The sequence below is a fragment of the Bacillus cereus group sp. MYBK108-1 genome (assembly GCF_051917185.1).
In the GTDB taxonomy this organism is placed as follows: Bacteria; Bacillota; Bacilli; order Bacillales; family Bacillaceae_G; genus Bacillus_A; species Bacillus_A cereus.
Genome location: NZ_JBQAHZ010000007.1, coordinates 113435 through 171105 on the forward strand (window position 1 = coordinate 113435; position 57671 = coordinate 171105).

Sequence of the window (57671 nt, forward strand, 5' to 3'; positions counted from 1 at the left end):
AATGGTGGCACCGCATGTAACGTTGACTCAATGAAAGCTAACGCTACAATACCAAATGTCGAAGATAACATAAATGTTTTTCCAATTTGCTTATAACCGGAATACATAAATGGGATATTGAGAACAACGACTAAAGTAGAAAAACTTAACCACCAAATGTTAGGAGTAAGATAATCTAATATAAGAGAAATACCAATAATTCCACCATCAATAATTTTATTTGGCATTAAAAATAGTTCAATCGCCACCGCCGCGCATGCTGCTCCAAAAATAATCATAACTAAACGATAAATGAGATGAATAACACTTTCTTTTCGATGTTGCTTTTGCTCCATAAGCCCTCCCTGTACTCTTTTTCTGTAGTTTCGTCCTTATATTATAACATACGCTTCTTTTCCTCATGAAAAAAGAAACTCCATACGAATATGTACAAGCTACATGCTCATATATTTCGATAGAAGAACGCGTGAAGGAGGATAATAAGATGAACCTCATTAAACAAATTGTTAATAAAAAATTAAATCATATTTCTACAAAAGAGTTATTAAAATATAGCAAAGAATACGAAGTTCCTATTACAGCCGCACAAGCTGACCAAATCGTTTTACTTATGAAGGGTAAAAATATTAATATTTACGATAACAACGAGCGACTAGAGCTCTTAAAACAAATCGCAAAAGTAACTTCCCCTGCCACTGCCCAACAAGTAAATACATTATTTCAGCAACTACTAAAATAAGGAGGGGATTTCCCCTCCTTATTGCGCTTTAATTTTTTCAAGAAGCCCTTCATCAAAAGTGCCGTTTTTCAGCATTTCGATTTCCAATTTATATGGTGGCTTCTTATCTTTTTTATCTTCCCCTACATACGGTGTTTCAAGAATTTTTGGTACATGCATTAACTGTGGATGATGTACAATGTGATGCAATGCTTTATACCCAATGTGACCAAATCCAATGTTTTCATGACGGTCTTTTCCTGCTCCGCGTACATTTTTACTATCATTAATATGAAGTACTTGTAAACGATCTATACCAATGATCTTATCAAATTCGTTTAATACGCCGTCAAAGTCATTTACAATATCATATCCTGCATCGTGCGTATGACACGTATCAAAGCATACAGATAGCTTTTCATTATATTTTACACCATCAATAATCTTCGCAATTTCTTCAAAGCTACGACCGCATTCTGTTCCTTTTCCTGCCATCGTCTCTAACGCAATGTTAACCGTCTGTTCTGGCGTTAATACTTCATTAAGCCCTTTAATAATTTGTTGAATACCAGCATCTGCTCCAGCACCAACGTGCGCTCCTGGGTGAAGAACAATTTGTTTCGCTACACCTAATGCCGATGTTCTTTCAATTTCCATGCGAAGAAAGTCTACGCCTAATTGGAATGTTTCTGGCTTCGTCGTATTCCCAACATTAATAATATACGGCGCATGGACGATAATTTCCTCAATTCCGTTCAGCTCCATATGTTTTCTTCCTGCTTCTATGTTCAATTCTTCAATTGGTTTTCTTCGTGTATTTTGCGGTGCACCTGTATAAATCATAAACGTTGTTGCACCGTATGAAACAGCCTCTTCACTTGCTGCTAATAACATTTTCTTACCACTCATAGAAACATGAGATCCAATCTTTAACATACAATCACCTCTTCAATATACAATAGATATAATGATAGCATAATTTGTAGAAATATGTAGTGAATTGTTTGTTCACAAAAGACGCACTACACAAATTCATATGACTATTTAGACAGACTATACTCTTCATTTAAATTAGCGGGATTAAAAAAAGATAAGGGAAACCCCTTATCTTTTTTTATTGCTATATTTTCTCTTCACTTTGTCACGTTCTGTTGCAAGTTTACGTTTATAGTTTGGTTTTACTTTTTTCGGTTTTTTAATAACTTTCGTTGCCATAACATCAAGTTCGTCATTTGGTTTTTTACGGCTCTTACGACGACGACGCTCACCTAAATCTGCCCACTCATCTCCACGTAAATCTACATGTTTAAACTCGATATGACGTTGTTTTTCTAAGCTATCTAACGCTTCTTCGTTTGCTGGATCATAAATCGTCACTGCAATACCAGAATGCCCCGCACGTGCTGTTCTTCCAACGCGGTGAACGAAGAAATCTAAATCTGATGGTAACTCATAGTTAATAACATGGCTAATCCCTTCAATATCAATACCACGTGCTGCTAAATCAGTCGCAACAATATATTGGAATTCAAGGTCACGAATTTGTTTCATCATTTTTTTACGATCACGTGGTGATAAATCCCCGTGAATTCGTCCAACTTTTAAGCCACGTTCCATTAATCCATCAGCAACTTGGTCTGCCATCTTTTTCGTATTCGTGAAAACAACTGCTAAATACGGTTTAAATTGAAGTAGCATTTTATGCACTAAATCAATTTTATTACGATGTTTAGAAGGCACTAAATAGTGTTCAATGTTTCCAGCTGCAACTTGTTTTGGATTGATATGAATATGCTCTGGATTCTCCATATATTTCTTCAGAAACGGTTTTAGTTTTTGAGGAATTGTTGCAGAGAAAACTAACATTTGCAAGTTTTTAGGCATGCGTGCTGCAATTTTGTCTACATCATGAATGAATCCCATATCAAGCATTAAGTCTGCTTCATCGACAATAATCGTATTTGCTTTATGAACAAATAATGCTTGTTCTTCAACTAAGTCTTTAATACGTCCTGGTGTCCCAACTACGATATGAGGTTGTTTTTTCAATTTCTCAATTGAACGTTGTTTATCAGTTCCACCAATTAAACAACGTGCTGTAATCATTTGGTCTTCCGCACAAAACTTTGTTAATTTCACGATTTCTTCGTAAATTTGTTGTGCTAACTCACGAGTAGGCGCTGTAATAACAAGTTGTACTTCTTCACGACTTGCATTAATTCTGTTTAATGTAGGAAGTAAGTATGCATGTGTTTTCCCAGAACCTGTTTGGGATTGTCCAATTACACTTACACCTTTTTTCACGACCGGGAAAATTTTCTGCTGAATTCCTGTCGGCTCTGTAAAGCGTAGTTCACGAACTGCATCTATTAAAAATGGTTTAAAATCATACTGTGTAAAAGTTTGTTGTGTCATAAGTTACACCTTCTTTCTAAAATTTCTACTGCGCGCACAAATCAGTCAAGTCTACATTATATCGAAATCTACAAGTAAAATCCATCTTTAGTTTAGGTTTTCACTTCAAAAACTAACCTTCTTCCCTTTTATTGCATATTGTATGTGTATATACCTAACTGAAGAAAGGAGGATTTCTCACATGTTTCCGAAATCCCCTACAAGGCAAATGTATCCGAATCCAGGGCAGCAACCTTATACACCATATCCAATTCCACAACTACCACCAATGGCACAAAAAAAGAAAGGTTTTCTTGCTAAGCTTTTTAAAAAACACGATCCAACCGAGCCTTTTATGCAAATGGTTCCACCTTACCGACAAATGGAAGGGCAACCGATGATGCATCAGCAACCACCACCGCCCCAATATCAACAGCAATATCCGCAGCAATACCAACAACAATATCCGCAGCAACATCCACAATATCAACCATACATGCAGCAATATCCTGAGCAAATGATACCGCCTCAAATGTATGAATCAACTGAAACGCGCGGGGGCACAACTACAGCTGCGGCAACAGCAAGCAGTGGCATCGGCAGTTTTTTTTCGAACTTAATTTCAAATCCAACTAATATGATAAATAACATCGAAAAAGTATCCCAAGTCGTTCAATCTGTAGGTCCTGTCGTCGAACAGTACGGTCCTATTATGCGTAGTCTACCAAGCATTGTTAAAATCCTCACCTCTGGAAAAAGCACGGAAGAAAATCAAACGGAAAATGTAACAGAGCCAGTTGAAGTAGAAAGTCCGCCTCCTGCACCTCAAAAAAAGAAACGAAAACGAAAGAAAATAGTGATTGAACCTGTAATAGAAAAAGAGTTACCGAAAGAACCAGTTCAACAAACAGCAACAAAACCAAAACTATATGTGTAACAATCCTTTGTTTTCTATCCACTCCTCCTTTATAATGTAAAAGACTATGCACAAAAGTATCCCTTGTTTAGAAGGAGAGGATTACTCATATGAAAATTGTTAAAATTTCCCCTCGTGGTTATTGCTACGGTGTTGTCGATGCAATGGTAATTGCACGTAACGCCGCATTAGATAAATCATTGCCGAGACCCATTTATATTTTAGGTATGATTGTTCACAATAAACATGTTACAGACGCTTTTGAAGAAGATGGAATCATCACATTAGACGGTCCAAGTCGCTTAGAAATTTTAGATAAAATTGATTCTGGTACTGTTATTTTCACTGCACACGGTGTTTCTCCAGAAGTTAAACAACGCGCAAAAGAAAAAGGTTTAACAACAATCGATGCTACTTGCCCAGATGTTACCAAGACGCATGACCTTATCGAAGCTAAGAAAGCGGAAGGGTATCATGTCATTTATATCGGTAAAAAAAATCATCCAGAGCCAGAAGGCGCAGTTGGTATTGCACCTGACATCGTTCACCTTATCGAAAGAGCCGATGATTTAAAAACATTAGAAATCCCAACAGATAAAATTTTAGTAACAAATCAAACAACGATGAGTCAATGGGATGTTCAACATTTAATGGAGGACATTCAAAAAAAATTCCCAACAGCAGAATTCCATAAAGAAATTTGTTTAGCAACTCAAGTTCGCCAAGAAGCTGTCGCTAAACAAGCTGATGTTGCAGACTTAACAATTGTTGTTGGTGATCCGAAAAGTAACAATTCAAATCGCTTAGCACAAGTATCACAAGAAATCGCGGGTACAAAAGCATATCGAGTTGCTGATGTAAGCGAAATTCAATTAGAGTGGCTACAAGGTGTAGAAAACGTAGCTGTTACAGCAGGTGCTTCTACTCCAACGCCAATTACGAAAGAAGTTATCGCTTTCTTAGAGCAATATAACCCAATGAATCCCGCTACATGGGAAAGAGTTCGAAAAGTACCGTTACAAAAAATATTACCTCGCGTGAAAGTGAAAAAAGAACAATAATAAAAACCGTTGCTTGCATGAGCAACGGTTTTTATTTTTCTTATACAAATATAAATGGATCTGTATGTAACTGCGAAGCATGAATGTGTACATTGAGTTTCTTTGCATCCACTTTTTCTTGTAATTGCTTTTGTACACCTTGTTTCATTACTTTTTCAACATTATGTCCTGGGTCAACTATATTTAAACCGAGCATCATCGCATCATGAGCAACATGATAGTACATGTCACCAGTTACATATACATCTGCTCCTTTAAATTTCGCTTGGTTTATATATTTATTACCATCTCCACCAAGTACAGCTACTTTACGCACTTTATCGTCTAACTTACCGACAACTCTTGCGCCCTTCACGTCTAATGATTGTTTCACATGTTCTGCAAATTGACCAAGCGTCATTTCTTCTTGTAAGTATCCTATTTTTCCCAGTCCTAACGTTTCACCTTTATTATCAAGCGGATACACATCGTATGCTACTTCTTCATAAGGGTGCGCCGTTACCATTGCTTTAATCACTTTCCGCTGTAATGAAGCTGGAATAATCGTTTCGATTCGCACTTCTTCTACACGTTCTAACTGTCCAGTTTCCCCGATATAAGGATTTGTCCCCTCTTGAGGTACAAATGTGCCTGTACCCTCGCTACTAAACGTACAGTGGCTATAATTGCCGATATGACCAGCACCTGCGTCTCCTAATGCATTCCTTACTTCTTCTGCATGAGTGACTGGCACAAACACAACAACTTTTTTCATTTCTTCTGCATATGTCGGTGCCAAAACTTCTGTATTTTGCAATCCTAACGCCTCAGCAAGTAAATCATTTACCCCGCCCTTAGCAACATCCACATTTGTATGCGCTGCATAGATTGCAATATCATTTTTAATACACTTTTCAATAATTTTCCCATACGCCTTATCTGTATGAATCGCTTTTAACGGGTTAAAAATTAAAGGATGATGAGCAATAATGACATTTGCCCCTAATTGAATTGCTTCATCCACAACTTCTTCCGTTACATCTAACGCAATCAATACGTGCCGCACGGGTTTATTAAGCGCTCCAATCTGCAGGCCAATCTTATCTCCTTCCATCGCCAAATGCTTCGGATACATACTTTCAAATAAAGAAATAATTTCATGGCCATTTGGAATTTTACTCATGATAAAACCTCCCCTATCATTTTCATTTTCGCTTCTACTTCCCCACGCTTCGCTTTTGTTTCTTCAGAATCAGCTGCACGTTCTAACTGTTTTAAAATATTTTGGAAGCTTTTTAATTCTCCTTCCCATTTTTCAACGAAGGCTTCACTTTTTTCTGTTATTAAAAATGGTCCCATAAACAATTCAGCTTGTTTATTTTCAGAGTAAGGCGCTGCAACATTTCCTCGCTCCCCTACTAAAATTTCGTAAATTTTCCCATCTTCTTTTACGATTTTTTCATGGATAAGCTCCCAACCATTCTCAATAAACCATTCACGAATATGATGCGCTGCAATATTAGGCTGTAAAATTAAACGTGTTACACCTTCTAATTTTTCTTTACCACTTTCTAAAATGTCACGAATTAACGCTCCGCCCATTCCGGCAACTGTAATTACATCTACTTCTCCTGGTGCGATAACAGCTAATCCATTCCCTTTACGCACATCTACTTTATCTTGTAAACCACTTTCAGCTACAGTTGCTTGCGCAGAGCGAAATGGTCCATCTACGACCTCTCCTGCAACTGCTTTTGTAGCAATATTATTTATAATTGTATAACACGGTAAATACGCATGATCCGATCCAATATCAGCGACTGTAGATCCTACTGGTATTTCACGTACAACTTCTTCTAATCGTTTTGAAAGCTTTACTTCATTCATGTATTTCCATTACTCCTTCTCTTGTCAGTCTGTCTCCATGATAATGAATTTATAGTAGTTGTTGCAAGCCCATAACAACAATTCACTGCTCTATCATTCATCGTATTTTAGAAAATATAGAAAAACAAGCCCTTTGCATAAGCAAAAGGCTTGTCATACGGAACTTTATTTTTTCTTCGATAACCAATCAGCTACTTTAGCGGCTTGATCAGCTGGAACTATATTGGCAGGCATATTGCCTTTTCCTTTCGAAAGAATTTCTTTAATTTCATCCTTTGAAAGTTTCCCACCAATTTTTTGCAAGTTAGGTCCAACTGCCCCTTGTAACTGATCACCATGGCAGCTCGTACAGCTTTGCTTCACAATATCTTCTGGTTTTGATGCCGTTTGTGCTGGCTTCCCGCCATTTTTTGCATCAGCTAACTCTTTAGATTTATTTAGCCCCTGAAATGAAAATACAAACATAACGATAATACCCAATGCTGCAATAAGAGCGAACGGAATCAGCGGATTACGTTTCATATCTCTTCTCCCCCCTCTATACCCCTAAATAGTTAGATGATTCAGTCATTTCCATTGTACTTGAAAACGCTCTATCAGAAAAGAGTAAACTACCACTTATTAAAAATATTCCATAAATTCAGTTTATTGTTTTTTATTGTCATATCGCTTATTATTTCGATAATTATTAACGTTTCTCATCATATTTTTCGCTTTTCTACATATATTTTTGTATAGAATAAACAAAATTAATCGAAAAATCGAAAAATGAGCATTTGCAAATCAAAAGACAATTCTGTAAAATAAATTACAAGAAATTGTAATCGTTGCCGATAGCTAAATTTTAACAAAAATTAACAAAATAAAAAAGTTTACTTCACAATGGTGAAGTAAACTTAAAAAATAACCTATTCTAAGAAATCCTTAAGACGCTTACTACGGCTTGGATGTCTTAATTTGCGAAGTGCTTTTGCTTCAATTTGACGGATACGCTCTCTCGTTACGCCAAATACTTTCCCAACTTCTTCAAGCGTACGAGTTCGTCCATCATCTAAACCGAAACGAAGACGTAGAACATTTTCTTCACGATCTGTTAGCGTATCTAACACATCTTCTAATTGTTCTTTTAGCAATTCATAGGCTGCATGGTCCGCAGGCGATGTTGCTTCTTGGTCTTCAATAAAGTCACCTAAATGGGAGTCATCTTCTTCACCAATTGGTGTTTCAAGAGAAACTGGCTCCTGTGCAATTTTTAAGATTTCACGTACTTTTTCTGGAGCAAGATCCATTTCTTCACCAATCTCTTCAGGAGACGGTTCACGACCTAAATCTTGTAATAATTGGCGTTGTACACGAATTAACTTGTTAATCGTTTCAACCATATGGACTGGAATACGAATTGTTCGCGCTTGGTCTGCAATGGCACGTGTAATAGCTTGGCGAATCCACCAAGTTGCATACGTACTAAATTTGAAACCTTTACGATAATCGAACTTTTCAACAGCTTTAATTAGACCCATATTACCTTCTTGAATTAAGTCTAAGAAAAGCATACCACGGCCTACATAGCGCTTTGCAATACTTACTACAAGACGTAAGTTTGCTTCTGCAAGACGACGTTTCGCTTCTTCATCGCCTTCTTCAATACGCGTTGCAAGTCGAATTTCTTCTTCTGCAGATAGTAAGTCTACACGACCAATTTCTTTTAAATACATACGAACAGGATCGTTGATTTTAACCCCTGGTGGTACACTTAAATCATTGAGGTCAAACTCTTCTTCTGTTTTTGAAATTTGGCGATTATTAGGGCCTTCTTCGTTGTCATTATCACCAACTAAGTCAATGCCTTGTTCACCTAAATATTCATAGTATTCATCCATTTGATCGGATTCAATTTCAAATCCATTCATGCGTTCTGCAATCTCTTCATATGTAAGAACGCCACGTTTTTTTCCGAGCTCAGTGAGTTGTTCTTTCACTTGCTCAAGGGTCATTTCAGTTTCAATTTGTTTAGAACGAGCTGGTTTGTCAGCCATCTGTTCCCCTCCTTACGCGAGATACAAACATTCATTATACTAAAACTTTATCAAAAAAGCTATTTTCTCGCTTTTTGATTTTGTAAATATGCTACATAATATTTAGCAGCCTCTACAGGATCTGTTTTTTCCATTTGTTTCACTTTAAAGATGATCTCCATCTTTTCAAGTTTTTCCTGATGCCGTCTAAGCGTCTCCAAATGGCCTTGTAACACTTCTTCTGTGTATTCTGGATTAATAAATTCATCCGTCGAAATATCAGTGATAATATTTTTCAACTTTTCATCAGAGAGCCAACTTAAAAATGTTCCGACTGAAGGTTCATTTCCCTTTTCATAATATGCATATAGTTCATATAAAATCCCTTTATGTTCTTCTGTATGAAAATCTTCTATATGGGATTCCATACGAACAGCTACTTCTGCACTTTGCAACATATGGTAAATAATTTCTCTTTCCGCTCTTTCAAAACCTGTTAACTTCGGTTTTGTTTGAACGACTTGAGACGGTTTAGCAACCTGCTTTATTTGTTTTTGCTGTACCTTTTGTTCTTTGCGATATTGGTGCAATTGATTCAAAAGTGTTTCCATTGAATACGAAAATTCTTGCGATAATGACTTCAAATATGACTCTGCCTGCATCGCATCTTGTAACAACGATAACTCTTTTAAAACACTTTTCACATATTCTTCTTTGCCAGACTCATCTTGCAAATTTTTCCCTAAACGCAAATAATTTATTTTAAAACCAACAAAACTCACACTTGATTTCACAAGATTTTCAAAAGCGGTAGTCCCATATTGTTGCACATATTCATCAGGATCAAGCTTATCTGGCAAGGATGTGACTTTCACTTGGCAACCAACTTTTAGCAATAATTGCCCTGCTTTCATCGTCGCTTCTCGCCCTGCTTTATCACCATCATAGCAAAGAACAACAGTTTCAACGTTACGTCGCAGAAGTTTTGCTTGTTCTTCAGTTAAAGCTGTTCCCATTGTCGCAACAGCTTCTTCCACACCACTTTTTACCGCAGCTAGTACATCGGCATATCCTTCAAAAAGAACCACTTGCCCACGCTTTCTAATAAACGGTCTTGCTTGGTGGAAGTTATACAACAATTTACTTTTGTGAAAAATCGGTGTTTCAGGGCTATTTAAATATTTCGGAGTGTCATCCCCTAACGCCCTTCCACTAAACGCTATCACCTTACCTTGTAACGTATAGATCGGGAACATAACTCTTCCACGGAAGCGATCGTAATGACTACCATCCTTCTCACTTCTTATTAGAAGGCCAGCTTGTTCCATACTAGACAGCGATAAACCTCTTTTTTGTAAAATTTTCGTCGCCGCATCCCAAGCAGGTGATGCATAACCAATTTCAAACTTCTCAATCATCTCTTTCGTAATACCACGGTTTAATAAATATGAAAGTGCTTCATTTCCCTCTTCCGTATTTACTAATAAATGATGATAATACTTTTTCAACAATTCATGAGCTTGTTGCATGATGACAGTGTCATCAGATATGTCTTCTTGTTGTCCTTGTCCTGATGTGTACTCTGCAACCGCAATTCCATTTCTTTCGCCTAGCTTTTGAACAGCCTCGGTAAAAGCCAGTCCTTCCATTTTCATTAGAAAGGAAAATACATTTCCACCTTCTCCACATCCGAAGCAATGAAAAATTTGCTTATCAGATGAAACAGAGAATGAAGGAGAATTCTCACCATGAAATGGACAAAGGCCGAAATAGTTACGCCCCTGTTTTCTAAGTTGAACGTATTCACCAATGACTTCTACAATATCGGATGATGTCCGAATCTGTTCAACAACTTCTTCGGGAATTCTGTTCCCCATAACTCCATCTCCGTGTCGTATTTTGTATTCGATATAAATTAAAAAATTCCTTTATAATTCGACAATATTTTTCTAAACTTGTTAGAAAGTGTTGCCGATTACATTGTATAAACGATTTTGAACCTTTCCTATAGGTCCTTTATCTGCATAAATCGCATATACATACTTGCTATATAAAATTGTATACATTTGCTCATCTGTTACAAATGTATCTCTTAGAAACAATACATATACACCTTTTTACAAGAAGAGTAGCAAGCCACATATACTGTTTGATCTTGAGATCTGTAACTTTTTCATGTTGATCCATATAACAATCAACTCCATTTTGTTCAGTATCTACAATGATCCAATTGCCTTGCTATTTCCTTAAAGGATGAGCATATGATGCGACAAACAAAATTCCGACATGAAATTCCGCTCCAACTTGCACAATTTCAGCCTTCACGGGATATACATCTACACCAACTAATATGTTGTTGATGGTTTGCATATTTCTGTATTCTACATCCCTTCTGTGAATCCTTCCATAATGTGCGTTTTCTTGTATAGATTTTGTCGATTTAACGTAATTACATGTCTTTTTCGTAAATCCTATCCCTAGTTTATTCTGAAAAATTAAAGTCTAAACGTAAAATATAGGTTTTTATCACAATTTTTTATTATAATATATTTTCTTCAACTACGCTACATATCCCTTTATTTTTTCATCTTACATTTCAGGATGACAAACTCACACCTTGAATATACTAAAAGACAAAGGAGTATAAGTATAACCATTACACTACAATCTATTACAAAATCCATAGGTATCATATTTCACACGAGCGAAAAAAGCACATTCACCTTTGGTAAATGTGCTAAAACATTTTTTGGTTTTGCACTGCATTCACAATAATATTTGCTGTTTCTTCAATCGCTTTATTCGATACATCGATTACTTGGCAATTTATTTTACTAATTACTTCCTCAAAGTGATCAATTTCTTCTTGAATACGATTAATATTTGCATATGTTGCTCCATCACTTAATCCAAGTGATTTTAATCGTTCTTTTCGAATATGATTTAACTTATCTGGCGTAATTTTCAAACCGAAACATTTTTCTTTTGCCACTTGATATAGTTCTTCAGGTGGGTCAACTTCTGGCACGAGTGGTACATTCGCAACTTTCAAGCGTTTGTTATGAGCTAAATATTGGGAAAGTGGTGTTTTTGATGTACGCGAAACACCAATCAACACGATATCTGCTTTTAAAATACCTCGTGCATCTCTGCCGTCATCATACTTCACAGCAAACTCAATCGCTTCAATCTTTTTAAAGTATTCTTCATCTAACCTACGGACAACACCTGGCTCATATCTCGGCACTTGCCCCGTAATTTCTTCAATTTGATCAATAAGAGGGCCGATAATATCGTATGCCTCTACCCCTTCTTTTGCAGCCTCTGTTACTAAATACTGGCGCATATCAGGCTTAACTAACGTAAAACATATAAGTGCTTGATTACTCTTAGCAATCGAAATCACTTCTTTTAATGTCCCTGTATCTTCTACATACGGTACACGTCTAATATCAGGAGCAAACGGGAATTGCCCCATTGCTGCTCGAACAACCAAATCAGCCGTTTCCCCTACAGAGTCAGATACGACATATACGATTTTATTATCCATTACATTACCTCACTTTAAACAAATTACACTTATTCGTTATTTACTAAATTTACAAACGCACGTGTAATATTTGTTTTTGTAATTCGCCCAATCACTTCTAAACCTTGTTTCGTATCTTTTACAACTGGCATTGCATCAATCTGTCTTTCTATTAATTCCATCGCAATATCATATAAAGAATCCTCTCTACGACACATCGCAATGTTTGGCATCCTTGTCATGATAATATTAACCGGAAGAGAGGTTAAATCCTGCTTTCCTAAGCTCGCTCTTAATAAATCTTTACGAGACACAACACCAACTAATAGAGTCATCTGATCTACAACGAACAATGTACCAACGTCCTCTAAAAACATCGTACAAATTGCATCGTATACGGAAACATTTTTATCAATTACAACCGGTCTAGATTGATAATCTTGTACTTTAATTTTCTTAACAGCTTCAGATAATAGCTGCCCCCCAGTTTTACCCGTATAAAAATAACCTACGCGTGGACGTGCTTCTAAATAACCAGCCATCGTTAAAATTGCTAAGTCTGGTCTTAGCGTCGCACGTGTTAGACCCAATTGCGCTGCAATTGATTCCCCTGTAATAGGACCGTGATCTTTTACAATCTGAATGATATGTTCTTGCCGTTTATTCAGCTCTATGATAATCACCACCTTTAATGCACAACGAAAAAAGTTATACTATCTCTTAAATATTATATACTAAATATGCTATTCGAAAAAGAAAGTATGTAAAAAGGACCGTATACGGCCCAAAATTATATTTGAAACTTATCAAGTTGTTCTAAAAAACGTCTTGATTTCAAATAAATTCCGCAATATTCATCATAATATGTATTCAATACTAAACGCATTTGTTTTTTTGTGCTATCCTTTACCGATACATTTCCGAGCCTATGTAAATCGAAATGGAAGAAAAGGCGTAATAATTTATGAACAGCTTCTCCTACCGGTATACGATATGGGTCTTGCTCTGCATGACGTGAGCACAGAAAACCGCCTTCCCTTACGGAGAAGGCGACAAAGTCTGTTTCTTGATGACAAATCGCACATGTATCAAAGTACGGGCGCATCCCTAATACCGGAAGCATTTTCGTTTGATAAATTAATGATAATACTTCTGGATCAACACCCTCACACATATAATGCAACGTTTGATATAACATTTCAAATAAATACGGATTATGTTTTTTATCTTCTGTTGCTTTATCAGTTAACTCAACAATAAATGATGCATAAGCAGTTAAAAATATATCCTCGCGAATTTCTTTCATAGTTGAAATAATCTCGCCTTGTTGCAATGTTCCAAGCCCAGATCCCATTTGAATTAGAAAATGGCCATGTGTCATTAATTGCGACACAGATGCTAATCGGCTTTTCGGTTTTTTTGCCCCTCTTGCCATTGCACTTACCTTACCAAGTTCTCTTGAGAATATTGTAACAATTTTGTTCGTTTCTCCGTAATCTGTCGTACGGATAACGATGCCCTCAACTTTTTGAAACATGTTCGTCACCATCCAAGGTTTGAACAAAACGGGTCAAGAAATTGGAGAGTCTAGATGCGCTAGCTCCTCTTCATGTTGATCCATCTCATCGTTTACGTCTTTTTCCATTTCTTTCAAAAGCAAGTACGTTTCAATGCTTCCTGTTTTGGAGAAAAACTTCCAGGTAAAATCTAGCATAAGAATCCACCTTTCTCAATAAGCGTAGCCTATAAACCAATTTCCTTTGTTGTTATTAAATTGACCCATTTTGTCCATTTTCATGTGAGAAAAATTTTTCCTAATTTATCAAAGTTCATAAAAACCAATAATCAGTGGATGAACCAACCATCCACTGATTACAACTTTACTCTATTTTAGTACTCATCCTCGCGGAAACCTAGGTCACGAAGCTGAGACATTTTATTACGCCAATCTTTTTGCACTTTTACCCATACTTCTAAAAATACTTTAGAACCAAGTAGCGCTTCAATATCAAAACGAGCTCGCTTACCAACTTCTTTTAACATTTTCCCTTGTTTTCCAATGATGATTCCTTTTTGTGATGCACGTTCAACAACAATCGTTGCATTTATATAAACTGCCCCGCCCTCACGCTTTTGAATCGCATCGATAACAACAGCCACAGAATGCGGCACTTCTTCACGTGTTAAATGTAGTACTTTCTCACGAATAAGCTCTGCAATAATAAATCTCTCCGGATGATCCGTTACTTGATTCTCTGGATAGTATTGTGGTCCTTCTGGTAAATACTTTTTAATTGTTCCAATTAAAGCGTCCACATTATTACCGTCTAACGCAGAAATTGGTACAATCTCTGCAAATTCATGTAGTTTACGATATTGATCAATTAACTCTAGTAATTGCTCTGGATGAAGTTGGTCAATTTTATTAATGACTAAAAATACTGGTTGTTTCGTTTCTTTTAATTTCTCAATGATGAATTCCTCACCACGACCAAATCCTTCAACTGCATTAACCATAAACAGAACAATATCAACTTCTTTTAATGTCGTTTGCGCCATCTTTACCATGAAGTCGCCTAATTTATGTTTAGGTTTATGTATTCCTGGTGTATCAATGAAAATAACTTGTGCATCATTTTCTGTATATACACCTTGAATTTTATTACGAGTCGTTTGTGGCTTATCACTCATAATAGCAATTTTCTGGCCGATAATACGGTTTAAAAATGTAGATTTTCCAACATTCGGTCTGCCAATAATAGAGACAAAACCTGATTTATAACCTTTTCTATTCATGTAAATCCTCCGCTAAAAATGCTCCTGGTAACAATTCTCCGACTGTCGTCTCTTGAACGTCACCATGTAAGTTTGATAAGTATACTTTCGTATCCTGTTTACATAATTCTACCATAACTTGTCGACATGCTCCACAAGGAGGTACTGGACGCTTTGTATCTGCTACAACCGCAATGGCTACAAATTCGTTATCTCCTTCAGAAACCGCCTTAAATAAAGCTGTTCTTTCAGCACAATTACATAAGCCATATGATGCATTCTCAACATTACATCCACGATACACTTTTCCATCGCGCGTTAATAATGCTGCACCTACTTGAAATTTAGAATATGGTACGTACGCTTGTTTACGCGCTTCGATTGCTTCTAGAATTAATTGTTTACTATTCATATTCCCGCATCCTTCCTGTTCACAGCTATGAAGAGATACACTCTCTCATTAAAGGCCCTTACGGCACTTCCAAAGCTTAATAAAAGCTTCGGAATGCAACTATACCATATACGGTAAAAAGATAATAGCACCAATTATAACAGCTATAATTGCAAACAATAAAACCGCTCCTGCCGCAACATCCTTTGCAATTTTTGCAAACGGATGAATATCGGCAGTCGCTAAATCTACCGTTTTTTCCACAGCCGTATTTACCATCTCTAAACTCATTACACTCCCTATTACAATAAGTAATATCATCCACTCTATTTTCGTAATATGGAAATAAAAGCCGCAGCATATAACAATGACTGCGGCTAAATAATGGATTTTCATATTTCGTTCATGACGAAAACAAAAGAATATACCAGCTATAGCATATCCAAAACTATCTATAAGTTTTCCTTTTTTCATCGTCCTAATCCAAAAGCTTCTAAAATTTCTTTTTGTCTTCCGAACATTTCTTTTTCATCTTCTTCTGTCATGTGATCATAACCAAGTAAATGTAAAAAGCCATGTAACGCCAAAAATCCAAGTTCACGATCGAAAGAATGTCCGTACTCTTCAGCTTGCTCTTTCGCCCTTGGAATAGAGATAATAAGATCCCCTAACATGCGCGGCATCTCTGCACCAACAATCTCCATTTCTCCTTCTCCCATCTCTTCCATGGCAAAGGATATTACATCTGTAGGTTGATCTTTATCTCGGTAATCACGATTAATTTCTCTAATGCGCTCATTATCTACAAATGTCACCGATACCTCCGCACCATCCTCGATATTTTCCATTTGAGCTGCTTTTTCTAACACTTCACGAATTAAACTCATATACTCTTCTTTTACTTCTTCTGTTTCATCAATAAAATCAATTAACAAACTCATTCTTTCTCCTTTTCTTCCGGAGGTTCCGGATATGTAATACGCGAATGGAAAATACCATTTAACGTTTCACACAACGTTTTTCCAACGATTTGTAGTTCCTTAAACGTCAAATCACATTCACTAAATTGACCGTCTTGCAGTCGATCTTTAATAATACTTTGCACCAAATTATTAATTTGTTCTGGCGTTGGGTGATTCATAGAACGTACCGCAGCTTCTACACTATCAGCAATACCAACAATTGCCGATTCTTTCGAAGTTGCTTTTGAACCTGGATAACGGAACATCTCTTCTGTATATTTTTCTTTATCTTCTTTAATAGCTTTATAATAAAAATATTTCAGTAACGTTGTACCGTGATGTTGCCCAGCGATATCAATAATTTCTTGTGGAATATGATATTCTTCGAGCATTCTTACTCCATCCGTTACGTGAGCAATTATAATATCTTTACTCGTTACAGGATCTAATTTATCATGCGGGTTTTTAATTCCCATTTGGTTTTCAATAAAGAATTGCGGTTGTACTGTTTTTCCTACATCATGATAATATGCCCCTACACGCGCTAATACACCATTTGCCCCAACTGCTTCACAAGCAGCCTCAGAAAGATTCGCTACCATTACACTATGATGATATGTCCCTGGCGCTTCTAACAAAATTCTGCGTAAAAGCGGATGATTTGGACTTGATAGTTCCATAAGCTTCATACTTGATACGATTCCAAGTCCACTTTCTAAATATGGTAAAATCCCCATAGCCAAAACGGATGATATAATCCCTGAAAGTGAAGCCATTAATAATTGTGTACCAATTTCAAGAGGCGAAAAATTCCCATTACGTAATAATAAAAGCGCCGCCAATACGACTACATTTAATACAGAAACGAGTATACCAGCTTGTAAAATCATTGTACGACGATTTTTTTCTCGCAAGAAAATACTAACCGATAACGAACTTAACAATACGTAAATCCCTACACTATAATTTAATGTACTCGTTACTCCTTCATTAAACATAATACTTCCGCATACAGAAAAAATCATACTCGTTAAAAAGACAAATCGATCACCAATCATTAGTTTTACAAGTATTGTTCCCATCGCAACTGGGACAACATATGCAATCCCTGCGTATTCAAGTTTTTGAAACAAACTAATGATTTTCATTAAGACGATTGTGATAGACAAAATTGTAATATACGCTAAAACATACGGTCTATCTTCTCTTTTTCTCTTTAAAAATAATTCAAATTGTTTATGCATAAAGTATAGTAACACACCAATGAGTACCGCTAATCCAACATAAGGTTGAAAACCGTTCCCTTTTTCTAACAAACCAACTAATTTCAACTGATTATACACATCACTTGAAATTGTTTCACCTTCTCTAACAAGAACTTGTCCTTGAAGAATATAAACAGGTGGAACTAAATCTTCCTCTGCTTTTCTCTTCTCTTTCGTTAAGATTGGGTCATAAAAATAGTTAGCTGAAATTGCATATCTTCCTAGCGCCTTAATTGATTCTTTTAAACCATTATCAACATTAACACTATTCATCTCACTTACATATCGTTCTTTCGCATCTTTCAATTCGTCCATTTTAATATGCTCAGTCATGATACTATTAATCGCTGTGACCGCAGCATCTTTCGCTAATACTAATTGGCTCGGATCTGCATTAATCAAATTCAGTAAGTTTGAATCAGATAACTCTTTCGTTAAGTCAGCGGGTAGTTTCTTTTTTAACTTGTCCACTTTCTCAGCATCAGTCATCTTTTTTTGATCATCCGGTCCAACAGCTTTAATCTCTTGCACCACTTCATCCACTTTAGCAAAGACGTCATTCACAATATCAACTTTGTTTTGTTTATACTCACTTTTATATGTATATTGATCTTCAACTTTTGTAGCGGCTTCTTTTTTCTTTTTATCCGTTGTAACTTTATCTTCAATTTTTATAGGAGAATGGATTGTCTTTTTCGCAATAGAATACATATTAACATCTAATTGTTCTGGTTTTACATTATTCATAAGCGCAAAAAACAGCACTGCTCCTAACACAACGTAAGAAATCCAACTTAGTTTTTTCGAATGTTGTAAATTACGAAACCACTTAGAAATTTCTTGAGATCTTGACATGATTTCAATACCTTCTCCTCTCCAGAAATAAAGTGAAACTATTTATAGCTTTCATTTCTTCTACCAAACGATACTTTGAGGCAATATTTTATACACTAGTACCAATAGTTTATTTTCCTTATCTTTCATGATAGTAAAAAATATGACGTTCGCCAACCTTATCATACAAAAAGAAATGATCCTGACAAATAGGATCATTCCATTTTATCATATGCCTCAATAATACGTTGCACCAATGGATGTCTCACAACGTCCGTTTGTTCTAATGTAATAAATGACAGACCTGATACACCAGATAAAATATTAGCAGCTATAGATAGCCCTGATTTTACCCCTTTTGGCAAGTCTACTTGTGAAGGGTCCCCTGTAATAACCATTTTAGAACTAAAACCTAATCTTGTTAAAAACATTTTTATTTGAGCACCCGTTGTATTTTGAGCCTCATCTAAAATAACAAATGAATCATCAAGCGTACGCCCCCTCATATAAGCAAGCGGAGCTATTTCAATTACTCCTCGCTCCATCATACGCTGCGTATATTCTTGTCCAAGAATATCATGTAAAGCATCATATAACGGGCGTAAGTATGGATCTACCTTCTCTTTCAAATCCCCTGGTAAAAAACCTAAATTTTCTCCAGCTTCTACAGCAGGTCTTGTTAAAATAATTTTCTTTACATATCCTTGTTTTAAAGCCCTCACAGCCATTACTACAGCTAAATATGTTTTTCCAGTTCCTGCAGGCCCTATCCCAAAGACAATATCATTCTTCTTCATCGCATGAATATATCTTCTTTGCCCCATTGTTTTTACACGAATGGATTTACCTTTTGCAGTCTTGAAAATTTCTTCCTCATATAACTCTTCAAATTGAGCAATTTTCCCTTGTTGTGCAAGCTGAATCGCATACGCAACATCTCTCTCTGAAATTGATATACTTTTACGAATTACAACAAGTAATTGCTGTAAGATTTTTTCTACGAGTGCCACCGTTTCAACTGCCCCAGATACATGAACAGTTTCTCCTCTAGTTACGATCGATACATTCAGTTCTCGTTCAATTACTTTTAAATGCGCATCATTAACTCCAAAAAGAGCGATTGCTTCGTTAGCATTTTCCAATTGTTGGTTCATTTCTACTAATTGTTCTGCCATTACTCAGTCTCCTTGAATATCGGATTCGGATATTGGTTGTGGCTCTGCAATATTTTCAACCACAGTATAATGCAATGTGACTTTTAGTTGATCCGCCTCAACCTCTTTACTCAAAATCTTATCACTTACAATCATAGCATGTTCATCCAATTTTTTCTTTAGTTCTTTTTCGGCCATCTCCTTCGCTACTTTCAGCGCTTGCTTTTCTGTATATTCTCGATTCGCTTCTTCCTCTTCTCTCACAACATCTTTTTCATATGCAATCGGCAGTGTAAAACCAAATAATTTCACATCATGCTTTACACTTTCAGTACGAGAGCGTTTATACTTATCATGCTGAAATCCCCATATTTTTATTTTCGTATCCCCGAATTTAAGAAAATGTTCATTGTATACATTACCAGTATACACTTGGAATTGCGTCTTTAACGGGACATCCACCTTAGATGTATACCACGTTTCGCCATATACAATACCTTTCGCTGAAACAATCGTCGGACTTTCCTCATTACCATATATTCCCGATACGAGAATCTGTCCTTTTTCTACATGATCATTTTTCAGTACAACCGGCTTTCCAACTTCTACAAACGTTTTTGTAATAATCGCTTCTTTTTTTGCTACTAAATTTTGCGGCCTTTGTTCCTTTTCTTTCTTCGGTTCGTTTTTTTCAACAATTTTAAAATGATAAGTCGTTCCCCTTACTTCTAGTCCCGCCCAAGTAATGGCATTAATATTATCTGTCAAATGGCGTTGTACATCTTCTACATTCGGCATTTGAAATTGTAGTTTCCCTTTTTTAATACCCATTTTATCCAATTCTTTCATCAATATATATTCTGTTTCAGGTTTAGCTCCTGTAATTTCAATTTTCCAAACCATATTTGACATTGCAATCACACCAAAAAAGAAAATTAAAAAACCAATTAAAAATCCACTGTTTTTAATTAAACGTTTATTCCAAAAAGGAAAACCATAACGTCCAATAAAATATAATTTACATTCATTTTTTCTATAAATTGGTTTTATTTTTTTCACATCGCGTAACAACATACAAAAAACTAACGTTTCATCAGCTATCTTTTTAACATCCCAAACTAATAAATTCCTCCGTACACATTCATTAACAAACCGTTCCGCTCCTCTACCTTCAATTCGCACTTTTACATATCCAAGCCACTTTATAAACCATTTATTTTTCATTTACCACCTTCACTACCTTTCTAAAAGTAGATATACTACTTTTTATTTGAAGCATTAAAATAGCTCGTACTAAAATAAAACAGAGTAAAACTGTAATCAGTCTCTATCAACGGAACTTTTACAGGATAAAGAAGAAAAACTTCACAAATGGAAGTTTCACTTCAATCACCTTTTTTTTCATTTTCTAAAAATGTTACTTGCTCAATTATCCCCTCGAGTAAAAGCTCTTCTGGAAGAATCGTTTTAATAACAAAGGATTGTCCTTTAATTAATAATTGACCGTGTTTTAAAAGCAATCGCACTTCTTTATCTGAAAACACTAATAACCCCCGATGATTTTCTATATAAATATGTATTTGCCCAACAAGAGTAATCCGAGGTAGATCCATTAATACATCCACTGGTAGGTCTACTTGTTTTGTCAACCAATTTTTCATTTGTTCTAATTTCTTCATCTCGAAAGACCCCCTCTCATCCCATATATATGTATTTCTTCACAAGTGCCTATCGTGTTATAACGACTTCACTAACATAACTATATTCTGCAAGAGTTCATATCATGTTAATTAAAACAGTCGCTATATGAAATCATATTTGTCAGGACAATGATGGATCAGAGGATGTTACCTTTAATAATAGAAGTATTAATACAAGAATATGCGCCCCTACAGGATATCAGTACAAGTTACATTAAGAAATTGAGCCTAGCGAGAAGTGGGAAACTTGAAAAAACCTGTTACAATTCGTTCTGGACGTGACATACTGACCATAGAATAAGTAGTTGTCATTTATTGGACAACTGAGATAAAGTAAAACTATAATCAATCCTCACCAATCGGGCTACCCGTTAATGCGGGATAAAATCAAAAAAAAGAAAATTTCTTCACTCTGAATGTTACGTTGTAAGTAAGAATATTTTATAGATGGTTGTTATATGAATTTCAAAAAATATTAGGGTTCATTAAAAAATGAATTAATAAATGAGGAAATACGAAAGGAAATCGGCTTTGGTCAAGAAATTTTGAATGTTATAAAACAAGTTACCGACAGTAATATCCAGCCATTTTATGCAACTGATGCAAAATCTAAAATAGTTAGAATCTCTTTCGTTACCTTTGAGGATTATGCTGAAGAGCAAGCTATAAAACTTCAATCTGAGTTTCAGAAGGCTCGGTACTTAGCTTTTATTCGCGAAAGAAGTTTTAGTCAAGGAAGTAAGAATAGGTGTAGAATCGGAATTATATAAGGAAATAATAAATTGAAACTTTAACTAGAGGGGTTTCTATCACTTACAGAAACGCTTTTTAAGCAATATAGCGTTTCTCCTTAATAAGAACAATAAAAAAACGTCTCATACGAAATGAGACGTTTTTTTATGCTAATAGCTGGATAACCAGCTTATTCACAAGTGATCCGTCTGTTTTACCTTTTACTTTCGGCATAACAGCAGTCATCACTTTACCCATATCTGCTTTAGAAGTCGCACCAACTTCAGAAATAACTTGCTTGATTACATCAACTAGTTCTTCTTCAGTTAATTGCTCTGGCAAATATGCGCTTAAAATCTGAATTTCACTTTGCAGTTTATTAACAAGGTCTTCACGACCAGCTTTTTTAAATTCAAGGAGGGAGTCCTTATACTGTTTTACTTCACGAGCTAAAACTGTTATTTCCTCTTCTTCAGTAAGAGTATGTTGCAGTTTAATACCTTCATTTTGTAAAGCAGCCTTAACCATACGAATAACGGTTAATTTTTCTTTTTGTTTATTCTTCATCGCTTGTTTCATATCATCGTTTAAACGACCGAGAAGACTCATAACTTACACCCTCTCTTAGAATTTACGCTTTCTTGCCGCTTCAGATTTCTTCTTACGTTTTACACTTGGTTTTTCATAAAACTCGCGCTTTCTTGCTTCAGCAAGTGTACCAGTTTTAGAAACCGATCTTTTAAAACGGCGAAGTGCATCCTCCAAAGACTCGTTTTTACGAACGACTGTTTTTGACATTCTCTTTCCCTCCCTCCGAAACATCACACTTACATACTAACTTCAGCATGCAAAAAGAAACACTTCTTCAGCATGTCTTTTACGATTATAATACATTTTATCACTTCAGGTCAACTATTTGGCAGAATAAAAGAAGAATAGAAGCATTTCCTTTTCAAAAGTTATGCAAATAACTAGTATCCTTCACTGATGAAGACAACTATATTTTTATCATTTCATCTTTTTTCATACAGGGATGCATGAAACGCCTCCCCACCTTCTATTACTTAACCGCTTCAAATAAAGAAAGCATGCAAACCGTTTCCGGTTGCACGCTCTTTTTATGCGCTAGCTGATTCTTTTTTCACATCATCTTCAAGAACACGAACAAATTGCGCTTCGTTATATGGATAACCAGCTTTCGTAATTTTCACTTTCACTAGCTTACCAATTAATTCTTCTGATCCTTCAAATACAATTTTCAAGTAGTTATCTGTATAACCTACATATAACCCTTCACGGTCGCCCTCTTTAAATTGCTCTTCCGGAATGATTTCAAGCACTTCACCTTCAAACGCTGATGCGTACTCTTTCGCTAATTGATTAGATAGCTCAATTAAACGATGAACACGATCGTTCTTCACATCTTCAGGAACTTGATCTTCCATGCGCGCTGCAGGTGTTCCTGTACGTTTTGAGTAAGGGAACACATGTAACTCAGAGAAGCGGTTCTCTTTAATGAAATTGTATGTTTCCATGAATTCTTCTTCTGTTTCACCTGGGAAACCAACGATTACGTCAGATGTAATCGCAAGGCCTGGTAACGCTTCTTTCAAACGATCTAAACGCTCTTGGAAGAATTCCATCGTATATTTACGACGCATACGTTTTAATACAGTATTAGAGCCAGATTGCAACGGAATATGCAAGTGGCGTACAACTACTTCAGATTTATCTAACACTTCAATTACTTCATCTGAAATTTGACTCGCTTCAATAGAAGAAATACGAAGACGTTTTAATCCGCCTACTTCCGCTTCCATATCACGAAGTAATCCAGCTAAGTTATAATCTTTTATGTCTTCGCCGTATCCACCTGTATGAATACCCGTTAATACGATTTCTTTATAGCCTGCATCCACTAATTGTTGCGCTTGTTTAATAACTTCTTTTCCATCACGAGAACGCATTAAACCGCGCGCCCAAGGAATGATACAGAATGTACAGAAGTTATTGCAACCCTCTTGTATTTTTAAAGACGCACGTGTACGATCCGTGAAATAAGGTACATCAAGTTCTTCGTACACACGTGTTTTCATAATATTGCGGACAGCATTAATTGGTTGACGCTCTTTACGGAATTCTTCGATGTAACCTAACATCTTTTCACGATCCTGTGTACCAACTACAATATCCACACCCGGGATCGCCATAATTTCAGCTGGAGATGTTTGTGCATAACATCCCGTTACACAAATAACTGCATCTGGATTTTGACGCACAGCACGTCTGATTACTTGACGGCTTTTTTTGTCCCCAGTATTCGTTACTGTACATGTGTTAATAACATATACATCAGCTTTCTTTTCATATTCTGTTCTTTCATAACCACCTTGTTTAAACAATTGCCAAATGGCTTCTGTTTCATAGTGGTTTACTTTACAACCTAACGTATGGAACGCAACAGTTGACATTGATCATCACCCCATCAATTCAAAATGATACGAAGCAGCACTTAACGCGTATAACGGCGCCGTTTCTGTTCTTAAAATTCTTGGTCCTAAACTACATGGTACAAATTTATGTTCACGAAGCGCTGTAATCTCTTCCTCAGCTAAACCGCCTTCTGGGCCAAATACAATCAATAGCTTTTGACCTGGTTTCATTGTCGTTAAAGCTTTCGCAAAATTAGATTTCTCGCCTTGTTTTGCTTCCTCTTCGTAAGCAACAAGACAAGCATCATACTCACCACTCATTGAAAGCAATTGCTTAAATGATGCTGGAGCATGTACTTCTGGAATTTCACTTCTATGTGATTGTTCCGCAGCTTCTTTCACAATTTTTCTTAAACGCTCAACTTTTTTATCAGCTTTTTTCGCATCCCATTTTACGATAGAGCGAGATGCTTGAAATGGTAAGAATGCAGCTGCCCCAAGCTCAGTTCCTTTTTGAAAAATTAACTCTAGCTTGTCTCCTTTTGGCAGTCCACTTGCAATCGTCACGAAAACAGGAAGTTCACTTGACGCCTCTACCCATTCTACAATAGCCGTATTAATAAATTCACTGGTAATTTCATCAATTGAACATACTGCTGTTTTTCCATTTACACAGCAATAAATATGATCACCAGCTGACATACGCATCACTCTTGCGATATGATGTACGTCATCACCTACAATGCGAATACTTGTCTCATTTACATATTTCTCTTCTACAAAATAACGTTGCATATAATCACCTTAGTAGAGTTTCGTTCCTTTCGTAAGTCAACACTTACGAAAAGAACGAAACGTTATCATTTTTCATATAACAAACGGCAAGTCCCTCACCTTATAGTGAGAGACTCCCCTTTTCATTATAGACTAAAATCTATATTACGCATTTCGTGCAATAATTGCTACCCAATCTTCCATTCGTAACACTTCTTCAATTGTAAATCCAGCTTTTTCTAGCGCCTCAGAAATTACTTTTTCCTTCGCAGCAATAATGCCCGATGTAATAAATAATCCACCTGACTTCACAACTCTTGCTGCATCTTCAGGGAATAATAGAATAATTTCTGCTAATAAGTTAGCTACGATTAAATCAACAGGACCTTCAATACCTTCTAAAAGACTATTTTGTCCAACAGACACGATATCATCTGTTTTATTTAAACGTACATTCATTTCTGCACTTTCAACCGCAACCGGATCTAAATCATACGCTTGAACAGAAGACGCACCTAATTTTGCTGCTGCAATACTAAGTACACCAGAACCTGTTCCTACATCAATAATAGCGTCACCTGGCTGTACTGTTTTTTCTAAAGCACGGATACACATCGTTGTTGTTGGATGAGTTCCTGTACCAAACGCCATACCCGGGTCTAATTCAATGATTTTTTCATCAGGAGAAGATGGTGTATATTCTTCCCAAGTCGGTACGATTGTGAATGTATCAGAAATTTGTACTGGATGGTAATATTTTTTCCAAGCAGTAGCCCAATCTTCTTCATTGACTTCGTTAACGGTAATATTTCCAGTACCAATTTCGATGTCGTAAGATGGAAGCACATCAATAGATGATTTTACACCTGCAATCGTTTCATGTAAAGAATCGGTTTGCGGGAAATATGCTTTTATTAATACACCTTCCGCCGGATATTCATCTGGATTCAATGCATAAATTTCACCATATTGTTGCTCGCGCTCTTTCGTTAACTCCGCTGGATCCTCAATCGCAACTCCGCTAGCACCAGCTTCATGTAAAATATGAGAGACAGCTTCTACTGCTTCTTCTGTTGTATGAATACTAATTTCTGACCATTTCACAATTTACCAACTCCATTTTTTATTTCCATTATTCCCCTTTGAAAGCACGTTTAAGCTTTCCGAATAAACTATCATCCTGCTCTTCTTGTCCTGCAAATTCACGTAATAAATCTTTTTGCTGTGAAGTCAATTTCGTCGGTACAACAACACGAACGACTACATATTGATCTCCTTGACCGTATCCACGTACGTTCGGAGCACCTTTTCCTTTTAAGCGGAACTCTGTTCCAGTTTGTGTTCCTGCTGGGATTTTCAGCTTCACTTTACCATGAACAGTAGGGACTTCCACTTCAGCACCAAGTGCCATTTGTGCAAATGTTAATGGCATTTCGCAAATAATGTGGTCTCCTTCACGCTCGAAGAATTCATGATTTCTTACATGAACAACAACATATAAGTCTCCTGCTGGTCCGCCATTTACGCCGGCTTCACCTTTTCCAGACACACGAATTTGTTGACCATTATCAATACCCGCTGGAATTTTAACATTAATTTTTTTACGTTTACGAACTTTACCTGAACCGTGACATGTCGTACATTTTTCTTTAATAATTTGTCCAGTTCCTGAACAATGACCACAAGCTTGACGGTTTACGATACGACCAAACGGTGTGTTTTGTTCAACACTCACTTGACCAGAACCTGAACAATGTTTACATGTTTCTTTTGAAGTTCCTGGTTTTGCTCCACTACCTTTACAAGTATCACATGGATCTTCTACTGGAATTTCCACATTTAATTCCTTACCAAAAATAGCTTCTTCAAAATCTAAAGTGACTTGATATTGTAAGTCAGCGCCTTGGCGCGGAGCATTTGGATCACGACGTCTGCCGCCGCCACCGCCAAAGAAAGAACTAAATATATCTTCAAAACCGAAGCCACCGCCGAAGTCTCCTCCGCCGCCAAATCCACCGAATCCTTGATTTGCACCAGCATGACCAAATTGATCGTACTGCGCACGCTTTTGATCATCACTTAACACTTCGTATGCTTCTTGTACTTCTTTAAACTTTTCAATTGCATTTTCTTCTTTGCTTACGTCTGGATGGTATTTTTTAGCCAAACGACGATACGCTTTTTTTATTTCATCTGTTGAAGCGCCCTTGCTAAGTCCAAGGACCTCATAATAGTCTCGTTTACTCATAAATTTACAACCCCCGAATCTTTCACATAAACGTAATTTTAACACCGAAAGAAAGTGCTTTGCAACAAAGTTTCCTCACTTACAGTATGCAAAGCGAAAAACTTAAGATCCTCACACATCGCTTCTCATTCGTGAAAAAAGCCAAAGTCAAGGCACGCTTGACTTTGACTTTTTGTCATCTTACTTATTATGTTTACAGTTGAATTACTTGTCTTCTTTTACTTCTTCAAACTCAGCATCAACTACATTGTCTTTCTTCGCGCTAGCGTCTTGTGCACCTTGCGCACCTTCTGCTTGACCAGCAGCTGCTTGAGCTTGCTCGTATAATTTAACAGTTAATTGTTGTACGATTTCTTGTAAAGCATCTTTTTTCGCACGAATTTCTTCAAGCTCGTTTTTCTCGATTGCAGCTTGTAATGCTTCTTTCGCTTCTGTTGCTTTTGCAACTTCAGCTGCATCTACTTTACCTTCTAAATCTTTTACAACTTTGTCTGTTTGGAATACAAGTTGGTCAGCTTCATTACGAAGTTCAACTTCTTCCTTACGTTTTTGGTCAGCGTCAGCATTTGCTTCCGCTTCTTGTACCATACGTTCTACTTCTTCATCAGAAAGACCTGAAGAAGATTGGATTGTAATAGCTTGCTCTTTGCTTGTTCCTAAGTCTTTCGCACGTACGTTAACGATACCGTTCGCATCAATATCGAATGTTACTTCGATTTGTGGAATACCACGTGGTGCTGGTGGAAGGTCAGTTAATTGGAAACGACCTAACGTTTTGTTGTCAGCTGACATCGGACGCTCACCTTGTAATACGTGAATGTCTACTGCTGGTTGATTATCAGCAGCTGTCGAGAATACTTGTGACTTACTTGTTGGAATTGTAGTGTTACGCTCGATTAATTTCGTGAACACGCCACCCATAGTTTCAATACCTAAAGAAAGTGGAGTTACGTCTAATAATAGAACGCCTTCTACATCACCAGTAAGTACGCCACCTTGAACTGCAGCACCTAATGCTACAACTTCATCAGGGTTTACACCTTTATATGGCTCTTTACCAGTTTCACGTTTAATAGCTTCTTGTACAGCTGGGATACGAGTAGATCCACCAACAAGAATAACTTTATCTAATTCGCTTGGAGCAAAACCAGCGTCTTTTAATGCACGACGAGTTGGCTCTAATGTTCTTTCAACAAGACCTGCTGAAAGCTCTTCGAATTTCGCTCTTGTTAACGTTAATTCTAAGTGTAATGGACCAGCAGCTCCAGCACTAATGAATGGTAATGAAATTTGAGTTTGTGTTACACCAGAAAGATCTTTTTTCGCTTTTTCAGCTGCATCTTTCAAGCGTTGAAGCGCCATTTTATCTTGGCTTAAATCAATGTTATTTTCTTTTTTGAACTCAGCTACTAAGTGATCGATGATAACTTGGTCAAAGTCATCGCCACCAAGACGGTTGTCACCAGCAGTTGAAATAACTTCGAATGTGCCGTCTGCTAACTCAAGGATAGATACGTCAAATGTACCGCCACCTAAGTCATATACTAAGATTTTTTGTTCTTCGTCTTGTTTTTCTAAACCGTAAGCAAGTGCTGCTGCTGTTGGCTCGTTAATGATACGCTCAACTTCTAAACCAGCGATACGACCAGCATCTTTCGTTGCTTGACGCTCTGCATCGTTGAAGTATGCAGGTACTGTAATAACAGCTTTCGTTACTGTTTCACCTAAGTATGCTTCAGCAGAAGCTTTTAAATTTTGTAAAATGATTGCAGAAATTTCTTGAGGTGTATAATCTTTACCTTCAACTTCTACTTTGTAGTCTGTACCCATATGACGTTTAACAGACATGATTGTATTTGGGTTTGTAATTGCTTGGCGCTTTGCAACTTCCCCAACTTGACGTTCTTCATTTTTGAAAGCTACAACAGAAGGTGTTGTACGGTTTCCTTCTGGATTTGGGATAACCTTTGGTTCTCCACCTTCCATAACAGCTACACAAGAGTTTGTTGTACCTAAGTCAATACCGATAATTTTACTCATGGCGAATCCTCCTAGTTTTATGTAAATTATTGATTTACTTTTACCATTGATGGGCGAATCACACGGTCTTTTAATTTATAACCTTTTTGGAATTCTTCCACAACCGCGTTTGATTCAAATTCACTATCTTCCACTTGCATAATAGCTTGGTGTTCATTAGGATCAAACTGTTTACCAACAGCTTCAATCACTTCCACACCTTCTTTAGTCAGCGCTTCTAACAATTGACGATGCACCATTTCCATACCTTGTAACAAGGATTTCGTTTGCTCATCAGTCGCTTCCACTTGCATTGCTCTTTCAAAATTATCAAGAGCTGGCAAGATGTCTGAAACTAGACTTTGTGCTCTATATTTTTCAGCAGCCTGTTTATCCATTTGGACACGGCGCTTATAATTTTCAAAATCAGCTTGTAGACGTAATGTGCGACCTTCCGTTTCCGTTAGTTTCGCTTGTAACTCATCTACTTTTTCTTGTAAAAGAGCAGCCTCACTTTTTTCTTCTACAGTTTCTTCACTGTTTTCTGGCGTGACAGCTTCTTCAACTTGCGCTTCTTTTACTTCTTCTACCACTTGTTCGTTACGCTCTTCCACAATATTCACCTCCTTAAAAGGTATTAGGTATCATGCATAGCATGATTACCTAAGCATTATATATTACACACAGCAATGAAAATTTCATCACTTGAGCGAATGTATTACTCTCATTTACTTTTTAAGCCCATCAGTAAATTGTCTCGTAAATAACTGTAACAAACTAATTACACGAGAGTATTGCATTCTCGTAGGACCTAAAATAGCAATTGTTCCAAGTTGCTCTTCGCCGATTGAATATGTTGCAGAAATTAAACTACAATCCTCCATAGCCGTCGAAGAGTTTTCCCTACCAATTTTCACTTGAATCCCGACTTGTTTATGACGTAAAATGTCATAAAATTCGGCTTCATTATCAATCATGGTAAGTAAAGATCTAACCTTTTGAATGTCATGGAACTCTGGCTGCGAAAGCATATTTGCTTTTCCTCCAAAGTATATCTTTTCCGATAAAGGAACTTGAAATGTACCATCCAACATTTTTATTGCACTATCGTAATTATGAACATACCCACGTAAAACTGTAACAATCTCTTTAAAGATTTTATTATGAAGTTCTTCCATCGGTACGCCAGATAGCTTTTCATTTAAAATATTAACCATTTTTTCTAAATCTGATAAATCAACAGATTCCGGAACGGTAATCGTTTTACTTTGTACATGCCCTGTATCGGTTACAATAATAGCGACTGCAGTTTGACGATCAAGCGGCACAATTTGTACATTTTTAAGTTTATTTGTACTTAACTTCGGTCCAAGAACAATGGCCGTATAATTCGTAAGTTCTGATAAAATTTGAGCAGATTGCTGTGCAATTTTTTCCGCTTCAAAAATTCTTTCGGCAAATAAATCTTTAATTTGTACAATTTCAGCGTTCGGTAAGTTTTGCGGCGCTAAAAGATGGTCTACATAAAATCGGTAACCTTTCTCAGAAGGAACACGTCCAGAAGAACTGTGCGTTTTTTCAATAAAACCTAATTCTTCTAAGTCCGCCATTTCATTTCGAATAGTAGCTGAACTAAATGTAATTTCATCTTTTTTAGCCAACGTTCTAGACCCAACGGGCTGCGCTGATCCAATAAAGTCATCAATAATTGTTTGTAAAATTAAGAGCTGACGTTCCGTAAGCATCTCATCATCACCTCTGTTAGCACTCTTTGTCTTTGAGTGCTAAATCTATTAATAACTTACCAAAATTGACATTCAATTGTCAACGGAAACGTCACGAAATAATGAAACTTTTTCACGCCTATGGAACATTTAATTAGTCAATCAAAAATGATTGGAATACTTCATTCCCTAATAATTTTCCTTTTCGCGTTAAACGCACATGTCCATCTTCCTCTTCAAGCAATCCCTTCTCTTGGTTGCTTTGTAACTGCTTCGCGAAAACTTGATCCATCTCTACATTAAATTTATTGCGGAACGCCGTTTTAGAAACACCTTTTGTTTTTCGAAGCCCTAAGAACAGCTCTTCTTCCATTCTTTCTTTCTCCGTCACTTTGTGAACATCTAAATATGGAAATCCTGTTTCATCAATTTTATTAAAATATTGCTTCAGGGGACCTACATTTTGAATACGTTCCCCGTTCACATAACTATGAGCTCCAGCTCCAAATCCATAATACTCTTCATTATTCCAGTATGTGAGATTATGTCTACTTTTATTGTCACCTTTTGAGAAATTACTAATTTCATACTGGTTATAACCGTGTTTCTCCATTTCATCCATTACTATTTCATACATTTTCGCTTCATGGTCTTCACCCGGAAGACGCAATTTCCCTTTGTTCATTAAGTTATAAAACACTGTTTTTGGTTCCACAATTAATGAATATGCCGAGAAATGTTGTACACCAAGCGTAAAAGCAATATCTAATGTTTCTTTTACATCTTCTATCGTCTGTCCTGGCAAAGCATAAATAATATCTACATTAATATTTTTAAAGCCAACTTCCTGTGCTTCTCGAATCGCTAGGAATGCATCTTCCCTCGTATGCTTGCGCCCAATTTTCTCAAGCAGTTCATCACGGAACGTTTGCACACCAAAACTAATTCGATTCACTCCACCTTCTAGCAGTACATTCAACTTCTCTTTCGGTAGATCTCCTGGATTCGCTTCAAATGTTAATTCACAATTCGGGGCGAACGGACGCAAATGACGATTAATAATCTCGAGTAATTTTTTTGTCTGCTCCATATTTAACGCTGTCGGAGTTCCCCCGCCCACAAAAATCGTTTTCATACTATCAAACGGAACTTTTTGAACCGTATTTATTATTTCCTTCTCTAAATAATCTAAATATTGATCAACCGGTTGGCGTTCAATAAACACTTTATTAAAATCACAATAGTGACAAATGTGCTGACAAAACGGAATATGAATATATGCAGCTTGTACCAAATATAACTCCTACCTTTCTAAAAAGAAAACCTCCGCACTCCGGAGGGTTCTCTACTTCTCTAACGTATTACGAATTTGTTCCATTCGCATTTTTCCCCAATCATACATCATTTCAACGATCGGTAAAAGTGACATGCCTAGTTCCGTCATATAATACTCAACGCGAGGAGGAATTTCGGGATATACTGTCCGATCAACAATCCCATCTTCCATTAACTCTTTTAATTGGTTCGACAAAACTTTATGAGAAATGCTTGGGAATAACCGTTGTAATTCACTGAAACGATGCGGCCCTTCCACACCAAGATGCCACAGTATCACAACTTTCCACTTTCCACTAATAATAGAAAGCGTCAATTCCTTTTCACAATTAAAATTACCATTTTGTATTTTATCTTGAATATCTTTTCGAATATTTTCGGACATTAACAATCTCCTAACTCTATATGAACTAAAAAGCTCTCTCATTATTGTAAATGAGAGCTGCTCAGATGTCTAAAAAGTAATTATACAGAAAAAAGAAGCCGCACAAACGACTTCTTTTTTATTTCAAATATTAGTTGTCATCCATTTTCAGCACAGCCATGAATGCCTCTTGCGGTACTTCTACAGAGCCAACAGACTTCATACGTTTTTTACCTTCTTTTTGCTTATCAAGAAGTTTACGCTTACGAGAAATGTCACCGCCGTAACATTTTGCAAGTACGTTTTTACGCATCGCTTTAATTGTAGAACGTGCTACAACTTTATTTCCGATAGTCGCCTGAATTGGCACTTCGAACTGTTGTCTCGGAATTAATTCTTTTAATTTCTCTACGATTACTTTACCACGGTCATACGCTGAATCACGGTGTACGATAAATGATAAAGCATCCACTTGTTCATTATTTAAAAGAATATCCATTTTCACAAGTTTAGATGGTTTATAGCCAATTAACTCGTAGTCAAATGATGCATACCCTTTCGTATTTGATTTCAATTGATCAAAGAAGTCATATACGATTTCTGATAACGGGATTTCATATGTTAATGTAACACGCGTTTCATCTAAATATTGCATATCAATAAACGTTCCACGTTTACCTTGGCAAATCTCCATTACAGCTCCAACATAGTCATTCGGAACCATAATTGAAGCCTTCACAAACGGCTCTTCTACACGATCGATAGACTGTGGATCTGGCATATTAGATGGGTTATCAACAATAACATCTTCACCGTTAGTTAAATAAACTTTATAAATAACGCTTGGCGCTGTTGTAATTAAGTCAATCTTAAATTCACGTTCAATACGTTCTTGAATGATTTCCATGTGAAGAAGTCCTAAGAAACCACAACGGAAACCAAATCCTAGCGCTTGAGATGTTTCTGGTTCAAACTCAAGAGCAGAATCGTTTAACTCTAATTTTTCTAATGCATCACGTAAATCGTTATAACGAGCAGAGTCAATTGGATACAGACCACAGAATACCATCGGGTTTAACTTACGGTAACCTGCTAACGGCTCTGCAGCTGGACGTTTCGCATGTGTAATCGTATCACCAACGCGTGTGTCACCAACATTTTTAATCGATGCTGCTAAGAAACCTACATCACCTACTGTTAACTCGTCACGTTGCGTAGTTTTCGGTGTAAATACACCTACTTCTGTTACTTCAAATTCTTTACCCGTTGCCATCATACGTACTTTATCGCCAACTTTTACTGTTCCATTTACAACACGGATATAAGCAATTACACCGCGGTACGGATCATATAAAGAGTCGAAAATCATACATTGTAACGGCTCTTCTGAATCACCCGTCGGAGCTGGTACTTTTTCAACAATTTGTTCTAAAATTTCCTCAATACCAATTCCAGCTTTCGCAGAAGCAAGTACCGCTTCTGATGCATCTAAACCAATTACATCTTCTACCTCTTGACGTACACGTTCTGGATCCGCACTCGGTAAGTCGATTTTATTAATAACTGGTAAAATTTCTAAATTATTATCAAGCGCTAAGTATACGTTTGCTAACGTTTGCGCTTCAATACCTTGCGCTGCATCTACTACAAGAATCGCGCCTTCACAAGCCGCTAAACTACGAGATACTTCGTACGTAAAGTCGACGTGTCCTGGTGTATCAATTAAATGAAGAATATACTCTTCACCATCTTTTGCTTTATAGTTTAATTGTACTGCGTTTAATTTGATTGTAATACCACGCTCACGCTCTAAATCCATAGAGTCAAGCAACTGAGCTTTCATTTCACGTTGTGTTAACGCGTTTGTTTTCTCTAAAATACGGTCTGCTAACGTTGATTTTCCGTGGTCAATATGAGCAATAATAGAGAAATTACGAATTTTGGACTGTCTTTTTGCTCTTTCTTCTTTATTCATCTATGTTCTCAACTCCTAATAGTCTCGCCAATATACACTAGCACTGATTATATCAATAGAGCAACAAAGATTCAATGAAAACTCGTGCTGCTTACGATACAAATCATTCTATCTATATCTTATGCGAATAAACCATAAGAGACAAACCCTTTTCAAATTTTAAAACGGCTGTCTTACAAACCAGTAAAACAACCGCCTCCCATGTTACTCTTAGCTAAAAATTCCTTTTATTTTCCCAACAACGATATCCGTTCCGAACTTCGTCATTTCATAAGCTACACTTGCTACTGCCATCCCAATTCCTTCTACAACATTAAAACTTCTTAAACGTTCTAACTGTTGTTGTTTTTCTGAGGCCGAAAACGAGCTACCCAAAATTTCTGATTCAGCACCTGTACTTTCTGTCCCTGTCATATGAGCTATTTGTTCATATGACAGTTGCTGATAGCCTTTCATACTTTTCAAACCATGATTAGCAAGTGCCACTCCTGCTATCATCATAAGTAAACATAAAGCCACACTACATATACACAAAAGCGTAAAGCGACTCAAACGATAATCATCTGTTCCCCTCAATGTGTATATGCTCCCGTATTATCTTGATCAATTTGATGATGCAGCGCCGCATTTAAACCACTCGCTATTACATTCGCCATATCCTCAATAAAAGTATCTACTTCTTTTGGGGTTACCATTAAATTATGACCAAGAGGAGATAGCACTTCATAAATCAGCCTTCTTTTTTCTTCTTCTTCCAACGTACCAACAGCACCTAAAAACATATTTCTGCTCTTTTCATCCGGCATATCTTCTTCTGTTAATTTTTTCTTTTCTCCAAATGAAAATCCCGCTGGTAACAAAGAGCGTGAAGGTTTATTTCCTTCTTTCATCTCTCGGCCGAAATGTTTCAAAATAAAATCAATCGTATCACTTGTAATCGAAACAGCATCGACCACAGTCGGAACACCAATCGCGATTACAGGGATACCCAATGTTTCTTTACTTAGTTCTTTACGTTTATTCCCAACCCCCGATCCGGGATGAATTCCAGTATCAGAAATTTGTATCGTGCTATTTACTCGTTCAATAGAACGGGCAGCTAATGCGTCAATCGCAATTACAAAGTCCGGGTTCGTCTTCTCAATAATCCCATAAATAACATCGCTCGTTTCAATCCCTGTAATTCCCATTACCCCCGGCCGAATTGCACTAACAGGCCTAAATCCTTCTTCTACACTTTCAGGCTGTAATTGAAACAAATGTCTCGTTACTAATACATTTTCTACAACTATCGGTCCAAGAGCATCTGGTGTTACATTCCAATTCCCAAGACCTACAATTAAACAGCTTGCTTCTTTTGTAACGCCAACCTCTTCTAAGAAATTAGAAAATTCTTTTGCAAAAATACGCTCCACTTTTTGTTGAAGTTCTGTATCTTGCTGACGTATACCTTGAACTTCAAGCGTTAAATAATTTCCAGGCTTTTTACCCATCGCTTCAGAGGCAGCTTCATCAATTGTTACTTTTGTAATTATAGTACCCTCTTCTTCTCTCTCTTTTACAATAACTCCCTGTATCCCTTTTTGTTCTTCTTGGCTTTCTTGCAACATTTGATGGGCTTCTACAGCAAGGTCAGTTCTAATGCTATATTTACTTAAATCTAATGGTTCTTTCATCGTATCTCCTCCGTAATTCATAGTAAATATCGTTAGATTTCCCAAAGTTATATAAGGTCATTCTTTCCTTTACGTGAAATTTCATGGATATACTATTGCAATTCTCTTCACCGTTTGATAGAATATCACTTGTTCTATGTAAGAATCGAGTCATTCGATTGCACCAGGGAGGTGAAAAGTATGGCAAACATCAAATCTGCTATCAAACGCGCTAAACTTAGCGAAGAGCGTCGTGCACATAACGCTTCTATCAAGTCTGACATGCGTTCTGCTGTTAAAACTGTTGAAGCTTTAGTTACTAATAACGATCTTGAAAATGCTAAAGAAGCTTTCAAAACTGCTTCTAAAAAACTTGACAAAGCAGCTCGTAAAGGTCTTATCCACCAAAACGCTGCAGCTCGTCAAAAATCTCGCTTAGCGAAACAAGTAAACGCGTAAGGCGTTTAAAAAACGATCCATTTGGATCGTTTTTTTATATACAAAAAAGTTCATGTACTAAGTACATGAACTTTTTTGTGTCATCACATATGATTTAATCGCATTAAGAAAAACTCGAGCACAAGTTTCTTATCCATCTTTCCCGTCTTCATACTATAATCAGCTTCCGCTAATTCTATAATCACTTTTTTTAATTCTTCAAAAGAGAAAAACTTCGTTTGATTCATTGCCAACTTCACGCGATACGGATGTACACCAATATGAGACGCAATTTGATTTTGTCCATAACCACGTTGCTGTAGCTCTTTCACTTGATACAACAAGCGGAATTGACTCACTAATAACGCAAGCAATTTAATCGGCTCTTCCTGCTGCGTAAATAATCCATCCAAAATTTGCATTGCACCTGCAATATCTTTTTTCACCACTTTTTCTGTCAAAGCGAATACATTTTGCTCAACGGATTTTGGCACAAGCTCTGCAACAAGTTTCGTCGTAATCTCTCCACCCATACCAACGTATAACGTTAACTTGTCCATTTCCTTCGCCAACATTGTTACATTACTTCCCACAAGCTCTAACAACAAACTAACAGCCGCGTTATCAATATGCACATGTACTTCATCTGCACGAGCAACAATCCACTTCTGAACATCCTGCACTTGCATCGCATTTGCTTCTACTACATCTGCTGTTTTCTTTAATAGTTTTGTAATTTTTTTTCGCTCATCAAGTTTTTCGTAAGGCGCAACAAAAACAAGAATAGAAAATGGAGAAGGTTCACCAATGTATTCTTCTAAAATCTTTATATTTTGCTCTAACTTTTCTTTTTGCGAGGTCAAAAATAGCGGTGACTTTATTAACAGCACTTTCCGTTCTCCGAAGAAAGGAAGCGTACGCGCATCCTCAACCACATCTTCTAAATACGCTTCTTCTAAATCGTATGTCACAACATTAAACTCTCGATCTTCTTCTTCAAGTGCTTCTGTTGTAATAAGCTTTATCGTTTCATTTATAAAAAAAGCTTCCGTTCCATATAGTAAATATAACGGAGCAAACTGTTTCTTTTTAATTTTTTTATGTATATCACTCATACTTTTTCCTACTCCCTAACTTGGCAATATATATTTATACTAATGCCCTAGCTTTTGTTTTACAAGTACAAAGGAACAGGCTTTATAACCCGTCCCTTTATTTATATTAAACGCCACGCAATAAGCCCCGGGTTTCTTATTGGTGTGCGGTAATCACCTTCCCTTTATTATTCGCAATAAAAATTTGAGTATAAGTGCCAACTGTTAACATGCTTGGAAACGAAAAACTCACATTACTTCATGATTTAAAAGTAGCAAAAAAGCTCGTTTTCTCTTCATATGGAAATTGTAGATTTTTTTCTGACAATATTTTATACTAAAGTGGAATGTTGGGGAGGGATTCTAAATGAATGATTTTGAACAAAACGTTCAAAGTAAACGCAATGACGCTATTGATTCAGGGGTAGGATTTATCGTCTCATTTGGTTTTTTCGCAACACTTTTCATCATTGCAACTGTTATTAAATTTATCGGTTCTTAAAGACTGCCACTTCATGGCAGTCTTCTCTTTTTCATCTATTATGTGTTTTATCATATGTGATTTTACTTTTAAAGGTTCCATTTTTCCCTTTAAAAACATAGGAAATAGCACCTTGCTTATCCGTGCGCCATATCGCACTCCCCATCTTCTCAAAACGCTCTATCACTTCTTTATGCGGGTGTCCATACCTATTCTGCTTACCAACAGATATAATCGCTACACGAGGCTGTATGACGTTCAAAAAAGGCTCTATAGATGACGTATTACTCCCATGATGAGCAACTTTTAAAACATCCACTTGTAAATCTGGATATGCCTCTACTAAAATCTTTTCCCCTTCTTCTTCCAAATCGCCTGTAAATAGCCACTTCAACCCTCCAAATTTTGCCCATATTACAATTGAAGCGTTATTTTCGCTTTTTTCTTTTCCTTTTGGAGCTAAAACGAAAAATTCCGCTTCATTTACACTCCAACTCGCCCCTTCCCCCACTTCAGTTATTTTCATTTCCTTTTCTAATGCCTGTTTCTTGACTACTTTTTCTAATACTGCATCTTTTCCCTTTCGGCCAAATACCACTTCTTTTACAGGTATATATGATAATAATTCTTGCGCAGCACCTATATGATCTGCATCTCCATGCGTTACGATTAATTTATCAATTGTTTTAATACCTTCTTTTTGTAAAAAGGGTATTAAAACATCATTCCCAACAGAAAATTCATGCTTTTTTTGTTGCCATTCTTCCTTATTCACACGAAGCGTTCCACCTGTATCAATAAGATAAATCCCTTTATCATACGGAAGGCGAATTAATATTGCATCACCTTGTCCAACATCAATAAATGTTACACTTCCGCTTCCTCTAAAATATGGATATACATAATGACATGTGCTAATAAAAATAAATACACTCGCAACTATACAAACCATTTTTTTCGGCGCTCTTCTTTCCCAAACCATCAATATACTGACAATACTCGCGCAATATACAGCTACAAGATTGAAGGGCGTTTCCCCGAAGATAAGCTGGGTAAATGGTAAACTTTCACAATAACTTAGAAAATCATTAGACATACTCAAGCCTACTGATAATACATCCGCAAATCCTTTTGCAAGAAACGGGACAATTGGCATACACAGTAAAATAATAATGCTACATGGTAATACAATGATAGATAAAAACGGAACGTATAAGAGATTGAGGAGAATGCTATATGGAGAAAAATAACCAAAGTGATATAACAAAATCGGAGTACTAACGAGCTGTGAAATGATAGAAATATAAATAGAATTTCGGATTACTCCGTTGCTACTCCCTAACAATAACGGAGCAGACAAAAGTAAAGCGAAGCTACCTACAAAAGAAAACTGAAATCCAATATTAAAAACAAGATAAGGGTCATATATAAGCATACATATAGCTGTTACACTTAAAGCATCTAAACTAGATAAACGAATCGAGCACATAAAAGCAATCAACATCAAAACCCCTGTTATAGAAGCTCTTATAACAGAGGGTGAAGCCCCTGCTAAAACCATATACAAAGGAATACAAATGATAAGGCAAATTGTTGCTACCTCCCTCGTCGCACCGCTTCTTAGCAAAATAAAATATACTATCACCATCAACAATACAATGTGTGAACCTGAAATTGCTAACAAATGTACAAGACCAAATTGTTGATATTGCTCTTCCACTTCAAACGTCATTTGTTGTCTATCACCAAAGAGTAATGCATTCATAAAAGCACCTGATTGCTCTGGAAACATTTCTGTAACTTTCGAGATTGCTTGTTGCCTTAAAAGAAGAATCCATTGCGTGAGCGACAGTGATGTTTTATAGCATTCAGAAATATATGTAGCCTCAAATGTGAAATGAATATGTTGCTTGTATAAATAATCACGGTAATTAAAACCATGAAAATTCCGAGCTGTTTCCGGTTCTTTCCTCTCACCCTCGAATACACATGATATCCCTGCGTATAATTGTTGCATTTTTTTCTTTTCCAAAGCTGATTTTATTCTATAACTTAACTGCACTATATTTTTATTCTGATCTTCAAATTGAAAAGATAGGCGATCCCCATTAACAAGCGGTGTGTTTTGTATAACCCCTCTTGTAACTGCATAGGGCTTCCCTAGAGGCTTATTCCATACTTGAACATAGGAAGTGTATATAACGCTACTAAAGCACGCTACAATACAAAAAATGAAGGTTTTACGCGAAGTGCGATATAAACAGAAGAAAACATTTAAAAAGAGGCAAAAAACTATCAATAAAAGTGACGAGGAAAAGGCAATTGCAATCCCTATTATAAACGAGATTGCAACATACCCCCATTGTTCTTGCAACTTATACTCACTCCTTATAGCATCATTTTTGCTTTCGTGAATACATGCTGTAATTCTTCCATTGATAAATTATCTTTTTCTAAAGACACAAATAATTCTTTCAACTCTGTATAACGTTTTTGATCCTCTAATGCAGCAATATCATATTCTAGCGGAACGTGTTTCACTGTTACATTTGCTTGTTCAAATAACTCTATGGCGTATGGATGATTTTTATAATCCTGCGCATAATAAACCGCTGTAATACCACTTTGAATAATTGCCTTACAACATTGTAAACAAGGGAAATGCGTAACGTAAATTTCTGCTTCCTCTGTTTTCGCACCAAACTTGGCACATTGTAATAAAGCATTCATTTCGGCATGAATTGTCCGAACACAATGATTATCGATTACGTAACAACCATCATCTATACAATGTACGCCACCTTTAATTGAACCATTATATCCACCAGCAATAATTCGTTTATCGCGAACGATTGTCGCTCCTACCGCAAGCCTTGTACATGTACTACGCAAAGATAGTAGATGGCTTTGCGTCATAAAATATTGATCCCATGAAATTCGTTCCATATTTTTCACCTACTTTTTTGTCTACTTGTAGTGTAGCGAAAGAAGAAAAACTTCGTCAATCTTTTACGGAATAATAATTTGATCTTTTATCTTTTCAAGAGACTTCGCACCAATCCCATCAATCTCTAATAAATCTTCTATTTTCTGAAACGGACCATGTTCTTCTCGATATTTCAAAATACTTTCTGCCTTTCGAGAGCCAATCCCTGTAATTTTTTCTAGTTGTTCTTTCGCCGCTGTATTTATTCGAATCTTGCCATCTTCCTTAGAAGAAGTAAGCACCCCTTGTTCTGATTCATTTTTACTCGGTATATAAAGAAGCATTTGATCTTGTACAATTTGTGCTAAATTCACTTTTTTCATATCTACTTCTGATAAAAAACCACCAGCCTTTTGAACCGCATCCTTTACGCGATCTCCTTCCTTCATTTCATATACCCCTTCTTTACTAACCGCTCCTTTCACATCAATTATAATTGTTCTTTTCTGTTCCTTTGTATCCGATATTTTCGGTTTACCCTTTTTTTCGATCTCCTTCTCTTGTACATTCATTGTAATAGGCATTCGTTCTACACTCTGATTCGTTTTCCAAAAAACAAGAAAAAGTAAAGTTCCAATAATAGCTACTAAACCTAACCACTTTTTCGGAAAATCCCACATCATTTTACACCTCTAATCATAAATTTATAACATCATTCATATTGTTTAGGAGAAAGCTGTTACGAAGGAGGGATGAAACTTTGAACATAGGAATTATAGGGACAGGAAACATGGGGAATATACTAATCGATGCATTTTTAGAAACCCGTGCTGTCAAACCTTCGTGCCTTACAATCATTAATCGGACGCCTGCAAAAGCATATCATATAAAAGAAAAATACCCTTCTGTTCATATAGCAAAAACAATCCCGGAAGTAATCGAACAATCACAACTTATTTTTATTTGTGTCAAGCCGATAGATATATACCCTATCCTAAAAAAATACGCTGAACATTTTTCTGATGAAACGTGCTTAGTTTCTATTACAAGTCCAATATCTCCATCACAATTAGAGACTCTCGTACCTTGCCACGTCGCGCGTATCATTCCAAGTATCACAAATCGCGCGCTCTCTGGCGCCTCACTATTTACATTTGGAGATAATTGCTCTGAAGAATGGCAACAAAAACTACTTCGTCTATTCAAAAACATTTCTACACCTCTTGTAATAGAAGAAGATATAACGCGCGTTTCATCTGATATAGCAAGTTGCGGTCCTGCTTTCTTTAGTTATTTACTACAATGCTTCATTAACGCTGCTGTAGATAAAACAAATATTACACACGAAGAGGCTACTACTTTAGTAAGTGAAATGGTCGTGGGGATGGGGAAATTACTTGAAAAAGAAATCTTCACATTACCTACCTTACAAGAAAAGGTTTGCGTGAAAGGCGGCGTTACTGGGGAAGGCATTCGGGTTTTAGAAGAGCACGTTGGAGATATGTTCCATAAGTTAATCGAGCGAACACATGAAAAATTTGATGAAGATTTAGAATGCGTTGATCAGCAATTCAATAAACACACATAATAAATACGTCATTTTCATTCCAAATCCTTTTTATAAATACTTACTTTTTTACAATACATTTTCACTTCAACTACTATTCCCACACTTTACGCATACAATCTTCAGATTATGCTAGAACTAAAAATACATCTTCTTTATAAAACAAAAGCAACCTTCTCGGTTGCTTTTGTTTTATCCGTTTTTCTTCGCCATGAAGAAAATACGCTCTGTTTGTTCTGTAACTTCAAGTCGCTCAAAATCACCTGTTACACGAAGCACTGTAAAACCTGCTTCTTCAAGCCATTTCGTTAACTCTTCCACTTGATATGCACGTTGCACGTGACATTCGTCAAACCGATGGTACACATCTTCTTCCGGATCTTGAACAAAGAATGTTAAATCATGCTCTACACTATTTGATTCTTCACCAGGGAAGCAATTCCAAATAAGAGATATTTCTTCTCCATTCACTGTATACGTTTCATTTTGAAATACATGATGTATTTTATATAAAGAATGTACATCAAATAAAAACAAACCATCTTGACGTAAATGATGAAATACTCTTCTAAATGTTTCTTGTACTCCATCTTCTTGCAATACATAATTTAATGAATCACAAAAGATGGTTACACAATCAAACTCACCTGGAACATCAAGCTCTCGCATGTCTTGTTGATAAAAAGGAATAAAGTATCCCTCTCCTCCTAGTTTTTGCTGAGCGACTGTTAACATTTCTTCTGAAAGATCGACACCTATTAAATCGTAACCCTTTTGCACAAGCGGCAGGGTTACATTACCTGTACCGCATGCTACATCAAGAATTTTTGCCTCTTTCACATCTGCCTGCTGTAAACTTTCCTCTGTAAATTCCACCCATTTATCATAAGGGACATCATTCATTAGTTCGTCGTACAACAATGCAAATTGTTCGTATTTCATTGGCCTAACTCTTCTGTAATATCTTCACGTGGCACATCGCCCCATAGACGCTCTAAATTATAGTGATTACGCTCATCTTTATGGAATACATGAGCAACTACATCTCCAAGATCAACTAATACCCAACGTGCTTCGTCAAACCCTTCCATACGTTGTACGTCGATTTGGAACTCATGTGCTTTTGATTTAATTTCACGTGCAATTGCTTGCACTTGTTTGTCTGAATTTCCGTGACAAATAATGAAATAATCTGCAATTGGTGAAATACCTTGCATATTTAGGACAACCATATCTTCTGCTCTCTTATCATCAGCTGCTTTTGCCGCTAATACTAATAAATCTTTATCGTTCATTTACTCATTTCCTCCTTGATAACTGCATTGTATGTTTGGAATGTTAATGGATAAATCGTCTGATCTTTTTCCATTAAAAATTGAATTGTTCTCTTTAACGCAAATAATAAAGCTTGATTTATATCCGTATATGCGAGTTTACGAGCCTCTTCCACTCCTGGAAACTTTCGCCCAGGTTCAATGTAATCAGCTACATAAATCACTTTATCTAACATCGTCATATTCTCATGACCACTTGTATGATATGTAATAGCTTGCAAAATTTCAGAATCCGTAATACCTACTTCTTTTTCTACTAAGTATGCCCCAACAGGTGCATGCCATAACTCTTTGTTATAGCAAAGTAAATCTTTCGGCAAATCTTCACGTTTAATAATCTCTTCCATCTCTGAAATTGCTCTACATTTCGCATAATCATGGAATATAGCTGCCATCTCTGCTTTTTTTTCGTCCACACCGTATAACTTAGCAAGCTCAATCGCTGTCTCCATTACACCAATTGTGTGTATATAACGTTTTTCATGCATTTGTTGTTTGACAATATGCAGTGCATTCTCACGATTCATACAACCCATTCCTCTCGATATATACCTGTACTTTTTCGGGAAGTAAATATTTACACGTTTTCTTCTCCTTATATCTCTCACGTAATAAGGATGAAGAAACTGCAAATTCCGGAATTTCCACTGTAGTAATCTTATATGGTGTATGCAATGTATACCCAGGTCTTGCAACTCCAACAAACGTTACAAGATTAAGTAAAGCTTCAATGTTATACCACTTCGGTAAATACTCAACCATATCCCCACCAATAATAAAGTGAAACTGCACATCCGGATACTTCTTCGTCAATTGTAACATAGTGTCATACGTATAAGATGGGCCCTTCCTACTTAGCTCTTCTAAACAAATAGAAAAGTGCTCTTCTGCCTCAGTCGCGAGCTCTAACATATGTAAACGACTTTCTACACTTGTAATATTCCGCCCTTGTTTATGTGGCGGAATCTGGTTTGGCAAGAACCATACTTCTTCCAAGTTCAAAGCGTGATATACTTCATTTGCAATTAGCAAATGTCCATAGTGAGGCGGATCAAAGGTACCGCCAATGATGCCAATTTTTCTCAAAAGAAACGCCCCTTCCTTTTACATACAGCAACTCTCCTCGGTTAGGAATGAAGAGAGTTGCTATTAATAAAAGTTCAATTGGTTTCGCTCTCTACATCATTACGCATAAACGATAAAAATAGCGCATGCTAGTCTTTTTATCGAGGAAGCTTAATTTGTTTATTTTCTCTTGATTCTTTGTATAAAACGATTGTGCTTCCAATTACTTGAACGATTTCAGCACGTGCACCTTTTGCAAGTTCTTCCGCAACCTCACGGCGATCAAATTCACAGTTTTGTAATACACTTACTTTAAATAACTCACGAGCTTCTAAAGTATCTGCGATTTGTTTAATCATATTTTCATTTACTCCGCCTTTTCCTACTTGAAAAATTGGTGTTAAATGATGTGCTTGTGCACGTAAAAATCTTTTTTGTTTTCCTGTTAACATATATGTTAGCCTCCAAGCTTTTCTATAACTAATTGTTTCATTCTCTCGATATTTGGCGTGCGTCCTGTCCACATTTCAAATGCAAGTGCTCCTTGATAAACAAACATATCAATACCATTTTGAATGATTGCACCTTGCTCTTTTGCCTCACATAAAATTTTCGTTTCAAATGGATTATAAATTATATCTGATACAATCGTTCCTTTTTTTAACGAACAAATTTGTAATGGCGTATGTTCTACGTGTGGATGCATACCTATCGTTGTCGTCTGAATGATAATATCATAATTTCCTTGTTCTTCTGTCGCTTTTTCTAACGACAAAGCAACAGAATTAACATCGGCCGTACGTGCAGCAATAAGTTCCTTTGCCTTATCTACTGTACGATTGGCTACATCAATCTCTTTTACACCTACATCAGCAAGAGAAAAATAAATAGCTCGGCTAGCACCACCTGAACCAAGTAACAAAATACGTTTCCCTTGAAGTGGTTCATTACTAATTGACTGCAGCGCTCGAACAAAACCAATCCCGTCTGTGTTATAGCCAATTAATCTTCCATCCTTATGAACCACTGTATTTACTGCACCGATTTTCCTTGCCAATGGGTCAATCTCATCCAAATACTCCATAATAGCAACCTTGTGCGGAGTTGTTACATTAAATCCTGAAATACCTAATGCTTTTAAACCTCTTACTGCTTCCCCTAGCAATTCCTCTTCAACAAGGAACGCATGATAATGGGCATCCATATTCAAGTGTTCAAATGCATCGTTATGCATAACGGGTGATAATGAATGTCCAATTGGATTTCCGATTACACCATATAATTGTTTCATAAATCCCTCTCCATATTAAATTAAAGATTTACGTAGTGAAACACTTACTCCTTTTGGTACGTGTGCAACAATTTTTGCTCCTGGTTCGTTCACAGTAACCCATCCTAATCCAGAGAATACAACATCCGTTTTAGGTTCACGAATATTAAATTCGTATTTCACTAGCTCAGGCATATTTGCTAATTCTTCTGGCGTTGGTGGGCTTAGTAAATCCCCGGCATGATTTTTATATAATTCATCTGCTTTCTCAAGCTTTGTACGATGGATTGTTAAGCGATTCGAGAAGTGACAAGTAAATGCACGACGACCACCACTTACATAATCAAAACGTGCCAATCCACTAAAGAATAACGTTTGTTCTTCATTTAATTGGAATACCATCGGCTTAATTTCTTTTGTTGGTGTAATAAGCTTTAAGCTTTGCTTTCCAACATAATGAGCCATTTGGTGGTGGTTAATAATACCTGGCGTATCATATAAAGAAGACTCTTCGTCCAATGGAATATCAATTAAATCAAGTGTTGTTCCTGGGAAATGAGATGTTGTAATTACATTTTCAGTCTCATCACTAAATTCTTTAATCATACGATTAATAAATGTCGATTTCCCTACATTCGTACATCCAACAACATAAACATCTTTGCCGCCGCGATAATACTCAATAGCATCTGCTAGTTCAGCGATTCCTTGTCCCTTCGCTGCACTAATTAAAAAGACATCTTCTGGTTTTAATCCTAGCTGCTTTGCACTATAGCGCATCCAATGTTTTACTTTATCATGTTTTACTGACTTTGGAATTAAATCAGCTTTATTTCCAACAAGTAATACTTTATTATTCCCTACGAAACGATGTAAGCCAGGTAACCAGCTACCATTAAAATCAAAAATATCTACAATTTTGACTACTAATGCATCTGATTTTCCAATTCCATTTAAAATGCGTAGGAAGTCATCATCTGTTAACGATACATCTTGAATTTCATTGTAATGCTTCAAGCGAAAACAACGTTGACAAATAACTTGTTCTTTCTCTAAAGATGAGGCAGGAGCATACCCCACTTCGTTTTTATTTTCTGTTTGAATTTCTACACCGCAACCAATACATTTAATTGTTTCAGTCAAACTTTATTCCTCCCAGTTAATTAAACCTTTTTTCTTCATATTTTTCATAATTCTTCGTTCAATTTTTCGATTAAAGCGCGTTACTAATCCGTCCGTTTGTGCTACCGGTACAACTAAAATTGTATGAAGGCCTACTCGGTTGCCACCAAGCACGTCCGTCAGTAACTGATCTCCAATTACTACAACTTCATCTGGCTGCAAACGCATCTCTTGTATCGCACGCTTAAATGCGCGAACAAATGGTTTACGTGCACTATGAATAAATGGAATACCTAATGGATCAGCAAAATCTTTTACACGTTGCTCATTATTATTTGAAACGACCGTTACTTGAATGCCTTGCTCTTTCATTTCCAAGAACCATTTTTCAAGTTGCGGTGTTGCATTGGGACGATCCCATTCAATTAAAGTGTTATCTAAGTCAGTAATAACGCCTTTAATCCCACGTTTTTTTAAATCTTCTGGTTGAACATGATATACATTTTTCACATATTCATTTGGTAAAAATAGTTTCAATTTCTTTCACCTCTTTGAGGATTTTTCATAAAATTTTTCGACAACATTTTTCGATATATAACCTGTGGATAAAATTGTACACATTTTCCACATTAATTTTTCAGTTAATTTGGAATTTACTAACAAACTATACACACTTTATCCACCTAGGTATGTGGATAACCACTCGTTTGTGACTGTCATATTTTTTTGGTACATTAAATGCATCAACGAATCAATCCTTATATTATTAGGAGGTGACTCACCTTGAAAACAAAACATATGGAACAGTTATCCACTGAGTTACTCACTGAGTCTTATTATAAAGCAAAAGAACTAAAATTAAATCCCGACTTCATTTTACTTATAAAACAAGAAATCATTAGACGCTCATTAGAGGACAAGCTTGTCAAATCATCTTGATTACATATAAAGTGAAAGTTTAATCAGCCCTTACCAATTAAACAGTTAAAGGATAATTTATTGGATGCCCTGTAAAAAGAGCCATCCTACGATGGCTCTCGAATAAACAAGTACTCCCATCTAGGGGATTTCATCATTAAGTATCTTTGCCCATAACTCTTACTTACGGTTATAAAAGCTTTTCTTTATTTATGAGCTAAGCGAGTAGCTATTTTTTGACCAAGACGAAGCTCTTGTCCACTCTTTAATTCCTGCACTACTTCTATCATATCTTTTTCAAACAATAACACAACTGTTGAACCAAATGTAAAGTATGCCATTTCTTCACCTTTTTGAACAGTGTCTCTCTCATGCAAAAGCTCAATACTATTAACAAACATGGCACCTACTTTTACAAGAGCCATATGCTCGCCATCACTGCTTACTTCTGTAACAGAACGATAATTTTTTGACAGTGGTTCTTTCCCGTATTCCATACCAGCTGCATTTACCGGATATGATTTTCTACCGAGTACAAATCTTTCAGTCACAGAACCAGAAAGCGGACTATGAATGCGATGATAATGACTTGGACTCAAATAAATTACCATATATGTACCGCCTGCATATCGCGTTGCACGTTCTTCATTACCTAGCATATCCACAATTGAATAGCGCTTTCCTTTAATATCAAATGTTTTTGTATCCTCAATAGGACCTTGATCTGCAAAAACACCATCAACAGGACTAACGATACTCGATGCATCTGTATCAATACTACGCTTTCCTTCTTTTAGCTTACGCGTAAATAATTCATGCAATGTTCTATATTCCTTCAAACCCTTTTCCATCTCATCTTGATTAATTTGAAAAACTTTCGCATACGATGGAATAATGATAGAGCTCAAACGAGATTGTGCAAATTTACGTAATATATAAGAAGTAAAGCGACCATTTGTAAGTTCTATCATAAGTCGATATAATGTACGTCGCAAATTGCGAAACCCCCTAATCAGTCTATAACTTTAGTTTTCCCTTCTTTTCTTTCTATATCATATGTAAAATTAGTTCTTATTCCCACATATCATATAAAGCAGCCTTATTATACATACAGAAAACTAAGTATGGTATTATTCTTAAATTATTTAGCACCTTCTAATATTACAGATAGAATCCGTCATTTTCAACAGTGAACATGTATTTCTTCTTAGCATAACGCGTTTTCTTTTCTTATTTACAATAAGAAAAGCAGCCCATTTTAAATATGGCTGCTTCTAATACACTTTACTCTTTCGCTTTTTTCTCTTTCTCTGCCCTTACAAACTCGTGGAACATTTTCATTAAAGCACGCTTTTCAATCCGTGATACGTAGCTTCTAGAAATACCAAGCGCCTTAGCGATTTCCCGCTGTGTTTTCTCCTTATCTAGCCCAAGTCCAAAACGTTTCACAATCACTTCTTTTTCTCTTTCGTCTAAAATATCGATATACTCTTTAATTTTTTCTAACTCCATACTAAGCTGAATCATATCAATTACATCTTCAGACTCTGATTTTAATATATCAATAAGCGATATTTCATTGCCCTCTTTATCTTGCCCGATCGGATCATGAAGTGAAACATCTTTTTTCGTTTTCTTTAGTACACGTAAATGCATCAAAATTTCATTTTCAATACAGCGTGCTGCATACGTCGCAAGCTTCGTTCCCTTTCCAGCAGAATAGCTCTCGATCGCTTTAATGAGCCCGATCGTACCAATTGAAATTAAATCTTCTGCATCTTCTCCTGTGTTCTCAAATTTTTTAACGATATGAGCTACAAGCCGTAAATTATGTTCAATTAAAAGATTTCTCGCTTGAGCATCACCTTGCTCCATTAACTCTAAGTACTTTCTCTCATCATCTGATGATAACGGCTGCGGGAACGCATTATTCTTCACATAAGAAACAAAGACAAACACTTCTCGAACCATATATCCAATTGCGGCGAATAGACTCAAACCTTTCACCTCCGCCAAAATAGTGGTCTTTATTATGTGTATGTGGGCGTGAGGTTGTTTGTGTCTGTACAGTTTATTTATAAAACTCAACACTTCCAACATTTAAAATAATTTATTGTTATATTATAATTATATAAAATTGTTATTTATATATGAATATGCTATTAAAGGGGACATTATTCATGATTACATTAGAACGATTATTAAATGTAACAATTTATTTAGGAGTATTTTTACTTTTCATTTCGTTCATTACTTTTGTTATTAAAAGAGGGCCTGATTTATTATTTTTTCAATTTGGAATTTCTTTATTTTTTGGAGCTCAAATTATAACTGGAATAAAATTTTTTCATAACTATGGTTTCTCGTTTCACTCAAAACTAGAACTACTTATCTTTATTTTCTATGTAATTGGAATTATTACATGTATACTATTGTTCTTTCATTTTCAAAATCTGTATCGAATTTTTTTATTAATTTGTAGTTTTTTATTTTTAACTGGATCCAATTATTACTTTAAAGAAACATTAAATTTTAGTAAAAAAATTCCAAAGCAACATAAAACTTTTTTAAGTACACAAGAAGACTCTTTTCCAAAAGAAGTCCGTAAATTTTCAGAGGATTACAATAACATAATAAGGAATGACTTTTATGAAATACCGATGATTCCTACTGAATTACAGATTACAAGCAAAAAAGATTCTTCCCATAGTACATCTTTCTTAGTTGAACTTCATAATAGCGAGAATGAAATTACTGATGACTCTGTACAATTAACTCCATCAGACCGTTTTTATGTGCTGTTAAATACACAAAAAACAAAAATATCAAAAATAGTATATGAAGGGCAGAATTTTTTCACATTTACAGTCACACTAAAGGCTCTTAATTTACAGCAAGAACCAGAAATTCATAATATGTTTTTAGAAATAGATAAACGTAGAGCGATAAATCTTCTTAATTTTGAAATTAAAGCCCATACTAAAGAATGGAAAGTAATATTTAAAAGTGATAGTTCTCATTCCAATCTTCCTATCACATTTACTTTTGAAAAGCGAACAGGCAAATTATAAAAATAAAAAGAGTTATTTTCTTTGAAAAATAACTCTTTTTATTTTACTTACTCCAAATCTTTCTCCCAGTTTGGGCATCAATATAACGAATTTCCCGACTACAATCAAAAGGTTCTTTATATTTTTCATCTGTCGTTTGTTTGTACAGTAGTTTGTATTTCGTTTCCTCTGCATCATGATCTACAAACCATTCTAATTTAACTCGGATAGCCTCTCTGTATATTTCTAACGCTTTTTCTTTTGTTACTTTTGGTGTTGTTTCATATGTAAGTAATTTTTTTATAAAGTTGCTAGACTCCCCCGAGTAGTGCATAACAGCACCATTTTCTGCATTGATGTTGATCATAAATTGGTTATACTCTGCCGGAATATCATTTATATATACAGAAAAGATAAATCTTTCAATCCCATCTTCTTCTGCTTCACGTTCCTCCCAAAGACGCAGATATTGTTTGATATCTGGAATAACTCGTTCTAAAAATTGAAGTGCTTTTTGTAAACATTCCTCTCTAGACAGTATTTGCTTTACTTCTTTATCATCTGTCAGTTTTATAAAACCAGTTAATTCATTGGTTAATTTATCAATTGTAACGCTAACTAAATTATTATATTTCAACATCGGTAAATGCTTGTTAAAGAATTCATTCATTAAATATGGATTCTTTTCTTCTTTCTGTTTTTGTAATTCCTCTTTCGGAACAAATTTCATCCTTATTTCATCATCATTTTCCGTCTCAGCTACTTTTGTAAAACCTTCTTTATTCCAGTCAAATAATTCGAATACGTCACCTCGTTGGCTACCCCTTTTTTGTTTTCTAACAGCCACTGTTGGCGGTAATTTATAATGATCTGGTCCAAATAAATCTTTACCTGTACTTGCATCAATAAATACATGACTAGGTTCTGGTACATACACAAGGTGGTACCCTTTTACTTCTTCTCCATTTTCATATTTACATAAAGAATGTGTTAAATCTACAAATACAAGCCTCATATCTTGTTTAGCCTTTAAGTTGTCTAAAACGATATTCTCCTCAACAATCTCACTTGGCCATAACGGCTTTTCTTTTATGCTTTCTCGTCCGTTATAATGAAAATTCACAACATTCCCTGAAGGATGCACTTGCACCACACATCCTGTATCCGGTAATGGATATCCATTTACTTCTTGCATATAATTTATTTCTTTCCAGCCACGCCAATCATCCTGGATAGTTACATATGTATAAAACTCTAATCCTTCTTCCACGTGTTTTTTTATAAATACATTTGCAATCTCTCTTACCCTATTCTCCTCTATAACTTCCTTATCACTCGAAAAATAATTTCCATCATCTATCCTAAATTCAATTAAATTACCAGTATGTCTATTCAATGTAATTTGTATCGTTCTCTCCTGATCCTCTTTATGCTCCCACCATAATAGATGATATGGGTCATCAACCCCTTCTTGATCATCTACAACAAGACTATATTCATCTGGAATGTTAATAATATGAGCCACTCGCTCTTTTCTTTCTTTATCTTTTTGATTCATCATACCGCTCCCTTTATTACATTTTAAGGTAATTATAGCAAAAAAACCAAGTAACTATAAAAAAAAGACTAGAGATATTTCTAGTCTTTTACTTCGTCTCACGATGTAACGTTACTCGCTTTAATCGTGGACAATATTTTTTTAGTTCGATGCGTTCTGGATTGTTTCGTTTATTTTTCTTAGAAATGTAATTACGATCGCCGCACTCCGTACAAGCTAATGTAATATTTACACGCATATTTAATTCTCCTTTCTTTCAAAGATCGCAACTAAAACGTAATGATTACGATTTATATATTATAAAACTTCATTCTATTTGTCAATTGCAAAAACAAGAAGATTCCATTTAGAATCCCCTTGTTTTTATAGTTAAATCAATTTTCTCCCGCATTAACGGGCAGTAAGACCCCCACTAATTAAAAGTTTCACTTTATTAAAACGATTCGTATGTAACAAATTCACTAATCGGCTTTCGATATCCTCGTGGGCGAGTTTTAGTCATATCACTTTTTCCTATCGTAATCATTAAAACAGGTACTATATGCTCCGGCATATTTAATTCACTTTGTACTGCTTTTTCATCGAAACCAATCATTGGACATGTATCATAGCCATAATATTTAGCTGCGTACATAAAAGTCATCGCGCTTAACGAAGCATTTCTAATCGCTTCATCCTCCATGAAACGCTCTCCTTTTCCTTCATATAAACCTTTCGTTTGCCTAATTGTATCTTCATATTCACATTCATCAATCATTTTTAAAACTTTCATACCGAAGTAAATATTTTCAACATTTTGGTATGCTTTTTTATCACCACAAACGAGCACTACCGCTGATGCACTCGATACTTTATATTGACCGAAAGCTAATTCTTTTAATCTTTCTTTTCGCTCTTGATCACGAATTACAACATAATGTGTGTGCTGCAAATTATAGCAAGATGGAGAAAGCTTAGTTAACTCAAATATTTTTTTAAAATCCTCATTAGGGATTTCTATACCTTGTATAAATTTCATTGCAGAACGTCTAGCAATTGCTAATTCTTCAAAGTTCACCATATATCCTCCTCAATAACTATAAATTCAAATATACATTAATTTATACAAATAGATAAATCAAATAAAAACACTTTAAATCCGAATAATAATTATGATTAACAGCAAAAAAGACAAAAAGCTGAAACAATTAGTTCATACGAAATTCACACGAATCTATTACTATAGAAACTGTACATAGTGAACTTATTAACAATCACGTTTATTTATATAAAATCTTACTCGAAAGGAGTTGAAAGTATGAAAACTAAATATCGCTTTATGATCTCATCATTTGCTGCTTGCGCTTATATGATTTGGTATTTAGTATAATAACGACCTCACTTGCAAATAGGAAAAGGTGTGTATATAAATGGAATATAATCAATCAACAGTTAACTACTGGAAAGCTTTTGTATTACCATATACATTTGCTTTAGAAGAGTTAAAAACTAAATTTGAAATTATGAACCGGGAAGCTCAATTTCTAGAGGATTACAACCCGTTTGAACATATAAAAACAAGACTAAAACAACCTGAAAGTATTATTAAAAAACTAGAGCGCAAAAGCTTATTACCAACAGTTGAAAACGCTCAAACACATTTACAAGATATTATTGGTATTCGTATTACATGTTGCTTCGTAGAAGATATCTATCATTTGAAAGAAGTCATTCAAAAACGCGAAGATATGGAAGTCATAGAAGTAAAAGATTATATCGCTAACCCAAAACGAAACGGATATAAAAGTTTACACATGATTATTAAATACCCTTTATCACTAAATTCTGGTACAAAAGATGTATTTGCAGAAATTCAGTTACGTACACTAGCAATGGACTTTTGGGCAAGTTTAGAACACAAACTTTATTATAAATATGAAGGGAAAATACCGGAGTATTTAAAAGATGAACTACATGATGCAGCAATGAAAGCTGAAGATCTTGATAATAAAATGGCCACAATCCGTCAAGATATTGATGATATTGAGGCATGCTCAAATCAAATTATGCTACCACTATAAAAAAAGGTTCTCGCCAATGAGAACCTTTTTTCTACCATTTTGGGAAGTACGACTCCTACACTTATTAAAGTTTCACGTTATTTTTTCTCTATTGTTCGAACCTCTTCAATCTTCCATTTATCCTCTTCTTTTCCAAGGGCATACTGTACTTTCTTTTGAAGAGTGATACTGTCGTCTACTTCCTTTTCTTTCGTTTCAACAATAACATACCCTACTTTACTAACTTTCATATCTATATGTTCCAATTCAATTTTCTTATTTCCCTTTTGAAATGCGGCTTCTTTTTGTGTTTTTAAGTCTTCAGCACTAGGCATCTTCTTTGAAAATAACTCCATATGTTCTGCAAGATTTTTTTCATTCGTCGTTCGCACAAATGTATGAATAACATCTTGAATAGATCTCTCTTCTTCTTTTGTTATTTGTACCTTTTCCTCAGTTTTTTTAGTAGTAAATTTTTGTTCTACATTATTCTCTTCTTGTTGACATCCAACTAGTAATACTACAAATACTAAAAGGAATCTTAATTTCCTAAATAAATTTTTCATATTCCCAACTCCTAAAAAGAAAAGTGAGGCATTTCGCCTCACTTTCGCTCTTAATTAGCGTCTTCCTTTATTCGGATCGCCGCCGCCAACAATATCAAAGACACGTTTCGCTATATTTGTATTCTCTTGAACGCCAGAGAACAAGTATTTACCTGGACCAAATGCATATACGTTCACATCTTCCCCTGTATGTCCACCCGTTGTCCAGCCTGTAACCGAGCGCTTATTGAAAATATCTTCAATTGCATTATCAATCTTTGTTACATCTTTTGAAGGAGCTATATCATTTACAGCTTGAATTTCTTCTGGAGTTAATTGTAAATCAATATACTTTTTCAATGTTTCTTCTACATTTGCACCTTTTGCAATCTCATTTGCCATAAAGTCTGGTGTACGCTTTGCAGCTTTAATTGGATCTACTTTAAAGTTATACTCGCCATTGGCACCTAAAGATAATCCACCAGTAGCGTGATCTGCCGTTGCAACAACTAACGTATTTTTATCTTTTTTCGCAAACTCAATCGCTGCTTTGAAAGCTTTTTCGAAGTCTTCCATTTCACTCATTGCACCAACAATATCATTATCATGTCCAGCCCAGTCGATTTGACTTCCTTCCACCATTAAGAAGAAACCATTTTTATTTTTGTTCAAACGCTCAATTGCTGCATTAGTCATTTCTTCTAATGAAGGTGTTTTCTCATTACGGTCAATCATTTTATCTAATCCACCTGGTGCAAATAAACCAAGAATTTGATCATTTTTATCATTTAACAATTGATCTCGATCCGTTACATAGCTATAACCAGATTTCTTGAACTCTTCTGTAAGATTACGATCTTTTCTAACAAAGTTCTTTACGCCGCCGCCAAGCATAACATCTACTTTATGCTTCCCTTTAATTTTCTCATCAAAATAATCATTTGCAATTGCGTCCATATTTTTACGGCTAATGTCATGCGCACCGAAAGCAGCTGGTGTTGCATGTGTAATTTCAGAAGTTGCAACGAGTCCCGTTGATTTCCCTTTTTCTTTCGCTTGCTCAAGAACTGTTTTCACTTCCGCTTTATCATTATCAACTGCAATTGCAGCATTATATGTTTTAATCCCTGCTGACATAGCTGTTGCTGCCGATGCAGAGTCTGTAATATTTTCATGTTCATCTTCTGGGTATGTTTTTTGTGTTCCTACAAGATGCTTATCAAATTCTGTAGATTCCATTTCAAAGGTTTTTGGATTATCTTTCATATAACGGTGAGCCGTCATATATGAAGGGCCCATACCATCCCCAATTAATACGATAACATTTTTAATCTTTGCATTGCTTCCGTTCTCATCTGCATTAACCTCACTAGAACGAGTAAAATTCCATGTTGCTACCGAAGTAACTGCTAATGATGCCACAACT

Annotated in this window: 63 protein-coding genes (2 of these 63 running past the window's edge); 9 read left to right on the plus strand and 54 right to left on the minus strand. The window is 35.9% G+C overall.

The window, feature by feature from the left end; translation table 11 throughout:
* Nucleotides 1-335: the 5' portion of a YitT family protein gene (locus ACTFSL_RS12865; RefSeq protein WP_000435963.1), read on the minus strand. 544 nt of this gene lie to the left of the window's left edge; only the first 335 of its 879 coding nucleotides appear in the window; its start codon is at nucleotides 333-335; its stop codon lies beyond the left edge, outside the window.
* Nucleotides 336-484: 149 nt separating this feature from the next.
* Here ACTFSL_RS12865 and ACTFSL_RS12870 point away from each other — a divergent pair, with 149 nt between their 5' ends.
* On the plus strand, nucleotides 485-739 hold the full coding sequence (locus ACTFSL_RS12870) for a DUF2624 domain-containing protein (protein ID WP_001048954.1): 255 nt from the start codon (nucleotides 485-487) through the stop codon (nucleotides 737-739).
* A gap of 18 nt (nucleotides 740-757) precedes the next feature.
* Here ACTFSL_RS12870 and ACTFSL_RS12875 read toward each other — a convergent pair whose 3' ends face one another.
* Both ACTFSL_RS12875 and ACTFSL_RS12880 read right to left on the minus strand, forming a co-directional pair.
* On the minus strand, nucleotides 758-1654 hold the full coding sequence (locus tag ACTFSL_RS12875) for a deoxyribonuclease IV (protein ID WP_440041816.1): 897 nt from the start codon (nucleotides 1652-1654) through the stop codon (nucleotides 758-760).
* A gap of 168 nt (nucleotides 1655-1822) precedes the next feature.
* Nucleotides 1823-3133: a DEAD/DEAH box helicase gene (locus ACTFSL_RS12880; protein ID WP_000194017.1), complete on the minus strand. Its 1311-nt coding sequence runs from the start codon at nucleotides 3131-3133 to the stop codon at nucleotides 1823-1825.
* Nucleotides 3134-3314: 181 nt separating this feature from the next.
* Here ACTFSL_RS12880 and ACTFSL_RS12885 point away from each other — a divergent pair, with 181 nt between their 5' ends.
* Together ACTFSL_RS12885 and ACTFSL_RS12890 are read left to right on the plus strand one after the other, a co-directional pair.
* Nucleotides 3315-4049, plus strand: coding sequence for a YqfQ family protein (locus ACTFSL_RS12885; RefSeq protein ID WP_000484167.1), 735 nt, complete (start codon nucleotides 3315-3317; stop codon nucleotides 4047-4049).
* A gap of 89 nt (nucleotides 4050-4138) precedes the next feature.
* Entirely contained in the window at nucleotides 4139-5089 is a 951-nt protein-coding gene (locus ACTFSL_RS12890) for a 4-hydroxy-3-methylbut-2-enyl diphosphate reductase (RefSeq protein ID WP_000706662.1), read from the plus strand.
* Between the two features lie 40 nt (nucleotides 5090-5129).
* Here the strand turns inward: ACTFSL_RS12890 and ACTFSL_RS12895 are convergent, their stop codons facing one another.
* From ACTFSL_RS12895 to gpr, 32 genes are all read right to left on the minus strand, one after another.
* Nucleotides 5130-6251, minus strand: coding sequence for a Nif3-like dinuclear metal center hexameric protein (locus ACTFSL_RS12895; RefSeq protein ID WP_000036243.1), 1122 nt, complete (start codon nucleotides 6249-6251; stop codon nucleotides 5130-5132).
* Nucleotides 6248-6955 carry a tRNA (adenine(22)-N(1))-methyltransferase gene (locus tag ACTFSL_RS12900; protein ID WP_440041818.1) on the minus strand — a complete coding sequence of 236 codons (708 nt, stop codon included), beginning with the start codon at nucleotides 6953-6955 and terminating at the stop codon, nucleotides 6248-6250. Before ACTFSL_RS12900 ends, ACTFSL_RS12895 begins: the two co-directional genes overlap by 4 nt.
* 165 nt (nucleotides 6956-7120) lie before the next feature.
* Nucleotides 7121-7477: a cytochrome c550 gene (gene cccA / locus ACTFSL_RS12905; protein ID WP_000828141.1), complete on the minus strand. Its 357-nt coding sequence runs from the start codon at nucleotides 7475-7477 to the stop codon at nucleotides 7121-7123.
* A gap of 386 nt (nucleotides 7478-7863) precedes the next feature.
* Nucleotides 7864-8991 carry an RNA polymerase sigma factor RpoD gene (rpoD, locus tag ACTFSL_RS12910; RefSeq protein WP_000764065.1) on the minus strand — a complete coding sequence of 376 codons (1128 nt, stop codon included), beginning with the start codon at nucleotides 8989-8991 and terminating at the stop codon, nucleotides 7864-7866.
* A 59-nt stretch (nucleotides 8992-9050) separates the two neighbouring features.
* Complete coding sequence (gene dnaG / locus ACTFSL_RS12915; RefSeq protein ID WP_000528221.1) at nucleotides 9051-10847, minus strand: DNA primase; 1797 nt, start codon at nucleotides 10845-10847, stop codon at nucleotides 9051-9053.
* An 81-nt stretch (nucleotides 10848-10928) separates the two neighbouring features.
* Nucleotides 10929-11072, minus strand: a complete 144-nt coding sequence (locus ACTFSL_RS12920; protein WP_000479733.1) for a hypothetical protein — start codon at nucleotides 11070-11072, stop codon at nucleotides 10929-10931.
* 635 nt (nucleotides 11073-11707) lie between these two features.
* Entirely contained in the window at nucleotides 11708-12520 is an 813-nt protein-coding gene (locus ACTFSL_RS12925; RefSeq protein WP_000368944.1) for a pyruvate, water dikinase regulatory protein, read from the minus strand.
* A gap of 29 nt (nucleotides 12521-12549) precedes the next feature.
* On the minus strand, nucleotides 12550-13182 hold the full coding sequence (locus tag ACTFSL_RS12930) for a helix-turn-helix transcriptional regulator (protein ID WP_000583756.1): 633 nt from the start codon (nucleotides 13180-13182) through the stop codon (nucleotides 12550-12552).
* A 107-nt stretch (nucleotides 13183-13289) separates the two neighbouring features.
* Nucleotides 13290-14036: a DNA repair protein RecO gene (gene recO, locus ACTFSL_RS12935; protein WP_000487009.1), complete on the minus strand. Its 747-nt coding sequence runs from the start codon at nucleotides 14034-14036 to the stop codon at nucleotides 13290-13292.
* Between the two features lie 33 nt (nucleotides 14037-14069).
* Nucleotides 14070-14213 (minus strand): YqzL family protein, encoded by a 144-nt coding sequence (locus ACTFSL_RS12940; protein ID WP_000883924.1) that lies wholly within the window; start codon nucleotides 14211-14213, stop codon nucleotides 14070-14072.
* A gap of 176 nt (nucleotides 14214-14389) precedes the next feature.
* Nucleotides 14390-15295 carry a GTPase Era gene (gene era, locus ACTFSL_RS12945; RefSeq protein WP_001080230.1) on the minus strand — a complete coding sequence of 302 codons (906 nt, stop codon included), beginning with the start codon at nucleotides 15293-15295 and terminating at the stop codon, nucleotides 14390-14392.
* A complete protein-coding gene (locus tag ACTFSL_RS12950) occupies nucleotides 15288-15686 on the minus strand; it encodes a cytidine deaminase (RefSeq protein ID WP_001086283.1) in 399 nt (132 codons plus the stop codon). Before ACTFSL_RS12950 ends, era begins: the two co-directional genes overlap by 8 nt.
* Before the next feature lie 99 nt (nucleotides 15687-15785).
* Complete coding sequence (locus ACTFSL_RS12955; protein ID WP_000715464.1) at nucleotides 15786-16139, minus strand: diacylglycerol kinase family protein; 354 nt, start codon at nucleotides 16137-16139, stop codon at nucleotides 15786-15788.
* Nucleotides 16136-16606 carry an rRNA maturation RNase YbeY gene (gene ybeY, locus ACTFSL_RS12960; protein WP_000054684.1) on the minus strand — a complete coding sequence of 157 codons (471 nt, stop codon included), beginning with the start codon at nucleotides 16604-16606 and terminating at the stop codon, nucleotides 16136-16138. Before ybeY ends, ACTFSL_RS12955 begins: the two co-directional genes overlap by 4 nt.
* Nucleotides 16603-18747, minus strand: coding sequence for an HD family phosphohydrolase (locus tag ACTFSL_RS12965; RefSeq protein WP_000091510.1), 2145 nt, complete (start codon nucleotides 18745-18747; stop codon nucleotides 16603-16605). The genes ybeY and ACTFSL_RS12965 overlap by 4 nt, the downstream gene beginning before the upstream one ends.
* A 194-nt stretch (nucleotides 18748-18941) precedes the next feature.
* Entirely contained in the window at nucleotides 18942-19901 is a 960-nt protein-coding gene (locus tag ACTFSL_RS12970; protein WP_000840501.1) for a PhoH family protein, read from the minus strand.
* Nucleotides 19902-19904: 3 nt separating this feature from the next.
* Nucleotides 19905-21104 (minus strand): sporulation protein YqfD, encoded by a 1200-nt coding sequence (yqfD, locus tag ACTFSL_RS12975; RefSeq protein WP_000792498.1) that lies wholly within the window; start codon nucleotides 21102-21104, stop codon nucleotides 19905-19907.
* Between the two features lie 161 nt (nucleotides 21105-21265).
* A complete protein-coding gene (yqfC, locus tag ACTFSL_RS12980) occupies nucleotides 21266-21559 on the minus strand; it encodes a sporulation protein YqfC (RefSeq protein ID WP_000732269.1) in 294 nt (97 codons plus the stop codon).
* Nucleotides 21560-22477: 918 nt separating this feature from the next.
* On the minus strand, nucleotides 22478-22921 hold the full coding sequence (locus ACTFSL_RS12985) for a GatB/YqeY domain-containing protein (protein WP_000054562.1): 444 nt from the start codon (nucleotides 22919-22921) through the stop codon (nucleotides 22478-22480).
* 15 nt (nucleotides 22922-22936) lie between these two features.
* Nucleotides 22937-23110, minus strand: coding sequence for a 30S ribosomal protein S21 (gene rpsU / locus ACTFSL_RS12990; protein ID WP_000048061.1), 174 nt, complete (start codon nucleotides 23108-23110; stop codon nucleotides 22937-22939).
* 320 nt (nucleotides 23111-23430) lie between these two features.
* On the minus strand, nucleotides 23431-24783 hold the full coding sequence (mtaB, locus tag ACTFSL_RS12995) for a tRNA (N(6)-L-threonylcarbamoyladenosine(37)-C(2))-methylthiotransferase MtaB (protein ID WP_000108680.1): 1353 nt from the start codon (nucleotides 24781-24783) through the stop codon (nucleotides 23431-23433).
* 6 nt (nucleotides 24784-24789) lie between these two features.
* Complete coding sequence (locus ACTFSL_RS13000) at nucleotides 24790-25539, minus strand: 16S rRNA (uracil(1498)-N(3))-methyltransferase (RefSeq protein ID WP_001190154.1); 750 nt, start codon at nucleotides 25537-25539, stop codon at nucleotides 24790-24792.
* A gap of 144 nt (nucleotides 25540-25683) precedes the next feature.
* Nucleotides 25684-26622, minus strand: a complete 939-nt coding sequence (prmA, locus tag ACTFSL_RS13005) for a 50S ribosomal protein L11 methyltransferase (RefSeq protein WP_000872097.1) — start codon at nucleotides 26620-26622, stop codon at nucleotides 25684-25686.
* A gap of 28 nt (nucleotides 26623-26650) precedes the next feature.
* On the minus strand, nucleotides 26651-27766 hold the full coding sequence (gene dnaJ / locus ACTFSL_RS13010) for a chaperone protein DnaJ (RefSeq protein WP_000043946.1): 1116 nt from the start codon (nucleotides 27764-27766) through the stop codon (nucleotides 26651-26653).
* A gap of 204 nt (nucleotides 27767-27970) precedes the next feature.
* Nucleotides 27971-29806 carry a chaperone protein DnaK gene (dnaK, locus tag ACTFSL_RS13015; protein WP_136363637.1) on the minus strand — a complete coding sequence of 612 codons (1836 nt, stop codon included), beginning with the start codon at nucleotides 29804-29806 and terminating at the stop codon, nucleotides 27971-27973.
* Between the two features lie 26 nt (nucleotides 29807-29832).
* Nucleotides 29833-30399: a nucleotide exchange factor GrpE gene (gene grpE / locus ACTFSL_RS13020; protein ID WP_000392711.1), complete on the minus strand. Its 567-nt coding sequence runs from the start codon at nucleotides 30397-30399 to the stop codon at nucleotides 29833-29835.
* A gap of 114 nt (nucleotides 30400-30513) precedes the next feature.
* Entirely contained in the window at nucleotides 30514-31530 is a 1017-nt protein-coding gene (gene hrcA / locus ACTFSL_RS13025) for a heat-inducible transcriptional repressor HrcA (RefSeq protein WP_000954941.1), read from the minus strand.
* A gap of 133 nt (nucleotides 31531-31663) precedes the next feature.
* Nucleotides 31664-32803: a radical SAM family heme chaperone HemW gene (hemW, locus tag ACTFSL_RS13030; protein ID WP_065222845.1), complete on the minus strand. Its 1140-nt coding sequence runs from the start codon at nucleotides 32801-32803 to the stop codon at nucleotides 31664-31666.
* A gap of 51 nt (nucleotides 32804-32854) precedes the next feature.
* On the minus strand, nucleotides 32855-33229 hold the full coding sequence (locus tag ACTFSL_RS13035) for a winged helix-turn-helix transcriptional regulator (RefSeq protein ID WP_001293539.1): 375 nt from the start codon (nucleotides 33227-33229) through the stop codon (nucleotides 32855-32857).
* Nucleotides 33230-33359: 130 nt separating this feature from the next.
* Complete coding sequence (lepA, locus tag ACTFSL_RS13040) at nucleotides 33360-35183, minus strand: elongation factor 4 (RefSeq protein ID WP_193410389.1); 1824 nt, start codon at nucleotides 35181-35183, stop codon at nucleotides 33360-33362.
* Nucleotides 35184-35393: 210 nt separating this feature from the next.
* On the minus strand, nucleotides 35394-35759 hold the full coding sequence (locus tag ACTFSL_RS13045; protein ID WP_001215037.1) for a YqxA family protein: 366 nt from the start codon (nucleotides 35757-35759) through the stop codon (nucleotides 35394-35396).
* Nucleotides 35756-36859, minus strand: coding sequence for a GPR endopeptidase (gene gpr / locus ACTFSL_RS13050; RefSeq protein WP_440041820.1), 1104 nt, complete (start codon nucleotides 36857-36859; stop codon nucleotides 35756-35758). Before gpr ends, ACTFSL_RS13045 begins: the two co-directional genes overlap by 4 nt.
* A 180-nt stretch (nucleotides 36860-37039) precedes the next feature.
* Here gpr and rpsT point away from each other — a divergent pair, with 180 nt between their 5' ends.
* Nucleotides 37040-37297 (plus strand): 30S ribosomal protein S20, encoded by a 258-nt coding sequence (rpsT, locus tag ACTFSL_RS13055; protein ID WP_001274011.1) that lies wholly within the window; start codon nucleotides 37040-37042, stop codon nucleotides 37295-37297.
* An 83-nt stretch (nucleotides 37298-37380) separates the two neighbouring features.
* On the opposite strand, the gene holA is transcribed toward rpsT, so the two are convergent.
* Nucleotides 37381-38391, minus strand: a complete 1011-nt coding sequence (holA, locus tag ACTFSL_RS13060) for a DNA polymerase III subunit delta (RefSeq protein WP_001279923.1) — start codon at nucleotides 38389-38391, stop codon at nucleotides 37381-37383.
* A 346-nt stretch (nucleotides 38392-38737) separates the two neighbouring features.
* Between holA and ACTFSL_RS13065 the strand changes: the two genes are divergently transcribed.
* Nucleotides 38738-38872 carry a YqzM family protein gene (locus ACTFSL_RS13065; RefSeq protein WP_000997609.1) on the plus strand — a complete coding sequence of 45 codons (135 nt, stop codon included), beginning with the start codon at nucleotides 38738-38740 and terminating at the stop codon, nucleotides 38870-38872.
* 31 nt (nucleotides 38873-38903) lie between these two features.
* On the opposite strand, the gene ACTFSL_RS13070 is transcribed toward ACTFSL_RS13065, so the two are convergent.
* The 3 genes from ACTFSL_RS13070 to ACTFSL_RS13080 all read right to left on the minus strand — a co-directional run bounded on the left by ACTFSL_RS13070 (nucleotide 38904) and on the right by ACTFSL_RS13080 (nucleotide 42460).
* Nucleotides 38904-41225: a DNA internalization-related competence protein ComEC/Rec2 gene (locus ACTFSL_RS13070; RefSeq protein WP_440041821.1), complete on the minus strand. Its 2322-nt coding sequence runs from the start codon at nucleotides 41223-41225 to the stop codon at nucleotides 38904-38906.
* A 14-nt stretch (nucleotides 41226-41239) separates the two neighbouring features.
* Complete coding sequence (locus ACTFSL_RS13075) at nucleotides 41240-41797, minus strand: ComE operon protein 2 (protein WP_000439770.1); 558 nt, start codon at nucleotides 41795-41797, stop codon at nucleotides 41240-41242.
* A 63-nt stretch (nucleotides 41798-41860) separates the two neighbouring features.
* On the minus strand, nucleotides 41861-42460 hold the full coding sequence (locus tag ACTFSL_RS13080; RefSeq protein ID WP_000989932.1) for a helix-hairpin-helix domain-containing protein: 600 nt from the start codon (nucleotides 42458-42460) through the stop codon (nucleotides 41861-41863).
* Between the two features lie 77 nt (nucleotides 42461-42537).
* Between ACTFSL_RS13080 and comER the strand changes: the two genes are divergently transcribed.
* On the plus strand, nucleotides 42538-43365 hold the full coding sequence (comER, locus tag ACTFSL_RS13085) for a late competence protein ComER (RefSeq protein ID WP_001020554.1): 828 nt from the start codon (nucleotides 42538-42540) through the stop codon (nucleotides 43363-43365).
* 171 nt (nucleotides 43366-43536) lie between these two features.
* Here the strand turns inward: comER and ACTFSL_RS13090 are convergent, their stop codons facing one another.
* The 8 genes from ACTFSL_RS13090 to ACTFSL_RS13125 form a co-directional block, all read right to left on the minus strand.
* A complete protein-coding gene (locus ACTFSL_RS13090; RefSeq protein WP_440041822.1) occupies nucleotides 43537-44286 on the minus strand; it encodes a methyltransferase domain-containing protein in 750 nt (249 codons plus the stop codon).
* A complete protein-coding gene (gene rsfS / locus ACTFSL_RS13095; RefSeq protein WP_000998173.1) occupies nucleotides 44283-44639 on the minus strand; it encodes a ribosome silencing factor in 357 nt (118 codons plus the stop codon). Before rsfS ends, ACTFSL_RS13090 begins: the two co-directional genes overlap by 4 nt.
* The gene (gene yqeK / locus ACTFSL_RS13100; RefSeq protein WP_001078477.1) at nucleotides 44636-45205 is read right to left on the minus strand and encodes a bis(5'-nucleosyl)-tetraphosphatase (symmetrical) YqeK; all 570 of its coding nucleotides are present in this window, start codon (nucleotides 45203-45205) and stop codon (nucleotides 44636-44638) included. The genes rsfS and yqeK overlap by 4 nt, the downstream gene beginning before the upstream one ends.
* Complete coding sequence (gene nadD, locus ACTFSL_RS13105; protein WP_001226048.1) at nucleotides 45195-45764, minus strand: nicotinate-nucleotide adenylyltransferase; 570 nt, start codon at nucleotides 45762-45764, stop codon at nucleotides 45195-45197. The genes yqeK and nadD overlap by 11 nt, the downstream gene beginning before the upstream one ends.
* Nucleotides 45765-45901: 137 nt before the next feature.
* Nucleotides 45902-46195: a ribosome assembly RNA-binding protein YhbY gene (gene yhbY, locus ACTFSL_RS13110; protein ID WP_000955224.1), complete on the minus strand. Its 294-nt coding sequence runs from the start codon at nucleotides 46193-46195 to the stop codon at nucleotides 45902-45904.
* 5 nt (nucleotides 46196-46200) lie between these two features.
* Entirely contained in the window at nucleotides 46201-47034 is an 834-nt protein-coding gene (gene aroE, locus ACTFSL_RS13115) for a shikimate dehydrogenase (RefSeq protein ID WP_000812076.1), read from the minus strand.
* Between the two features lie 15 nt (nucleotides 47035-47049).
* On the minus strand, nucleotides 47050-48156 hold the full coding sequence (gene yqeH / locus ACTFSL_RS13120) for a ribosome biogenesis GTPase YqeH (protein WP_000140799.1): 1107 nt from the start codon (nucleotides 48154-48156) through the stop codon (nucleotides 47050-47052).
* 3 nt (nucleotides 48157-48159) lie between these two features.
* A complete protein-coding gene (locus ACTFSL_RS13125) occupies nucleotides 48160-48672 on the minus strand; it encodes a YqeG family HAD IIIA-type phosphatase (RefSeq protein WP_000765314.1) in 513 nt (170 codons plus the stop codon).
* A gap of 246 nt (nucleotides 48673-48918) precedes the next feature.
* Here ACTFSL_RS13125 and ACTFSL_RS13130 point away from each other — a divergent pair, with 246 nt between their 5' ends.
* The gene (locus tag ACTFSL_RS13130; RefSeq protein WP_000850094.1) at nucleotides 48919-49074 is read left to right on the plus strand and encodes a sporulation histidine kinase inhibitor Sda; all 156 of its coding nucleotides are present in this window, start codon (nucleotides 48919-48921) and stop codon (nucleotides 49072-49074) included.
* Between the two features lie 185 nt (nucleotides 49075-49259).
* Here the strand turns inward: ACTFSL_RS13130 and ACTFSL_RS13135 are convergent, their stop codons facing one another.
* A complete protein-coding gene (locus ACTFSL_RS13135; RefSeq protein ID WP_001255003.1) occupies nucleotides 49260-50048 on the minus strand; it encodes a phosphatidylserine decarboxylase in 789 nt (262 codons plus the stop codon).
* 289 nt (nucleotides 50049-50337) lie between these two features.
* Nucleotides 50338-51051: an RNA polymerase sporulation sigma factor SigK gene (gene sigK, locus ACTFSL_RS13140; protein WP_000051382.1), complete on the minus strand. Its 714-nt coding sequence runs from the start codon at nucleotides 51049-51051 to the stop codon at nucleotides 50338-50340.
* Between the two features lie 152 nt (nucleotides 51052-51203).
* Between sigK and ACTFSL_RS13145 the strand changes: the two genes are divergently transcribed.
* Nucleotides 51204-52124 carry a hypothetical protein gene (locus tag ACTFSL_RS13145; protein WP_002198192.1) on the plus strand — a complete coding sequence of 307 codons (921 nt, stop codon included), beginning with the start codon at nucleotides 51204-51206 and terminating at the stop codon, nucleotides 52122-52124.
* A 43-nt stretch (nucleotides 52125-52167) separates the two neighbouring features.
* Here ACTFSL_RS13145 and ACTFSL_RS13150 read toward each other — a convergent pair whose 3' ends face one another.
* From ACTFSL_RS13150 to ACTFSL_RS13160, 3 genes are all read right to left on the minus strand, one after another.
* Nucleotides 52168-53664: a YcdB/YcdC domain-containing protein gene (locus ACTFSL_RS13150; RefSeq protein ID WP_440041823.1), complete on the minus strand. Its 1497-nt coding sequence runs from the start codon at nucleotides 53662-53664 to the stop codon at nucleotides 52168-52170.
* Nucleotides 53665-53749: 85 nt separating this feature from the next.
* Nucleotides 53750-53899, minus strand: coding sequence for a 50S ribosomal protein L33 (gene rpmG / locus ACTFSL_RS13155; protein ID WP_001265617.1), 150 nt, complete (start codon nucleotides 53897-53899; stop codon nucleotides 53750-53752).
* A 195-nt stretch (nucleotides 53900-54094) separates the two neighbouring features.
* Complete coding sequence (locus tag ACTFSL_RS13160) at nucleotides 54095-54721, minus strand: nitroreductase family protein (protein ID WP_000245983.1); 627 nt, start codon at nucleotides 54719-54721, stop codon at nucleotides 54095-54097.
* Between the two features lie 349 nt (nucleotides 54722-55070).
* On the opposite strand from ACTFSL_RS13160, the gene ACTFSL_RS13165 reads away from it, so the two are divergent.
* Nucleotides 55071-55721: a GTP pyrophosphokinase gene (locus ACTFSL_RS13165; RefSeq protein ID WP_000456230.1), complete on the plus strand. Its 651-nt coding sequence runs from the start codon at nucleotides 55071-55073 to the stop codon at nucleotides 55719-55721.
* A gap of 77 nt (nucleotides 55722-55798) precedes the next feature.
* Here the strand turns inward: ACTFSL_RS13165 and ACTFSL_RS13170 are convergent, their stop codons facing one another.
* Nucleotides 55799-56266 carry a hypothetical protein gene (locus ACTFSL_RS13170; protein WP_440041824.1) on the minus strand — a complete coding sequence of 156 codons (468 nt, stop codon included), beginning with the start codon at nucleotides 56264-56266 and terminating at the stop codon, nucleotides 55799-55801.
* 54 nt (nucleotides 56267-56320) lie between these two features.
* Nucleotides 56321-57671, minus strand: partial view of an alkaline phosphatase gene (locus tag ACTFSL_RS13175; RefSeq protein WP_000714912.1) — the 3' portion only. It continues 35 nt past the right edge of the window; the window shows 1351 of its 1386 coding nt (coding positions 36-1386); its start codon lies off the right edge, out of view — the gene reads right to left on this strand; the stop codon is at nucleotides 56321-56323.

Coding starts and splice junctions, on each gene's coding strand:
- ACTFSL_RS12870 (WP_001048954.1), top strand. CDS start 485: ATGAACCTCATTAAACAAATTGTTAATAAAAAATTAAATCATATTTCT.
- ACTFSL_RS12875 (WP_440041816.1), bottom strand. CDS start 1,654: ATGTTAAAGATTGGATCTCATGTTTCTATGAGTGGTAAGAAAATGTTA.
- ACTFSL_RS12880 (WP_000194017.1), bottom strand. CDS start 3,133: ATGACACAACAAACTTTTACACAGTATGATTTTAAACCATTTTTAATA.
- ACTFSL_RS12885 (WP_000484167.1), top strand. CDS start 3,315: ATGTTTCCGAAATCCCCTACAAGGCAAATGTATCCGAATCCAGGGCAG.
- ACTFSL_RS12890 (WP_000706662.1), top strand. CDS start 4,139: ATGAAAATTGTTAAAATTTCCCCTCGTGGTTATTGCTACGGTGTTGTC.
- ACTFSL_RS12895 (WP_000036243.1), bottom strand. CDS start 6,251: ATGAGTAAAATTCCAAATGGCCATGAAATTATTTCTTTATTTGAAAGT.
- ACTFSL_RS12900 (WP_440041818.1), bottom strand. CDS start 6,955: ATGAATGAAGTAAAGCTTTCAAAACGATTAGAAGAAGTTGTACGTGAA.
- cccA (WP_000828141.1), bottom strand. CDS start 7,477: ATGAAACGTAATCCGCTGATTCCGTTCGCTCTTATTGCAGCATTGGGT.
- rpoD (WP_000764065.1), bottom strand. CDS start 8,991: ATGGCTGACAAACCAGCTCGTTCTAAACAAATTGAAACTGAAATGACC.
- dnaG (WP_000528221.1), bottom strand. CDS start 10,847: ATGGGGAACAGAATTCCCGAAGAAGTTGTTGAACAGATTCGGACATCA.
- ACTFSL_RS12925 (WP_000368944.1), bottom strand. CDS start 12,520: ATGGATAATAAAATCGTATATGTCGTATCTGACTCTGTAGGGGAAACG.
- recO (WP_000487009.1), bottom strand. CDS start 14,036: ATGTTTCAAAAAGTTGAGGGCATCGTTATCCGTACGACAGATTACGGA.
- ACTFSL_RS12940 (WP_000883924.1), bottom strand. CDS start 14,213: ATGCTAGATTTTACCTGGAAGTTTTTCTCCAAAACAGGAAGCATTGAA.
- era (WP_001080230.1), bottom strand. CDS start 15,295: ATGAATAGAAAAGGTTATAAATCAGGTTTTGTCTCTATTATTGGCAGA.
- ACTFSL_RS12950 (WP_001086283.1), bottom strand. CDS start 15,686: ATGAATAGTAAACAATTAATTCTAGAAGCAATCGAAGCGCGTAAACAA.
- ACTFSL_RS12955 (WP_000715464.1), bottom strand. CDS start 16,139: ATGAAAAAAGGAAAACTTATAGATAGTTTTGGATATGCTATAGCTGGT.
- ybeY (WP_000054684.1), bottom strand. CDS start 16,606: ATGAGTTTGTTAATTGATTTTATTGATGAAACAGAAGAAGTAAAAGAA.
- ACTFSL_RS12965 (WP_000091510.1), bottom strand. CDS start 18,747: ATGTCAAGATCTCAAGAAATTTCTAAGTGGTTTCGTAATTTACAACAT.
- ACTFSL_RS12970 (WP_000840501.1), bottom strand. CDS start 19,901: ATGGCAGAACAATTAGTAGAAATGAACCAACAATTGGAAAATGCTAAC.
- yqfD (WP_000792498.1), bottom strand. CDS start 21,104: ATGAAAAATAAATGGTTTATAAAGTGGCTTGGATATGTAAAAGTGCGA.
- yqfC (WP_000732269.1), bottom strand. CDS start 21,559: ATGAAGAAATTAGAACAAATGAAAAATTGGTTGACAAAACAAGTAGAC.
- ACTFSL_RS12985 (WP_000054562.1), bottom strand. CDS start 22,921: ATGAGTCTTCTCGGTCGTTTAAACGATGATATGAAACAAGCGATGAAG.
- rpsU (WP_000048061.1), bottom strand. CDS start 23,110: ATGTCAAAAACAGTCGTTCGTAAAAACGAGTCTTTGGAGGATGCACTT.
- mtaB (WP_000108680.1), bottom strand. CDS start 24,783: ATGTCAACTGTTGCGTTCCATACGTTAGGTTGTAAAGTAAACCACTAT.
- ACTFSL_RS13000 (WP_001190154.1), bottom strand. CDS start 25,539: ATGCAACGTTATTTTGTAGAAGAGAAATATGTAAATGAGACAAGTATT.
- dnaJ (WP_000043946.1), bottom strand. CDS start 27,766: ATGAGTAAACGAGACTATTATGAGGTCCTTGGACTTAGCAAGGGCGCT.
- dnaK (WP_136363637.1), bottom strand. CDS start 29,806: ATGAGTAAAATTATCGGTATTGACTTAGGTACAACAAACTCTTGTGTA.
- hrcA (WP_000954941.1), bottom strand. CDS start 31,530: ATGCTTACGGAACGTCAGCTCTTAATTTTACAAACAATTATTGATGAC.
- ACTFSL_RS13035 (WP_001293539.1), bottom strand. CDS start 33,229: ATGTCCGAAAATATTCGAAAAGATATTCAAGATAAAATACAAAATGGT.
- lepA (WP_193410389.1), bottom strand. CDS start 35,183: ATGAATAAAGAAGAAAGAGCAAAAAGACAGTCCAAAATTCGTAATTTC.
- gpr (WP_440041820.1), bottom strand. CDS start 36,859: ATGAAAGAACCATTAGATTTAAGTAAATATAGCATTAGAACTGACCTT.
- rpsT (WP_001274011.1), top strand. CDS start 37,040: ATGGCAAACATCAAATCTGCTATCAAACGCGCTAAACTTAGCGAAGAG.
- holA (WP_001279923.1), bottom strand. CDS start 38,391: ATGAGTGATATACATAAAAAAATTAAAAAGAAACAGTTTGCTCCGTTA.
- ACTFSL_RS13065 (WP_000997609.1), top strand. CDS start 38,738: ATGAATGATTTTGAACAAAACGTTCAAAGTAAACGCAATGACGCTATT.
- ACTFSL_RS13075 (WP_000439770.1), bottom strand. CDS start 41,797: ATGGAACGAATTTCATGGGATCAATATTTTATGACGCAAAGCCATCTA.
- ACTFSL_RS13080 (WP_000989932.1), bottom strand. CDS start 42,460: ATGATGTGGGATTTTCCGAAAAAGTGGTTAGGTTTAGTAGCTATTATT.
- ACTFSL_RS13090 (WP_440041822.1), bottom strand. CDS start 44,286: ATGAAATACGAACAATTTGCATTGTTGTACGACGAACTAATGAATGAT.
- rsfS (WP_000998173.1), bottom strand. CDS start 44,639: ATGAACGATAAAGATTTATTAGTATTAGCGGCAAAAGCAGCTGATGAT.
- yqeK (WP_001078477.1), bottom strand. CDS start 45,205: ATGAATCGTGAGAATGCACTGCATATTGTCAAACAACAAATGCATGAA.
- yhbY (WP_000955224.1), bottom strand. CDS start 46,195: ATGTTAACAGGAAAACAAAAAAGATTTTTACGTGCACAAGCACATCAT.
- aroE (WP_000812076.1), bottom strand. CDS start 47,034: ATGAAACAATTATATGGTGTAATCGGAAATCCAATTGGACATTCATTA.
- ACTFSL_RS13145 (WP_002198192.1), top strand. CDS start 51,204: ATGAATATGCTATTAAAGGGGACATTATTCATGATTACATTAGAACGA.
- ACTFSL_RS13150 (WP_440041823.1), bottom strand. CDS start 53,664: ATGATGAATCAAAAAGATAAAGAAAGAAAAGAGCGAGTGGCTCATATT.
- rpmG (WP_001265617.1), bottom strand. CDS start 53,899: ATGCGTGTAAATATTACATTAGCTTGTACGGAGTGCGGCGATCGTAAT.
- ACTFSL_RS13160 (WP_000245983.1), bottom strand. CDS start 54,721: ATGGTGAACTTTGAAGAATTAGCAATTGCTAGACGTTCTGCAATGAAA.
- ACTFSL_RS13165 (WP_000456230.1), top strand. CDS start 55,071: ATGGAATATAATCAATCAACAGTTAACTACTGGAAAGCTTTTGTATTA.
- ACTFSL_RS13170 (WP_440041824.1), bottom strand. CDS start 56,266: ATGAAAAATTTATTTAGGAAATTAAGATTCCTTTTAGTATTTGTAGTA.